The organism is Marinomonas spartinae (assembly GCF_016461715.1).
GTDB lineage: Bacteria > Pseudomonadota > Gammaproteobacteria > Pseudomonadales > Marinomonadaceae > Marinomonas > Marinomonas spartinae_A.
Genome location: NZ_JAEMUI010000003.1, coordinates 230,685 through 288,355, shown reverse-complemented (window position 1 = coordinate 288,355; position 57,671 = coordinate 230,685). Strand labels below are relative to the sequence as shown.

The window sequence follows — 57,671 nt, the reverse complement described above, 5'->3', positions numbered from 1 at the left end:
GTTCACGAGCGACCCACGCAATGGGCATTCCAGTTCGCGTTGGCTGTAATCGAAAGACGGACTCACCAAACTTTTCGATAAGCTCACCAACCACAGGATCATTGCGGTGGTCACTGGTCTGCCAAGACTCAGGTACGAGTTTACTTGTTGCTTTTGTCATTTTTGCTCACTATCTTGATAAGCCTAAAACAAATCTTGCCCGATTAAATTTCGTCCGGCGTTCTTAGGTTGGTGATGGCAATACGGTCATCGCGTTTACGTTCACGCTCAGGCGTCATATTAGCCTTATAAACGCCCTGATCTCCAACCACCCAAGACAATGGACGGCGCTCTTTACCCACCGCTTCTTGCAGTAGATTGAGGGCTTGAATATAGGCTTCTGGACGTGGAGGACAACCAGGAATATAAACGTCGACGGGTAAAAATTTGTCCACGCCTTGAACAACAGAGTAAATATCGTACATGCCACCTGAGTTGGCGCAGGCCCCCATGGAGATGACCCATTTAGGCTCTAACATTTGATCGTATAGACGCTGAATAACAGGGGCCATTTTGGTAAAGCACGTACCCGCAACCACCATAAAGTCGGCTTGTCTTGGTGACGCTCGCAATACCTCAGAACCAAATCGTGCCACATCGTGAGCTGCGGTAAAGGAAGTGGTCATCTCAACATAACAACAGGATAGGCCGAAGTTATAAGGCCAAAGTGAGTGTTTACGTCCCCAGTTGACCATATCATGCATCGCATGCTCAAGTTTGCCTAAGTAAACACTACGGTGAACATGTTGCTCTAACGGATCCCCGACAATTTCTTTGCTTTCTAATGGATAGCGATCATCTTCGCCGTCCAGATCAATGCGTGTAAGCGTATAATCCATGTTTTGACCTCGTGATTATTTGTGTGAACCGTCAACGATTTTGATGATTTCAGATTGCTTAATAAGTTCTTTTGATCGGGTAGGAGCCCAGTCCAGCGCTTTTGTTCGAATCAGATAGATCAAACCAACGAGCAACACGATGACGAAGGTAGTGGCTTCGATGAACCCCGTCCAACCACTCTCACGTATAGAGACAGCCCAAGCGTATAAATACAAAGCTTCAACATCGAAAATGACAAAAAACATCGCCACCAAATAAAATTTGGCAGACAGTCTAAGACGAGCTGAACCAACCGATGCGATACCTGATTCGAAAGGGGTATTCTTAGCACGAGCTTGCGCCCTACCGCCTAAGAAAGTCCCTCCTACCAACATGGCAGCACCCAAGCCTATAGAGACCACTATAAACACAGCAAATGCCCAATGATGGGCGATTACATCAACAGGTGTAGACATAGAAAACAACACTTAATAAATTGTTAGACAAAAACATTGACCTGTTGGGATAAGCCAATGCCATACTTTTATTGGAGGTTCGATTCAGACAGAGGCACGGAATATTGCCTTGCCCAATTCATTATTTGCGGCGCAACAAAATGTTTGCAAAATTAGATGATAATCATTACCATTTGATAAAGATTGCAGTAATCCGATCCATGGGCTAACAACTTTTGTGCGTCACATTGCTGAAAATCAGATGTTGTAAAAAAACATCAACAGCAGACGGTATTATCCTACTCGCATTCTCTAGATCCCGTATAGCGCCATGACAGTCAGACAACAAAGCACCACAATCTTTCCTAGATAGAGGATATTCTGTCCTTTTTATTTATCAATATTAAACATAAAATTTGTAAAGATTTTGTAAATTAAATAGAAACCCACTATTTAAGTCGGAATTAAGTTTGCAAAAAAAAGATGTAGATGAATTTAAACATCCCATAAGCAAAGCCAAGATAGTACAGCGAAATACCTTATATTTCGCACATCAATAGTAATTCCAATGACATGAAAACGAACTGAGAATCAAAAAAAAGACCGCCTCTTAAGAAAAGCTATTACTTTTTTGAATACCGTTTAGTGCAACAACATTACATGATCGATATAACGTGTCATCATGTTAAAGTGCTGCCATGTCTGACGTATTATCCTAGCTAAATCGAGAACCTATTTCTTCAGCTGCTGCTCCTTTTTATCTAACCAGCCTTTAAAATAACGCCCTACTTCAAGAACAATGAGTCCAAAGATCACCCCAGAGACCCACTTAAAACCGAGCAAAAAACCAACAACGCTAAGCAAAGCATAACCATATAAATAGTTTCTTCTTGCTTCAGGGGTTTTCTGTCGGGTAAACCAGGTAATGACCAAGAGCAGTAAAGCGAATACAACATAGTATTGCTCTAAAATTGGATATAGCATTTCATCCCCTATCTAGTTAATAATGGTGATCTTATAATTAAGACAACTGAGCTAGCGTTTTGTTTTCGAAACTGATTCTACTATTTTTATTACTGACTAGCAGCACTCTATGGGCGGCTAACGACATTGCGTTACTTGATGACAACCATCAAGACTTAAATATTGCTAGGTCAGCCCAATACTTAATCGACGAAAGTGGCCGTTTATCCATCCAAGATATCGCATCAGAAAACTACTCTAAGCGCTTTTTACCGATTAACTCGGACTTTCTGCAGCTAGGCCTAGTCAAAGGAAACGTCTGGGTGCGCATTAATATTGCCATTCGTACAACCAAAAATGTGCCATCGCTTTTGGATATTAACGCCCCTCGCCTTGAATATTTGGATCTTTACTTACCGACTATGTTTGGTGATCAAGTGCAGGCTTTGCTTGGTGAAGCACGCCCCTATAGCAATCGACTCATTGAGCATCCCGATTACTTTTATCCCTTGCCGACGAATGCTCCCCCCGTTTTCACTGTCTACCTTAAACTGTCGTCCCATTTGCCAATCAATGTTCAATTGCATTTAAAAACTTTATCTAAAGCCACGGTCGACTCGCAGAAAGACTTTTCTTTTACTGGGATATTGTTAGGTTTTTTAGCCATTCTGTTTATTAGCAATGTCTTTTTCTATATCAAAAGCACTCATCCCATGTACATTGCGTACAGCGTATTACTGATCTGCATTGCACTGTTTCACCTCTCTCTTCACGGGCAGCTTTATCAGTTTTTCCCTAATAAAATTGGCATCCAAGAACGTATCTACAATTTCACCGCTCTTGCAGGCACAGCCGCTATTGTCTTGTTCTCCAAGCTTTACCTAGATACACGATCACATTTTCCCAAAGTAGATAAATGTTTAATTGCTCTGACCTGCATTAACCTTTTTTTTGCCACTATCTATAGCGCCTACCCAAATTCACTGAGCATTAGCTACTTATCACTGTTATCATTTACTTCCATCTCGGTTTTAACCGTACTAGCCATTTACGCCTTTGCCACAGACACCCCGTTTTCTGGCTATTATCTGATTGCTCGAATCACCCTATTGCTTGGCTATGCCGCTTGGTTTCTGTCCGCTTATGGCATTATATCCAGTGCTATCATTTACGAATGGGGTCTGACGGTCGCCATTGTGCTAGAAGCCATGATCTACTTTATAGGCATGATCGCGCAACTCAGCCCGTTACTTAAACGCCACGCCAGTGTTGTGAACCACTCACAAAATGACTTATATGAACTGATCGCTGATATATCCAGCCGCCTTCGCCGCCAAGTCAATATCATCGATAACGGATTGAAGCATGTTCAAAAAACCCCCAATCGAAACATCTCGAAAAACTTCATTTTCAACGGACAGACAGCAAGCAACAACTTAAAAAACTTACTCGTCCGATTAGATAACATCTACTATGCACGAGATAAAAACACCTTTTCCCAACAAGAGTCCTCTCCCCTCTTTTTATCTAAATTAATTGATAACGCTTACAACCACTTTCAACAACTAGATCAAGACAACGCGATTGTTGAAATTACCAGTGACAATACCAACCACTTAGAAATCCTACATAATGCCGAAGTCATAGAGCACTTGATTGAAACCATTTTACAAGAATGCAAGCACTTCACGGATCAAACACTGACAGTTGACATCAGTCGTCGTGATCTGAGCCATGAAGGAAACACCATTCTGGAAATAAACTGTTTCCCGTTACCGACTCATCTCACACTGAATAACAATCTGTTTGATATGGGTATGAACTACATTCACATTCTCGTCAATTCTTTAAATGGTTCTTGTGTGACTTCCGAGGAGAATGGCTTTCACCGCCTCACGATTGAGCTGCCTATTACATGGCAGATACGCCACACTAACCTCAATACGCTGGATAATGACACCTACTCCATCATTGTTTTTGGTGAACACAGTAATGACCTGAATCAAGCACTGGGAATTCTTCATTCTAATCTTAACGCCATCGAGCACTTTAGTGACCTTGACGACTTACTGGATTACTTAGATAAGCCAGATCAGCGCAAAACCATCAGTATTATCTTAGCGTTTGATCATGAAGGACAAATCCCTCACATCATTCACAAAAAAATACGCCCCTTGATGAAGCTGGAAGATCAATGCTTACTGATTTCAGATAATGTTAAAATGTCGCGGGAATATGCTAAAACAATCGGTTTCGATGACCTGTTGCCTGTCAGCAACTTGGACAGTCACCTTGAAACGCAATTATCGCGCCTAATTCGTAAGGGCGAGCGCTTAAGAGACGCATCTTTGTCAAGAGTCAAACGTTCTTAAGAAGTGCCTTGCTAGACTGAACGCAATATCAATAATAGAGACAAGAGGACAATATGGACTGTTTATTCTGTAAGTTAGTTAATGGCGAGATCCCTGCTACCATTTTGTACCAGGATGATGATGTCATTGCCTTTGAAGACATCATGCCTCAAGCACCCAGTCATTTTTTAGTGATACCCAAAAGACACATTAGTACGCTAAATGACTTAACCGATGAGGATGCAAGCATTGTTGGTAAATTGCCCATTGTTGCAGCCAAAGTTGCCAAACAAATCGGCATTAGCGACGACGGTTATCGGGTCGTCATGAATTGCAATCAAATGGGAGGTCAAACGGTTTACCATATTCATATGCATGTGCTTGGTGGCCGCCAAATGACTTGGCCTCCAGGTTAAACGAGGAAATAAAATGTATTCTTTTTTGGATAGAGCAGTACTGCAATTTGATCGCGCATTACAAACGCTGGTTCCCCACGTTGCTAAAGAACATCGCCCATCACCAGCGAATCAATATTCCGAAGCGACGTTGAGTGAACAAGAACGTAAACACGCAGCCGGCTTAATGCGCATCAATCACACAGGTGAAGTCTGTGCACAAGCGTTGTACGCAGGTCAAGCGACCACCGCAAAGCTAGAGACGGTTCGAGAAGAGATGGAACACGCAGCGGAAGAGGAAATAGATCACCTTGTCTGGTGTGAAAAGCGCCTGTATGACTTAAACAGCCGCCCTAGCCTACTGAATCCATTTTTTTATGGTGCCTCTTTTGCTATTGGCGCAAGCGCTGGACTCATCAGCGATAAACTGAGCCTTGGTTTTGTTGCTGCAACAGAAGATCAAGTCTGTGTTCACCTTGATAAACATATGCTGGAACTGCCTCATCAGGATAAAAAAAGTCAAGCCGTACTGACACAGATGCATATTGATGAAGCCAAACACAAACAAATGGCGCTCCAGTCAGGCGGTTATGTGTTTCCCAAACCCATCATGGCGCTCATGACACAAGTGTCGAAAATTATGACCCTGTCAACCTATAGGATTTAATTATGAACCGCGATCTACACTCTATTCGGCGTGACTATCAATTTGAAGATCTATTAGAAGACAGCGTCGGCAAGGATCCGTTAACGTTTTTTGATGGCTGGTTAGAGCAAGCGATTGCCTCCAACCAAGAAGACCCAACCGCCATGACGATCAGTACAGTGGACGAGTCTGGCCAGCCCCACGCTCGTGTCGTGTTACTTAAACAGCGAGACGATGCAGGCTTTTGCTTTTTCACCAACTACGATAGTGACAAAGGCCAACAGCTAGCGAAAAATAACAAAGCCTGCCTGACTTTTTTTTGGCCAGCACTGTCTCGGCAAGTACGGGTCGAGGGCGAGATCAAAAAAATCAGCCGCGAAGACTCTGAACACTACTTCTCGAGTCGCCCTAGGGGCAGTCAGCTAGCCGCTTATATTTCAAAGCAAAGCACCACAATCAATAATAGGGAGACACTGAAAAACGCTTATAAAGAAGCAGAAGATAACTTTGCTAACCAAAAAGTCCCTTGCCCAGACAACTGGGGTGGGTATGTGTTAACCCCAAGCTACATTGAGTTCTGGCAAGGCCGCCCGAGCCGCTTGCATGACCGCCTGTGTTTTACCAAGCAGTCAGAAAGCTGGTTACGCGAACGTAAAGCCCCATAATCATCTGGGTGCTGAAGCTAGTAGATATTGTCAAACCAAAGGGTATCCTATGGGTTCAACAGAGTGCGAAAAGTTAAACTAATGCGCTCTTCTTGAACCCGTTTTCTTTTTGGTAAACAATGCTGCCACAGCACTTGTGTTGATGCTGACATCACTAGCCAGCTGCCGCCCTCCAATGCAATACTATGTTTAACACTATGATTCTTTTTTAAGCGAAAGAGAAAGTCTCGTGTTGCTCCTAAACTCAACATAGCAATAACAGGAGCGGGGCCCAATATTGTTTCATTATCGGCGTGCCACCCCATGTAGTCATCACCATTTTGATACCAATTGAGTAACACAGAGTTGAAAGACTGACCTGCTAAGTATTCCGCTTGCTTTCTGATTTCTGCTAAACAATTTGGCCAGCCTTTTCCATAATGATCTTTGCCCGTGTAGCGATAACATAATCCTCGGTCCGCAATAAAAGCCACTCGCCTTGGCACCAATACATCACGACCAAACATTAATAACGATTCCTGCTCCCAAACTAACGCGGATTTTAGTTGCTCAAAAAGCCGCGCTTGCGCCAACGGAGTCAGCTCACTGCTTGAGCAGGCCAAAGAGTAACGGTATGATGGCTCCACTTCATTCACCTTTGCATAATGGTCGACAATGCCCGAAAATTCTCTCTCTTTGAAAGCCCTCCGCAGCTCCTTGTTAGATACCTATCGCGGTCTTGGGGTACTGCTCATGATGATCTTTCACTTCAGCTGGGACCTGGGCAATTTCGGCTTTATTGAGTTTTCCCTCGCTAACCCTTTCTGGAATCACTTTCGCGACATTATCGTCACCATTTTTATTTCCGCCGTTGGTTGGTCTGCTTATCTTACGATGCAAAAGCATCATTCGATCATCCTATGGAAACGTGACCTTAAGCTTTTGCTCGCCATTATTATGATTTCTCTGGGTACTTACCTTGCCTTTCCCAATAACTGGATTTATTTTGGCATTTTGCACTTTATCTTCCTACTGACGTTTCTCGTCCGCCCCATGACCAAATGGCCAATTATATCGTGTATTATCGGCGTCATCATTGTACTGATTTACAACACAACTAACTGGCTGTCTTTCCCCAATGTGCTCCCTTATATCGTCCATACATTACACCTTCCTACCAGCACACTGGATATTGCTTTCCCATTCCCTTGGATTGGTGTTGCTTTGATCGGCATAACACTCGGATACTTTAAGATTCATCAATGCCCTATTCCTGAGCACCTCATTACCCGTATACTTGCCTGGATGGGACGCTACGCACTACCTATTTACTTACTGCATCAGTTAATTTTATTTGCCCTAGTCGCGAGCGCCAGGATGGTGCTTAGTCATTAATCCAGATCAATGTTTGGGCAAGAAAAAACCACCATATAACTTATAAAAAAACATAAAAAAAAGCACATCACATCTTGCCTATCATCGAGTTTCCACTACCCAAGGGCAACAGGGTAAGTAGCTACTTACAGAAAGGTTTCACTCCTATTTTAGCGTAATTTTCAAGCCTTGATTTTCAAAGCAATGCACACTATTGTTCTCGTCATCAGGATTGATAAACACTACATCTAGTATGTTAAATACCAATCACCCACTAGATACAGTTATCATCTCTTTTTTTACACATTGCACGAATGGGAAGTTAAGCCATGAGCACCCTCACAGTTACTAAGCGTAACGGTAAGACAGAAAACATCAATCTTGAGAAGATTCACAAAGTCATAACATGGGCGGCGGAAGATCTAGATAATGTTTCTGTGTCACAAGTTGAGCTAAAAGCACAAATACAATTTTTTAATGGCATTCGCACTACCGATATTCACGAGACCTTAATTAAGTCCGCAGCAGACTTAATCTCTGAGAACACCCCCGATTATCAATATTTAGCAGCTCGTCTGGCTATCTTCCATTTGCGCAAAAAGGCCTATGGTAACTTTGAGCCACCTCATCTTTATGATCATGTTAGAAACTTGGTTGAACAAAACCGCTATGATCAAAGCTTGCTGGAGAACTATACAAAAGCAGAATTTGATGAGCTAAACAATATTATTGATCACTCCCGCGACATGAATTTTTCCTATGCGGCTGTTAAGCAATTAGAAGGTAAATACTTAGTTCAAAACCGCGTCACAGGTGAGATCTATGAAAGCCCGCAGTTCATCTACATTTTGATCGCCGCCTGTTTGTTTGCGAATTATGATAAAGCCGCACGTTTGGATCTGATTCGTCGCTTCTACGATGCTGTGTCTAAATTTAAAATATCACTCCCTACCCCAATCATGTCGGGCATTCGTACACCAACACGCCAGTTCAGCAGTTGCGTATTGATCGAGTGCGGCGACTCACTGGATTCCATTAATGCGACATCCAGCGCAATCGTAAAATACGTCAGTCAACGGGCTGGTATCGGCATCAATGCGGGGGCCATTCGCGCTCTAGGTAGCCCTATTCGCGGGGGAGAAGCATTCCATACAGGCTGTATTCCATTCTACAAGCACTTCCAAACTGCGGTTAAAAGCTGTTCTCAAGGTGGTGTCCGTGGCGGTGCAGCAACGGTCTTTTATCCAATCTGGCATTTAGAAGTCGAAAGTCTATTGGTGCTTAAAAATAACCGTGGCGTAGAAGAAAATCGTGTTCGCCATCTAGACTATGGTGTTCAGTTTAACCGCTTGATGTACCAACGTTTAATCAAGGGGGGCAATATCACACTGTTCAGCCCATCAGACGTGCCTGGGTTGTACGACGCCTTCTTTGCAGATCAAGAAGAATTCGACCGTCTATACACTATGTATGAACAGGATCCTTCCATCCGCAAACAGACCATTAAAGCATCAGATTTATTTACCTTGTTCGCATCTGAGCGGGCGAGTACGGGTCGTATTTATCTACAAAACGTGGATCACTGTAACACCCATAGCCCATTTGACCCAGCCGTTGCCCCTGTTAAACAAAGTAACCTTTGTCTTGAGATTGCTCTGCCAACCAAACCACTAAACCGCGTTGACGATACTGAAGGGGAAATTGCCCTATGCACTTTGTCGGCTTTCAATTTAGGCGCACTTGAGAACCTAGACGAACTGGAAGAGCTGTCTGAATTGGTTGTTCGCGCACTGGATGCTTTGTTAGATTACCAAAACTATCCGATTCCTGCTGCACAACGGGCCACTGAAATGCGCCGGACACTTGGCATAGGTGTGATCAACTACGCCTACTACTTAGCGAAAAATGGCGTCAAATATTCAGACGGTAGCGCGAATGATTTGACTCATAAAACCTTTGAGGCGATACAATATTACTTGCTGAAAGCGTCTAACAAACTGTCTAAAGAGTTTGGCCCATGCTTAGCATTTGATGAAACCACTTATGCAAAAGGTATTTTGCCAATTGATACCTACAAAAAAGAAATCGACAACATCGTATCCAATGAGTTGATCTATGACTGGGAAACGCTGCGTAAAGACATCGTAGAACATGGCCTTCGCAACTCTACTCTGAGTGCGTTGATGCCGTCTGAAACCTCGTCTCAAATTAGTAACGCGACAAATGGCATTGAGCCTCCACGGGGCTTCGTCTCTGTCAAAGCCAGTAAAGATGGTATCCTAAAACAGGTTGTTCCTGAATTTGAACGCCTTAAAGAACAATACGAATTACTGTGGAGCATCCCATCGAACGATGGTTACCTACAACTTGTAGGTATTATGCAGAAGTTTATCGACCAATCCATCTCAGCGAATACGAACTACGATCCACAGAAGTTCGAATCGCAAAAAGTACCAATGAAAGTCATCTTAAAAGATCTACTAACGGCCTATAAACTGGGTGTGAAGACTCTTTACTACCATAACACACGGGATGGGGCAGACGACCAGCAAGATGATATGGATGATTGTGCCAGTGGTGCATGTAAAATCTAAGTCATAACATAAAATGCCCAACAAGACCTCATGGAGATGAGGTCTTGTTTCGTTCCATGATCTGCCAACTTGCTTTTCGCAAGGCCGTGTTAACAGTAGAATAGCGCCAGATATACAAACTTAAAACGATATTAAAAAAACAAGCGCCACAGACAGTTGCTGGCATCCGTTTTTTTAACGCTACCTAATCTAAGGAAACTGCCAAGTAATGAGTTACTCGACTTTCAACCGCAAACAGTTCGATAGCATGAAAGAACCGATGTTCTTTGGTGAAAACGTCAACGTTGCACGCTATGACCAACAAAAGCACCCTATTTTCGAGAAATTAATCGAAAAGCAATTGTCTTTCTTTTGGCGCCCTGAAGAAGTCGACCTATCCTCTGACCGCAAAGACTTTCAAAAACTGGAAGAACACGAACAACATATTTTTTTGAGCAACTTAAAATACCAAACACTGCTCGACAGTGTGCAGGGCCGTTCTCCCAATGTCGCCTTGTTACCCATCGTTTCTTTGCCAGAATTAGAAACTTGGATCGAAACTTGGTCCTTTAGCGAAACGATTCATAGCCGTTCTTATACACACATTATTCGCAACATTGTGAACGATCCAACGAAAATCTTTGATGACATCACCGTTAACAAAGAAATCACCAAGCGAGCAGACAGTGTATCTGTTTACTATGACCGCTTGATCGAAATGGTTAGCCTATACAATACACTAGGGCTAGGAACACACCACGTGCCTGAGCATGGCGATATTGAAATATCCATGCGCTCTCTCAAAAAGGCTCTCTACCTGACAGTGGCCTCTGTAAACGTACTTGAAGCGATTCGTTTCTACGTCAGCTTTGCCTGTAGCTTTGCCTTTGCTGAGCGCACCTTGATGGAAGGCAATGCTAAAATCATTAAACTGATCGCCCGAGATGAAGCACTGCATTTAACCGGTACCCAGCACATGCTTAACCTGATGGCATCCGGTAAAGACGATCCAGAAATGGCCATCATTGCACAAGAATGTAAGGAAGAGATGCGTAACATCTTCATCGAAGCCGCAGAACAAGAAAAAGATTGGGCATCCTACTTATTCAAAGATGGCTCCATGATCGGCCTCAATGCGCAAATTCTTGGCCAATATGTAGAATACATCACCAATGTTCGCATGCAGGCCGTTGGACTGGATACCGCCTTCGGAACCAAGCATAACCCAATCCCTTGGATTAACGCGTGGCTAGTCAGCGACAATGTGCAAGTTGCCCCTCAAGAGGCAGAAATCAGCTCTTATCTTGTTGGGCAAATCGACAACGATCTAAGCGAGTCTGATTTTGACGACTTTGACCTCTAATAAACCGGACAAAGTACGAGACAAGGTTCATCGCGTTCTACTGGGAAAAAAACAAATTCTGGTAACAGAAGATGAACCTTTACTTGTGCAATTAGAAAGAGAAGGCATCCACGTCGAATACCAGTGTCGAGAGGGTTACTGCTCTTCCTGCTCCATCAAACTACTATGGGGCCACGTTGAATACCCTTTTGAACCCCTCGCTTGGGTGCAAAGTGGTTATATGCTGGCTTGCTGCGCGATCGTCAAAAGCGATATTGAAATTGCGTTTTTCAGTGATTAGCTACCTAAGACACTAAGCGCCTCCTCATCATATAAGACACTCAGCTCTTTTTATTGCGCTCATTGCAACGTGCGGTAACCTGCATATAAACGGGTTGCCGTCGTTACCCAACACATCAGACCAAAGACATAGGCTAATATGGAAAAGTGCAAAGGATAAAGACAAACCAACACCAAAAACGCAATTGTCTCTGCCCCTTCTGTTAACCCACCTAAAAAATACAAAGACTTTTTTCCATAATCCAAGCGCACGATTCGACGCTTTTCGGCCATAATGGCAAACGCTAAAAAGCTACTGCCGGTTCCCATAAAAGAAAAAATCAAAAAGCTTGCCGCCAAAGCATTGGCGTTAGGGTTCATCAGAGCAAAACCAAACACCACTGCCGAATAAAAAATAAAATCTAGGGTAATATCTAAATACCCTCCAAAATCTGATGGGCCTGTTATCCTTGCTACCGCTCCATCTAACCCATCCATTGCTCGATTGATCAACACAAACACCAATGCCAGAGAAGTATTACCAAAATACAAAGCAGGCAATGTCAGCATGCCAATCACAAAGCCAATCACGGTAATCCAATTCGCTTTAACACCACATTTGTCGATCACCATGGCCATCAGTCGCAGTGGATGCTTTAAAACGTTGACAAAAAAGGGATCTAACATACTCAAGCGACCTTAATTCTATTGGGAGGTGAAAAGACTTGATACAATAGCCTGCATTAACTCGTGCCATATTAAAACACAAGGTGACTATGATACACGCAAAACAATACGGTGAATCCGGCCCAGCGCTCGTTGTTCTTCATGGACTGTTTGGCAACGCAGACAACTGGCATTCCCTCGCGAAAAACTGGTCCGAAACATTTCGTGTCTTTTGTATCGATCTGCCGAACCACGGCCAATCCAGCCCGATGAACCATGCTTCCTACCCCAATATGGCGAAAGCAATATTGCAATGGGCCCAGGAAACAAGCTTAGACAAGTTCTACTTACTTGGTCATTCCATGGGTGGGAAAGTTGCCATGCAAATGGCTGCCCTTGCACCAGACAATATCATCAAATTGGTAGTCGCAGACATTGCTCCTGTTGACTATCCCCCAAGCCACACACAAATCTTCAAAGGGCTAAAAGCCATTGATGAAACGGATCTTACATCCCGAAAACAAGCGGATAGCCTACTTAGTGAATACGAACCGTCCCTACCCGTGCGTCAATTCCTGCTTAAAAATCTAGAACGCACTGACAACGGATTCAAGCTCGCTATTTCGCTCGACAATATTGCGCAAAGCTATACCACTATTTTAAAAAAACCAGAAATAGGCAGCCCTATTCAAACTCCCACACTGTTTATAAAAGGAGAAAAATCAGACTATATTGTTGCGGATTACCAACAAGACATTATAGGTTTTTTCCCCAATGCAGAATTCAAAATGATTCCCGACACCGGACATTGGCTCCATGCAGAAAAACCCATTCCCTTTAGCAGCCTTGTCAAACGTTTTCTCAATAAATAATCCATCTATGGGTAGCAATAAAAATGCCCTGATAAAACAGGGCGTTTTTATAATAAATAGCCTTTATCAGCTACTTTTCTTAACCACCTCATCATCCCTTAGATACGTCCATTTTCCCCTTGGCTTATCCAGATACTGGAAGTATTCATTCGTGAAGGCACCTTGAATACAAACATGCCCACGCTTCTTCGCATTAACACTTTTCCCTTGAAGCACCTCATTAAACGCAGATGGGCCCGTGGTATCGTACACTCGCTTATTAACCAGCTCTGAATGATGGTTAATGTTATAGACTATTTTGCTTAAAATGGCGTGATAATCAGGGTTTTTCGGTACCGTTGCCAAAAAGTAATTAGTAAATTCGCTGTAGTCTTTTTTGAATTTGATATAGAGGGCGTCATCATCATACTTAAGCGTCTTTCCTAGGGGCCACACCAAAACTGCATCAATATCCATGTACACGCCACCATGCAGATAGAGGCATGTGACTCGCCACAAGTCCGCTTGAGCTGCACCATCATTTAACCTTAAGTAGGCTTTGTACACCTCTTGCGGCGCATGATCGCGCATAAACACTTCACGTTCTTGCGTGCTAACATAGCGATACTCATACTCAAGCGACATTAGACGATTAAACAAATAGTTCACATAAATGGGCAAAGCACAGCGATTAGAGTAGTTCGTCTGCCAAATGATCCTCGGGATAGACGTATCACAATGGCTCGCTATTTTTGCTGGAGAATTGGCGGGAATCGTGAAGCGACAATAGGGCAAAAGAAAGTGAAACAGATAGGATACAACCTTCACCAGATTACCCACTAAGCGAATACATCGATTAAAAATAACCTTAAAAAGACTGCTCATCTGCAATATTCCCTAGCGCCAACCAAACATGATATAGCGTCAGGGTAACAGCACTCAGTTACACATTTCTTACACTTATTATTTTCCCAGACAGTTTCGTATTATTTAGACTGCTGGAAGCGAAACTCATCCGCATAATATGTCCCCAATATACGGATATCCTCAGAAAAAAAGCGCAACTCCTCAAGCGCCCGCTGCATAGCAGGGTCTTGAAAATGCGCTTCGACATCAATGTAAAACTGGGTGGCTGTAAAGTGTCCATTCACCATATAGCTTTCCAGTTTCAACATATTGATACCATTGGTGGCGAACCCTCCCATGGCTTTATACAAGGCAGCAGGAAGGTTACGGACTCGAAACATAAAGGTCGTAATATAGATCTTTTCCGGCTCAAATACGGGCATTTTTTGCTGCTTTGAAAAAACTAAGAACCGCGTTGTGTTGCCTTCTCGGTCATTAAAATGCGTTTTTAGAATATTTAAACCATACAGCTCAGCCGCCAATTCAGAAGAAATAACAGCGAAGCCTGGTTCATCATGTTCGGCAATGAACTTTGCCGCGCCTGCGGTATCATACATCGCAACATTTTTGGCCCCCAGCGCCTTAATATTATCATCACATTGGGCCAATGCTTGAGGATGACTACCAATGCGAGTAATCTGCTCAATGGCAACACCGTGTCGTGCAATAAGGCAATGATTAACCGCCTCAAAATGTTCTTTGACGACATGCAACTGAGTTCGCTTGAGTTCACGATAAATTTCTTCAACGCGACCTGCGGTGGAATTTTCTAGGGGAATCATTGCGTAGTAAGCCTCTCCATGCTCAACCTTCTGCAACGCCTCACCAAAGGTAGCACAATGGATGGTTTTAAGATCTGGAAAGGTATGTTTACAGGCGAGATGAGAATAAGCCCCAGGTTCCCCTTGATAGGCAACAATTTGTGATGCTTCTAACTGAATTTGACCTGTCATAAAATCGTCTTTTTAAAAGTAATCGTATTATTAGAAAGCTTGATAGAATATCTATGGGGAAAAATGGACACCGCTCCCCCTATCAAGATGAATAAATAGCAAAGCATTGGATATGAGCATAACGATAGCAAAGAGTACCCTCTATGATTAAGCGTTTTTTTTTAATACTGGTGAAGAGCTACCAATATGCCATTAGTCCGTTATTGGGAAACAACTGCCGCTTCTACCCTAGCTGTTCTCATTATATGATTGAAGCCATTGAACGTTTTGGTGTCATCAAAGGCATTTATCTTGGCCTCAAACGTCTAGCAAAATGTCACCCTTGGCACGAAGGCGGCATAGACCCCGTCCCCCCCTGTCCTTGTCACACAAAGAAACACTCATCAGACAAGACCTCAAAGTCATAGCCCCTGTATTATCACGCTATAGGGCGAAGCTCGCTCCTGAAAACGCATTTTTTTACACTCTAGATGCCCAATAATGCGAGCATATTCCTCAATAAATCACTACACTAAGGATAGGCTCACAAGGCCGATTCACCTTTTAAAGGCGCGTTTAAAGACGTGCACTAATAATAAAAACAATGTTGCGCATGATCTGCCAACAAAGCGAAAAGAGGTAGTCTTTTATGCTAGCGAATAACATCACATCCACCCCATTTTATTTAGAACTTGGCCAACTCTCTCCAGACAGTGTGGAACATCTGGCCCCTACCTTTAATGATTTGCCAACCAATCCCTATGCGGACGGTCAATTTCGATTGCGCAGATATTCTTGCTTTACCCTGCATCAAGAGAAATTGTCTCGCTTACCCGCCAAAGAGTTTGTGCAAGATGACAGCATTAACCACTTCCAAGGAAATGTAGTCAGACGTTATCCAGAAATTGAAGAGCAGACCTTTCAAGACCCAGGCTTCGTTGAGCTCTTTAAGCATTTTCGCGAAATGGCCAATGTCAAAGACGGTACACTTATTGAGGTGCACCAGCTACGTATTTTTGCGGATCATCAACTAGCAGAAGTCGCGCCGGAGGGGGTTCATCAAGATGGTTTTGATCGTATTGGTATTTATGTCATGCAACGTCATAACATAAAAGGTGGCAAAATTAACGTTCATTTAGAAGAGAACAGCCCAGCCATCATCAGCCACGCGTTTGACCATGGAGAATTTGTCATTTTAAATGATCGGAAATTTTTCCATAGCGCTAACCCAATTCAGCCTATTGATGGGGAGCTCGGCTACATGGATATTTTTGTATTGACCGCAAATATTTACTAGGCCTCCAATACCGAACCTTAGATCAGGATAAAAAAGAGCGGATATAACAAGAGCATCATTATATTCACCATGATGCTCTTTTAGTTCAGACAGACATTTAACGTGCCACACAAATACGCAAAAGGTTACAAGGCAAGTTGCCAATAACCAACGGATATCCATTGATCAAACTTAAAGCCAACGTCTTTAAACTCGCCCGCTTTTTTAAAACCCAGCGATTCATGTAATCCCACGCTGGCGTCATTCGGTAACGCGATCAAGCCTATTAACTGTTTAATCCCTTTTTTTCTCAGCTCTTCGATCAAAGAAGAATAGAGAATTTTCCCTTGACCTTTTCCCTTTGCCTCTTGTGCTAAGTAAATGGTTGGCTCTGCCGTAAAACGATACGCACTACGTCCATGCCAATTCCCCGCATACGCATAACCTAACACGTCGCCATCCTCTTCAAGAACCAACCATGGCAAATGGGCTTGGGACACTTTATCGATACGTGCCGCCATCTCGTCAGAGGTAATAGGGTCTTCTTCAAAAGTAATAATGGTATTTTCAATATAGCTATTATAAATATCCGTGAGCGAGGGAACATCTTTGGTTGAAACAGATCGAATCAGCATAGCGCCTCCACTGGCTTTCTAAAGCCCAATTACATTCGCTTAATCAAACGCACAATAAAGAGCAAAATAATGGCCCCGCAGGTGGCCGTGATAATAGAACCCAAGATACCGTGGGCAAACAGCCCTAATGCCGCAAAGACGAAGTTACCAACAACGGACCCGACAATACCAACGATAATATTGCCAACAATGCCAAAGCCTCCGCCTTTGATAATTTTTCCAGCTAACCAACCAGCAATGCCACCAATTAACAACACAATAACAAGTGCCTGAATATCCATCGATTTCCCCCTCAACAACGAGTTACATTAAGTTTAGGCAATTTGTCGAGACATGATATAAAAATCCTCAACATAACCTAATTTTTGGTAGAAGGCTTTATCCCGCTCATTAAATATTGATTCGCGCGTTGATAAAACCAATCACTTTTCCTTCTTGCTAATCTCCCAAAAACAATGCTCTCCATTTTCCAACAAAAAGCCTTTCAAGGAGCGGCAAAAGGCCAACGAGGTCAACTTCTCAATCCATCATTCTGCGCTCATCCAAACATTGGTAGGACCCCATAGAAAATTCTCGGCAGATCCATGGTCGATGTTCATAGATGGTACACATGTGCGTATTACGATCGACAGCGGAACACCAACCATCCTCTAGTCTCAACATGGTCTCACCACCCCATTCATCCACAGAGATGTGTCTTTCTGGCACCCCCGTCTCCGAAATAATCATAACTTCTAAACGACAGCAACAGGCATGGCATGTAGAACAAGTCACATCGGACACCACAGAGTTCGATGAGGCAGATAATAGATCGGTCAGCGGAATGCTCATAAAAATAGATCAAGACTCTAAAAGGAAGAATGAAACAAAGCAAAAAAGCGCTTTACTGTTGCTATTCACTTATATTGACTAAAAAATGCAGTAATATCATCCAAAATCGGCGCCTTACTGTTTAGAAACCAAATAAAGGTTGAGACCATACCGACATGATCGACGCCTGCATAGGTTTTATGCTCTTCTACGCCCCCTTTTTCGTGAATCTTCGCCACCAGCTTATCCATGTTACTTTTTCCTACCACATCATCATCCGCTCCCCAAAGCAGCAACATTGGTGGTTCTTTACCATTGATAAAGGTCGGCACCTGCATCTTTGGGTAATTTTCGGGAGGACCAAAAATAGCGATATAGTCTTTCTCATAAGGCACAAAATCATAGGGGCCAGATAACCCGGCAAAGGCTTTGATAATGCTGCTATTCTCTCCTTCTGCCGATAAATAATGTGAATCTGCCGTAATTAAGGCACCAATATGAGCCCCAGCTGAATGACCCACAATAAACAATTCACCTGGGTTCCCGCCATACTGCGCGACATGACGATAGGTCCATGCCACCGCTTTGGCACCATCTTCAACAAAGGTCGGAAACGTCACTTGAGGATACTTACGGTAATCGGCAATAACCGTGATATAGTCTTTCTTGGCAAACGCTTCACCAACAAATGGATACATGCTTTTCGAACCCTCTTGCCAACTGCCACCATAAAAGAACACCACAACAGGAAGCGGCTCATGGGATGGGTTAGGCGGGATATAAAGGTCTAACGTTTGCCAAGACTGCGCGCCATAGGCAATATTCTTAATGGTTTTCGTGTCACTAAACTTATTCGGCAAATTAGCAAGCTCAAGACCCGCCTTAGTACAGGCCACCAACAACAAAGAACTTAATGTCACGAATACTTTCTTCATTACGATACAAACTCCTACGTCAGAACAATACACTTCCTAAAGCTACGCCACAAACGTGAAAATAGACCAATGTAAAAGACAAAAACGCGTAAATAAAAGCGTAAAGACAAAAACTAAAGCGTTATTTTATAGGAATAAAACAACGAATTTGCTAAAGTTACCCGCTAGTCAAAACATAGGTAGCACTTCGGTATTATGCCCAATAGACACTTACTCGATCCTATCCCTCATTTCGCAGTCCATCCAGAGCGTATTACGATTTTGCATTCTGCTCGAGAGTATCGAGAACTTTTGTTAAGCGCGATTAAACAGGCGACCAAACGCATCTATATTGTTGCCTTGTACCTTGAAGATGATGAAGCAGGCAGAGAAATACTCTCCACTATTTATCAAGCAAAACAAGACAACCCTGACTTGGATATTGCCATCTGTGTTGATTGGCATCGTGCCCAACGGGGTTTAATCGGGGCAGAAAAGAGCAAAGGGAATGCCAGCCTCTATCAAGAGTTTGCCAAGGAATATGATCTTCCGATTCCGGTTTATGGTGTCCCGGTGCGTAATCGTGAAGTCTTTGGTGTACTACACCTGAAAGGATTCATCATTGATAGCACAGTTGTCTACAGCGGTGCCAGCTTAAACAACATCTATCTGCACTACCATGAACGTTATCGCTTTGATCGTTACCACATTATCGAGCACAAACCGCTAGCCGATAGCATGGTGCATTTTATTCGCAACAACATGATTGCCGATCCTGCAGTTCATAATCTGAATGATACAAACCTGCCAAGTACCAAAGACATTAAACCATTAATTCGACAATTCCGTGCTACTTTATCGAAAGCACACTATCACATAGCAGATGAATCAGTCGGTGAAGATCAAGTTGCCGTCACCCCCTTGGTCGGAATTGGTAAACGTCGCAATCAACTCAACCGAAAAATCATTGCCCTTTTGAGCAATGCCAAACAAGAAATTTGCCTGTGCACACCTTACTTTAACTTGCCAAGAGCAGTCATTCGCGAAATTACTCGAGCAATAAAACGAGGGGTTCAGGTTCACATCATCGTCGGTGACAAGACCGCTAGTGACTTTTATATTGCGCCAGATCAGCCATTCAAGGCCATTGGTGGATTGCCTTATCTTTATGAGCTGAACTTACGCAAATTCACTCGCACCAACAAAACACATACAGCATCAGGTCGCCTTGCTGTTCATCTATGGAAACACGATGCTAATAGCTATCATTTAAAAGGACTTTGGGTAGATCGCAAGACCATGCTACTAACGGGGAATAATGTAAACCCAAGAGCGTGGGCACTGGATTTAGAAAATGGACTGCTCATCCAAGACCCAAAACAGTTACTTGAAGACAAGTTCACAGCTGAGTTTGACAATATATTCAAACATACAGAACAAATCCGTAGCTACAAACAACTAGAAACAGTAGGACAATACCCCGAAAAGGTACAAAAGCTCATACGACGTGTACTGCGTACACGAGCTGATCGTTTGTTAAAACGAATTTTATAAAAAATCAGACGAACAAACGGTACATAGGCACATTAGGACGGTGTTTGTTACCCAACCATTAGTCAATATAGCCTGATGAAGGACGCTTCTATCAGGCATTTGGGAGAGCAGAGCAAGCATGACTCACCGTTAAGGTGTATTCAAAAACACCTGCCCCCCTCCCCCTTCTACATCGCGCTATAATGGTTCAAGTATTTACAACAGTGGGCCATATATAAAACTTTTGGCCATAAAAGATTTCAAATTTACCCAAGGTTATGTAAAACACCAAGGAAAAGGGTGGCTTTATCCCCTCTTGACTTATTAACAGGGAGAGAAAACATGGAAATATCCATCAGCAATACTCAGTTTAATGCTTTGGAGATCAAACGCCGTAATCATATCAACATCCTAGGCGAAGGCGAGAAAGTCATCCTGTTAGCCCATGGTTTTGGTTGCAGTCAAAATATGTGGCGGTTTTTAACACCTTACCTAGAAAAACAATACAAAGTCATTTTGTTTGATTATGTTGGCAGTGGCAATTCAGACGTTCGAGCCTATCAAAAAAACCGCTATAGTCAGCTGGAAGGCTATGCGTTAGATGTGATCGAAATCTGTGATTCCCTGGATTTCTCCAATGTTCTCTTTGTCGGGCATTCAGTCGGTGCAACCATCGGCTTGATCACGGCCCATCTACGACCTGATCTAATCGACAAACTGGTGATGGTGTGCCCTTCCCCCTGCTTTTTAAATTTGAATGATGGGTATTCTGGTGGCTTTGAAAAAAGTGATTTAGAAGAGCTAGTCAATTTAATGGATAAAAATTACATCGGGTGGGGCAACTATCTCGCCCCTTTGGTTATGAACAGCACCCCTTCGGAAACGGATATTAAGCAAGAAACGGATGATGCACTGGTGCAAGAATTACTCACCAGTTTTTGTTCGACAGACCCGACCTATTCTAAGCCGTTTGCCATAGCAACCTTCTTTTCTGACTATCGTCACTTACTGCCGAAAATCCATCACCCCTGCTTAGTTATACAAAGCAAACAGGATGCTTTGGTGCCCATCGAAGTAGGCAAATATACGCAAAAACAGTTCCCCAATGCTAAGCTAGATATTATTAACGGTAAAGGACACTGTTTGCATATGACGTACCCATTACAAGTACTTAACAGCATTCAATGTTTTCTTGATCAAACCCAATAAGGAGATCAGTCAACAGATGGAGATGGACCCTCATATATTTCCATGTGGTCTTATGGTCAGTGATTTTCAGGAACAGAAAATCCTGCAATTCAATGCGTATATCGAGAACGAGTTTGGCTTTGCAAAAGACAGTTTAATAGATCAACCCATTACGGCTCTTTTTACCAAAGCCAGTGTTCTCTTTTTAGAGCATTATTTTTACCCAATGCTCTTACAAGATGGCAAAGTATCCGAGCTACAAGTCATGCTGCTCTCGGCGAAGAAAGAGCCAGTTCCTGTTACTATCAATGCGACCCTATCCCAGCAAGGTAAAATCTATTGGGCCTTATTCAGCGCCATTAATCGAGACCAACTCTATCAAGAACTCATCAATACGAGGGATAAACTCGAAGACAAAACCAAGGCTCTAACCATCACCTCTGCTACTGATGAGCTCACAGGACTACTCAATAGACGAGAAGCCACAAAACGAGCAAATGATATGATCCAGCAGACCAAACGCACCAATGTCATGTTGTCTTTTATTCTGTTAGACATCGATTATTTCAAGAGGGTCAATGATACCTTTGGTCATCAAGAAGGGGATAAAATACTCATCAAAATGTCAAAAGTACTGGCAAGCACTGTGCGCTCCTGTGACATTGTGGCACGTTGGGGCGGAGAGGAATTTTTAGTTGTGCTTTATAACACGTCCATAGACAAGGCCCATATATTTTGCCAACGCCTTCACGATAAGATTAATCAAATTGCAATAGGCCGCGACACTTTACATGTCAGCATTGGCATGACAAGTTACCCAATCAATAACCAAACCTTGAATCTTGATGAAATCATTTGGCAAGCAGACGAAGCCTTGTATGATGCCAAAGAAAGAGGACGTAACCAGACACGCCGATTCAAAGAGGACCTGTTACTGGACAAGAGATAACCATCAGCCAAGGAAATAATGAAATGCCCATCCAATCTGAAGTCGAGTTAAGAGAGATATTTGGTCATGCTAATGGGCGTGCTGCTCAAAAACAACTTTCTCAGCTAGAAACGCACAGCATACGGTTCATTGAACTGTCTCCTTTCATGACCATCTCAACATTTAATCAGTCAGGCAAGCTAGATTGTTCTCCTCGCGGAGGCGTCGCGGGCTTTGTGAAAATTCTCGATGCCAATCGCCTCCTTATCCCAGAAGCAAAAGGTAATAACCGATTGGATTCGTTAGTCAACATAATCGAAACGGGCACGATTGGCTGTCTGTTTTTGATCCCAGGTGTCGATGAGACACTGCGAATTAATGGCAAGGCAAGCATTAGTACTTGCCCAGACCATCTCGCTTGCTTTGCAGAAGAGAAAAATCCTCCTAAAGCTTGTATCGACATCATCATTGAAGAAGTGTTTTTACACTGTGCTAAATCACTGATGCGAGCCAAGCTTTGGTCAGAATCCACTAAAATAGAACGCTCCAAGCTGCCAACCATGGGACAAATGATCAAAGATCAATTGCAACTTAGCGAAGAACCAGAGAGCCAAGAAGCGATGCTCAAGCGCTATCAGCCACTGCTATAACGCCCAAAACATCCTTAAACAAAAACAGCCAACGATTAACACTCTGGCAAGCGCACAGAAATATTCACTGCAAGACCACCTTGGGAGGTTTCTTTGTAACGGCTATTCATGTCTTGTGCTGTTTGCCACATGGTACGCACCACATCGTCTAGCGAGACTTTGGCATTGGCAGCTTCCGTGTTCAATGCAATATGTGCGGCTGTAATTGCCTTGATCGCGCCCATGCTATTACGCTCAATACAAGGGATTTGCACCAAGCCACCAACCGGATCGCATGTCATCCCCAAATGATGTTCCATAGCGATTTCGGCCGCCATTAAGGCTTGCGCAGGGGAGCCACCTAAGCCTTCTGTTAAAGCGGCTGCCGCCATCGCAGACGACACGCCAATTTCAGCCTGACATCCTCCCATCGCAGCAGAAATGGTCGCACCGCTTTTGAAAATACTACCAATGGCCCCAGCGACCAATAAAAAGTGAATGAGATCGTCCTGAGTCACTTTTTGATCGGTAAAATACAGATAATACATCATGACAGCGGGAATCACCCCAGCCGAACCATTGGTTGGTGAGGTTACAATACGCCCTAAAGCCGCATTCTCTTCATTCACCGCCAACGCAAAACATCCCACCCACTTTAACGTATGTGAGAAATCTTTATGACAAGACCCTATGGCCTCAAACCAAGCCGTTTCATCTAATTCATAGGAGTTGGGCATCAGCTTAGTTGCCAATTGAGCCGCTCGGCGCCCTACCTCTAGCCCACCAGGTAACACCCCTATCGTGTGACAACCTCGAAAAACAGCACTTTCCATCACCCGCCAAATGGCCAGCAATCCTTCTTTTGTTTCAGCTTTCGGACGTAATTGCTCTTCTAGCTTTAACATAGCTTGCGAGATGCTCACAGACGCCCCACCATGATCGCACAAAGCCAACAAATCCTTACCCGTTTCAGGAAAACCTAAACTTGGCTCGTTGATAACGTCTTCACCTTCCTCCCACAGAATGGCTCCCCCGCCAATGGAGTAAGCCGTTTTCCGTAAAACTTCTTGCTCCTGTTCATCGTAGGCAATCAACGTCATACCGTTAGCATGCATCGGCAATCGTTCGCTCATATGATAAACAATGGCTGACGCCGGAGGAAAATGAACGTCTCGCTTGGCGGACAATAACAGTCGCCCCGTCGAAGTTATTAATCTAGGAATATTGTCCACATCCTCTAGGGGCACCGTTACAGGATCCGCTCCCGACAGCCCCATCATAATGGCAATATCAGTACAGTGACCTTGTCCTGTCAATGCTAAAGAACCATATAAAAAGACTCGAACACTATGAACGTTATCCAACAGCCCCTTATCTTCCAGCCCTTGAGCAAATGCTCGGCATATTTGCCAAGGCCCTAGAGTATGCGAACTGGATGGCCCAACGCCAATTTTTAAAATATCAAATACACCCACTGGCTTCATAATGATCTCTTCAATAAAAGACTCTACAGCTGGCTAGTGTGACCATAATAACGTACATACAATTGAGCAAGACAGACATATTATTCTCTAATTGCGACGCTTTAATGCAAATTCACCACATTCTTTCAGCCATCCCATTTTTCTTGCTGTAATCGATTGAATAGTTAAAAAATGTCGTTAGAATCCTGCCTACTTTGCAGATCAGGTAAGAAAAATGACAGATATCACCATTCTTGATGGCGGCATGGGCCGTGAACTTGAGCGCCGTGGCGCCCCTTTCAAACAACCTGAATGGTCTGCTTTGGCCATGATGGAAACGCCTGACATCGTTAAAGACGTCCACAAGGCCTATATAGCCAGCGGTGCTCGTGTCATCACCAGTAACAGCTATGCGTTAGTGCCTTTTCACATCGGCGAAGAGATATTCAAAACACGGGCCTATGAATTAGCCAAATTAGCCGGAAAAATGGCGCGCGAAGCGACGGATGAAAGTCGCACTCACACCAAAGTAGCCGCTTCGATCCCCCCAATATTTGGCTCTTACCGTGCGGATTTATACCAAGCTGAACGGGTCGAAGAACTCGCCACACCATTAATCAAAGCACAAAACGATTATGTGGATATTTGGCTATGCGAAACACAAAGTGTGATAGATGAACCCACCAAAATCAAAGCCATCGTCGATAAAATCGACACGGAACATAAACCATTTTGGGTAGCGTTCACGTTAGAAGATGCCGAACCAACGGAAGAGCCACTTCTGCGCTCGGGAGAACGCGTTGTAGAAGCTGTAAAGGCCATGGAAGTCATCGGCGTTAACGCCATATTATTCAATTGCAGCCAGCCTGAAATCATTGGTGAAGCCATTAAATTAACCAAAGCCATACTGCAAAATAAAGCCATTCAGATCGGCGCTTATGCCAACGCTTTTCCTCCTCAACCCAAAAATGCCACGGCAAATGAAAGCTTAAATGCCTTACGTCAAGACCTAACACCACCCGCTTACCTACAATGGGCGCAACAATGGATACAAGACGGAGCGACTATTATTGGTGGTTGCTGTGGGATCGGACCAGAACACATCAGAGTCTTAGCCAACGAACTGACTAGCTAAACGATGTCCGATGCAGACACAGCCTCATCTTATACATAGGGTTGTGTCTGGCAAACTTTTTTATCTTGATAAAGGCCTATCTGGATAAAAACGGTAACGGTTTTTATTGACGAGCTGCTTTATCAGCGCCTCCCTCTCTTGATGTTTTCTCTGCTCATCCCATGTAAGTTGCTTGGCTGCCACTTGGCTAATAGCCTCTATATCTTTTAGGGTGACCTCACCGGTCACCGCAAGCGTGGTACGACGCATAACAATATCGTCCAAATGATTAACCTGCTCGTTTTTCACGATCCAATCAATTTCCGCCAAACTCACATCATTCGAATCGGGTAAACGCTGGTCATCTTGCCACTCTCCTTGATGCAGGGCCACGTTTTGGGCATGACTGCCGTATCGCTCTAATAACTGATCTACCCGCTCAATCTGCAATCCTGAGCGCTCACTTACCTGTGTTACCCACTGTTTTCTTTTCGCGACAGATAAGGGGAAATCTCGCCCTCCGCCTATAGGTAAATCTTGTGTGGAAACACGACGGGATTTGTGAAGTCGCTTCAACACATCATCCGCCACCTCTTCTGCAAAGCCTCGAAAAGTTGTCCACTTCCCACCAATGAGAGAAATAATCGCAAAAGGCCGCTCGTGAGTTGCCTCAAACACAGGCGCTGAATGATCTCGACTGATTAAGCCTGGAATAGCCGCATCAGTAAGAGGTAATGGGCGAATGCCACTGTAAGCATAAACAATTTGGTCCCGCGTAAAAGACAAGCTGGGCATAAGCGAGCTTAAGCTCTGAAGAAAATAATCAATCTCTTCTTCTTCACATTTTACTGTATCAGGATCATCAGCTTTACTGTCTGTCGACCCCACTAACGCTCGACCTAAATACTCAAACACCAAACAAATACGCCCATCATCCGCTTCAAAATAAATCATGGCGCCATCCAGCGCCCTAATCAAAGGAGCATGATCCAATAAAATGTGCGAGCCTTTGGTTCCCCCAATCATTCTAGAGTCAACGCCTAAAGATTGATTCACTTTGTCTATCCAAGGCCCTGCAGCATTGATCACAATATTGGTGCTAACACGAGTGACATGTCCATTATCCTGCTGGAACGACAACACACCCTGCTCGACTTGTCGTAACGCTGTCCCATTGAGTGCCAGAGATTGCTCATTCGCCGCTAAACCATCTTTAACTAATTCCCATACCAAACGTTCTGGTTGAGCTATTTTGGCATCGTAATAGTTCCCCAATGCCACAATGTTTCGATTAAGAATTGGCAACAGTGCCAAAGCTCGACGGCGGAATAAAAATCGATGCTTCGGCATGACACGTTTACGAGCACCATAAAAATCGTAAATCGCCAAGCCCACTTTAATCAAAAGAGCACCTCGGCTGCGAGGTGCTGTCGTTGATCCACATAGGGTTCGTAGGGCCGCAAAAACCCCTTTTGTCCAAGAAAAGGTCGGAATAAAGGTCGAGAGCGGTGTCACATAATGGGGCGCATTTCGCAGCAATAAATTACGCTCTAACGTGGATTGCGCCACCAACCCAAGTTCCGCCGTTTCTATGTACTTAAGACCACCATGAATGAGACGAGAGGGGGCGGCACTCGTTCCTGCTCCGTAATCCTTTTTTTCTACCAGTAAACAGGATACACCTTGCTCACAAAGATCCCGAAACAAGCCCGCCCCATTAATACCCGCACCGATGATCACTACATCGTAATGAGTGACCTCAGCCGTAGGATCTATACCGCCCACCACTTCATCGTTAACAGTGTGTTCATTGTCCATACATTGTGTTTCCATCTAGGCTCTATCCTGCTGTTTAGCAAAGCGTTCAATATCTAGCCAAGCATTGTTTAAACTGATCGTTAGTTGGTGAAACAATTGAAATTTTTCTTCGTAAATCGGCTTTTTTTGAACATCTGGGTAATAACTGGTGGTTAAGGCAGACAAATCTCGAGGATCATCGTGGGGGTGTTTGTAAACTCCCGCCCCCACACCAGCACACAGTACTGCGCCAAATGCTGCTGATTCATCTGTATTAAGGACATGGACAGGCAAACCTAAAATATCAGCGAACAATTGAGCAAAGACAGGATGACGAGACACTCCACCGGTCAATCTTGCTTCATGAAATGAAAAGGCGGTTTTTAACGCTTCCACATGAACTCGGTGATTAAAAGCAATGCCTTCGAGAACGGCGGCAAGCATGTGACCTCGATCATGCCAGGCACGCAAGCCTAAAAAACTGCCACTCGCTTCATCACCATAGGGCGAACCAAATAGATAAGGATGAAACAAAAGCGACGATGGATTGGTCAAAGCAGGCTGCATTTCTGCCGCTATGCTATTGTGAATATCCGTGCCTTCGGTTGCTGCAAGCGATTTATCCGCCCCACATAGCGTGTCCAAAAACCAATCATAATTTGCAGATGAAGCTGGCGAAATGGCCATATTGTTCCACTGACCATCACTAAGTCCATTACGACAAAACCACTGTCCATCAACAATGGGGGCCTCGGAAACAATTTCATTGATAGAATAGGTCCCTGCGACAATATCCACCATATTACTCTTTTGGCCACCTATTCCTAATGCCGAGGCCGTCACATCATGCAGTCCAGCAACCACGGGGGTGCCTAGACACAGCCCCGTTAACTGGGCAGATGTTTGCGTCACCTCTCCCACGATTTCTGACGAATCATGAATATCTGGTAACGCCGATTCAATGTGTTCTAGACCATACAAAGACATGGCCGCCGAAGAATACTGCTGAGTATGAACATCTGTAAATGACGTACTGGCTTCCGTTCTATCGGTTCCAATCTGAGCACACAAACAATACCTTAGCCAGTCCTTACAACTAAGAACATGTGCTATACGCCGATAATTATCTGGCTCATAGGCTTTGATCCACGCCAATAAGGCAGAAGGGGCTGACACATGGGGCACTTGTCCAGTCAGTACTAAGGCAGACTGCGACTTCCCATCGGATTGCCATGCTCGAACTTGTTCTCCTGCACGGCTGTCTAAGGACAAAATACCTGCTCGAACAGGCTTGCCATCGCGATCTAAAAGATAGATACCATCACCATGAGCCGTTACTGATACACCTAAAATATCCCGAGCAGAGCGATGACTTTTCTGTATCGCTTCACGGATCGCTTCCGCTGTCGCGAACCATAAGCCCAACATATCTCTCTCAACCCACTTTGCTTTAGGAATATGTTGCGGCACACGCCGTCTCGCTACGGCTATTTGTGTGCCATCAACATCAAACAACACGGCTTTTGTCACCGTTAATCCACTATCAATACCAAGAAAACTAGGCATTAAGCCTCTCCTTTTATTGTTTTTGTTGTAAGAAGAACTCGAAGGCAATCAGTGAGTAGCCTTAAGTTTAAAGTCGAATGGCTATAACCGAGAAAGCACTAAAACGAAATAGACTTATGAGGTGGATTACCTCACGCGATACGTTTCATCAACACTGTTAATCGCCCGAACATTTCCAGCAGAGCGGCCGTTTTCATCAAAGACTTCCTTCAAAAAGGCATCTGCAATGGATTTTGCCAATTCTTGACCAATAACGCGTGCCCCCATGGTGATAATATGAGCATTATTTGATAACGCAGCCCGCTGCGCCGAATAGGTATCGTGAGTTAAAGCGGCACGGATACCGGGAACCTTATTGGCTGAAATACTCACACCAATTCCCGTTCCACAGATCAAAATAGCGCGATCATATTTGCCATCTAAAACCGCCTTAGCCACCCTTTCAGACATATTGGCGTAAAATGGATCCGCCCCTTTTTCCGTTCTAGAAACCTCCTCGACTTCATAGCGGTCACTAAGGTAGTCTGCCAATGCTTTTGCTAACTCTTCGCCTGCGCTATCACCTGCAATTGCAATTCTCATGATGATCTCCTGTTATTATTGTTGAGCACTTGAACACAATTTTAGAATGTTGAGGTAGCCTTCAACACGCCACGCCGAGCGACCAATGAACAAGCCATCAACGTGTTCACAGCCGATCAATTCTTGACAATTTTCTGGGTTTACCGAGCCGCCATAAAGACAAGGCACTCTTCGCCCTAACACAGCTTCAGCCGTTTTGATAATCTCCGATTGACGCAAGTCCGCATAATCAGCAGAGGCTGGGACCCCCTTTTCACCAATCGCCCAAACTGGCTCATAGGCAAACAAAAGGGGCGCGTTTTTTTGCTCTTCACTTAAGTACTGCAATGCCCCTTTAACTTGTTCCGCCAAAACACTCGCAGCATGACCACTCTCTTTATCTGCTAGGGTTTCACCAATACAAATCAGTGGAATCAAATGATGACGAATAGCAGCCTCAACTTTTCGCCCTACGGTTTCATTGGTTTCAGCAAAATGCTCACGCCTTTCAGAGTGCCCTAATTCCACCAGGTCTAAACAGCAATCTGTCAACATCAACGGCGAAACTTCCCCTGTCCATGCACCACTGTCACACCAATGCATATTCTGGGCGCCCACTTTGACCGACGTGCCCTCAAGCAGCGCTTTCACTTGCCTGACCGCTGTAAAAGGCGGGATAACAAAACGCTGTATCCGCTCATCCACATTGACTTCGTCCTGCTTCAGAGCAGTCGCAAACTCAAGCGCTTCTGACAAGGTTTTGTTCATCTTCCAGCTTGTGCCAACCCAGAACGTTTTATTTTTATTCATACCCTATCCTGCGCGTTAGTAGACCTAATGTGCTTAAAAGCAAGCGTCCTAGACTATTGCCCTTTCGTTAACCTGTGTCGCTAAGATGGCTTTTGCTGACTTTTCATCAGTGATCAACCCGGTTAATAGCTGCCCCTCTAATACCGCTTTAATGGCTTCTATTTTTTCCTCCCCACCTGCAACGGCAACCACATCGCCATTGGGATTACCATCAATGGATACCGATAGCATGCGCTCACTCAACGCGGTTTTAATGATGTTGCCTTTATCATCAAAGAAGTGCCCCATGGCTTCTCCAACTGCGCCAGCTCGGGCGATTTCGACAATTTCTTCTGGCTTAATTGGACCCGATACGACCAGTTGTGCCGTCTGTGCAACCGTGCCAATACCGATCAATTTGATCTCCGCATGATTGGCCATAGCAAATACGTCTTGAACCCCTTTTTGTGCCATCAAAACCACTTTGTCTTCTTCCGAATTTGCTAATAAAGGCACTGGCATGGTGTAAGACGGAGCACCCGTTTTGGCGGCAATCCAATGCAATACATCATCACGGTTAACCGAGTAATCCCGTGTTAGCCCACCAAGCAAAGACACAAAGCGCACATCTGGTGTATCCATAGTCGGTAATTGATCGACCACCGCCGATAGCGCACGCCCTAACGCCAAACCAATGGTGATATTTTTCCGGTTCGATAAAATAGAACGCAGAAAGGAGCCACCCGCTTGACCAAGCGCTTTCAGCGGAATACCTTCTTCCCCTAGGTCTGGAGCAACGATACAATGTTTCAGTCCATATTTTTCAATCAGCTCATTTTCCAGTTCTGCACATTCGGTGATGCGGCCATCAATGGTCACTTTGACTGCCCCATCGGCGACGGCTTTGGCAATTAAACGATGGGTTTTGACCGACGTAAGCCCCAAACGCTTTGCCACCGCGGCTTGAGTTAAACCACCCACGTAATGCAGCCACGCGGCCTTAATTGCCAAGGAGCTCTCATTGTCATGCTGCATGGTTGTTCACTCCTCTTCCCCATCTCACCTTTTCTAGTACTGCCATGGTAGTTCCTTTAACTGTTTCATTTAGAGCATCCGAGCAGACTTATTCAAACCACTCAGCAAACCCAAAATATTAAATATGTAGATCATCAACCCCGGTATTAATAAAGGGCGCCCAAAAGGCCACGCTTTCCGCTATTTGTGGCACCACTTCACGATCCGTCGGCTCACGCTCTTTAAAGCTGAGCTCCAGACAAATCTGATTATCTCGTGCGCCACCCAACTGCAAAGCGGCTAATAAAGGTTCAGGTTGAATACGACCCTTTTCGTTGTAGGGCGAAGCAAAAGGCCGATGCCCGCCTTTGTCCATCAAACTTTGCTTAATATGAATAATGGGGGACACTCTCGGAACCGCTTTGGCCCATGCGTACGGGTCGTAATCATCAGGGTTCTTAGACATCACATCCCCATGATCGATATCCGCCATCATCCACATTGGAATGGCCATATTGGCATCCATTAGTCGTTGCTGAAGATCGAGTGCGGATTGAATCGTATCGCCAAACTCACGGCCGATGCTCATTGGCTCCCAGTAGACATATTCCAACCCAGCGGCCTTAGCGTGTTCAGCAACTTCCGCCCAACAATCAATCGCAATCGAGATTAACTCTTCACGACGAGTTGCATCATCAAAATCTTGATAGGTCATAATAGCGAACTGAGTTCCTACCGAATTCCCTCCTAAATCGGCGGTAATCTCGGCAAAGGTTTTGAACCATTCCACATAATAACGCCGTACATCTGCATCAGGATGACCGAAGTGATTAAGGCGACCATAAGGTCCCGTCATACCAGACGTCACTCTTACTCCTGTTCGCTCTAATGCTTGTTTCATCTCTCGGGTTAGGCGACGGATGACAGACGCAGGCCAACTGGGGTTAATAAACTCGTGAGTCAGTTGTAAATCGCGTATTTTAATTTGATGTGCGACGGTATCAATCAAGTCATTTGGCTCGGCAAAACGATTTACCAAAGGATTAGTATTAAGCGCTAAGGTTAACGGCATTGTTCACCTCTTCTGACGTTGTAGTGGAATGATCCGCCGTAATGTAAGCTGGGTTATGGGACGAGATATGTTCTTTAAACCATTGATAAAAAGCTTCTTTTTGTGATGCATTAAAGCGCAGACCTTCTTTCGTCCGGCGCGTTAAAATGTCATCCGACGTCATCGCCCACTCATGGTTCACTAAATAACGCACTTCCGCTTCGTACAAATTCGCCCCAAAATAGCGCCCCAGTCCCTCAAGCGATGTCGCAGAACCAACAATCTGGCTCATTCTGGTACCGTAATGGCGTCCCAAATGCATAACGAGCTCTCTGGGTAGCCAAGCGTATTGATCTTTCATGGACTGAATAAAGGTTGAAAAGTCTGCATTAGCAATATCGCCCCCAGGTAACGAGGCGTGACTCGTCCAATCTGGTCCAATTTGTGGAAAAAACTTATCAATTTTTTGAATAGCATGTTCTGATAGCTTACGAAATGTCGTCAGCTTGCCACCAAAAACATTGAGTAATGGCACTTTGTTGGTTTCATCCAAATCAAATGTATAATCACGGGTGACAGCAGATGGGTTGCCTTGCCCATCGTCAAATAAAGGTCTTACCCCAGAAAAGGTTTCAATCACATCATCGCGCTTTAGCTGCTCTTTAAAGTAGCGATTAACGGCAGCCAACAAGTATTCAATTTCACTTTCGTCGGCAGTCACATCTTCTACACGCCCCTCATAAGGGATATCAGTGGTTCCAATCAGCGCTTTATTTCCCTCATAGGGGTTAATAAAAATCACCCGTTTATCATGATTTTGCACCAGATAAGCCTGCTGACCTTCCCAGAATTTGGGAACAATAATATGTGAGCCCTTAACCAACTTCACATTACGAGCACTTTTTGAAGAGGCCACACCATCAATAATATTACGGACCCAAGGGCCTGCTGCGTTAACCAGTACCTTGGCTTTAAAAACCGTCTCTTTGTGTGTTAACTCATTACACACCGTAATCAGCCAATGGTCTTTCTCTCGTTTTGCTGAGACACAGCGCGTTCGGGTTAATACCTGCGCCCCTTTTTCCGCCGCATCCATGGCATTTAGCACCACTAACCGAGAGTCATCCACCCAGCAGTCTGAATACTCAAAGCCTTTTTTGTATTTGTCTTTAATGGCTGCGCCTTCTGGATCTCTTTGTAAATCCAACGTACGTGTGCCTGGCAAACGCTTACGTCCACCAAGATGATCATACAAAAACAAGCCTAAACGCACTAACCAAGCAGGACGGTCTTCTTTACTGTGGGGTAACACAAAACGCATCGGCCAAATAATATGACTGGCAGAATTCAACAAGACTTCTCGCTCAATGAGTGCTTCCCGCACTAAGCGAAATTCATAATATTCCAAATAGCGCAAACCACCGTGTACCAATTTACCTGAACGGGATGAAGTGCCTTGACCCAAATCGTCTTTTTCGCACAAAGCAACTGACAGGCCACGCCCTGCTGCATCGCGCGCGATACCTGCGCCATTAATACCGCCACCAATGACAAAAAGATCTAATGTCTGCTCATTATTCATATTAAAACTCCGACTTGTTTAAAGCAGATTTTGCTTCCACTTGGTCCGCTTTTATCGCTTCAAAACTCGCATTTGATGACTTACGTAAAGCATCTATTTTTTGCCAAGTGCCCGATAGTCGATAGCGCTCTTCGCAAAAAGCATCAAACACATCATTGTAATGATTGGCTAACGATAAACTTGGTGCTTCTTGCTCTGCGAGAAGTGGTGAAACCCATGTATTGATACAACTCTCCATATTGGCATAAGCGCCAATCGCAACAGCCGACATCATGGCTGCTCCTGCGGCTCCTGCCTCATCGCGCAAAGACATTCTGACGTTGGCACTCACCGAGGCGCCAAGAATCTGACGTAAGATTGGTGACCTGACAGCCCCACCGCTCAAACGCACTTCCTTAGGTAAGGCCCCCATTTCGTTATAACAGTCACGCATGGCCATTCCCAACCCCTCTACAACGGCTCTCACCAAATCAGGAAAGCGATGTCTTGAGGTTAATCCAGTAAAACTGGCGCGAGCTGAAGCATTGATAAAAGGGCCACGCTCACCCGCATCAGAAATATAGGGATGGTATAAAAGTTGCCCTGGCATGGTTGCTTTAAGCCAACCGTCAACCTTAGATACCAGTTCATGGCTCGATAGAGAGCCCCCAAATTCACCGAGTAAATCCGCCGCAACGTTCAGAAGCCAATCTAAATTCAATGCCGATGCCATATTAGTTTGCACCTGCGTCACACGGTTTTGAATGGGCAATACAATCACATACCCCGTCCCCGCATCGTTTAGATAAACCTCCTTGGCATCAACGGACTTCATATGTACTCCCGTGGAACCAACCACGGAGCAGGCCACCCCTTCGTCTCCGGTATGAACTCCCGCCCCTAATGCCGTCATTACCATATCAACATAAGCAAGTGATACAGGAATGCCTGCACGTAACCCTGTCTGCTTTGCCGCCTCATTAGTTAAAGGGAAGGTCTGTTGTGAACCATCGATGATAGGCGGTAATAAATGGGCATAATTAGACAACCCCAAACTATCAATCACCCGTTCGTCGTATTCTCTCGTTCGAAAATCGCCAAATGTAAAACTGGCCTCTGAAGGATCAGTCGCCCTCACCCCAGTCAATTTAAAATACAGCCAATCCTTACAATGAAACGCCGTTGTCGCGGCGGCCAAAAAAGACGGATGCTTATCCTTCATATAGGCTAACTGAGCGCCCTGCTGACAGGTATTCAACCCCGTCCCCGTTAGTTCAAAACGTAACCGATCTGTATGGGAATAGCGCAGTATATCGACGGTGGGAGCGGAGCGGCCATCTAACCATAGCCATGCATCACCAACGGGCTCCCCCTGCTGATTCATCAACCAAGTACCATCCCCTTGGCCTGTCACCGATAACGCACAGACACGTCGAAAAAAATCAGGGATTTGCTCTCCCAGATCACGTACCGCTTGAGCACAGTCTGACCAAGTTTGCCTCATCGGCTGTGTTGCCGATCCATCTAAACCTGTTTGATAACGGTTTCTAACGCTGGAAACCGCCACTTGCTCACCTTTTAGGCTAAAGGCAACCGCTTTAATCACCGACGTTCCTGCATCGATGCCAACAATAAGATCAGTCTTCACAGGCCACCTCTTACTGAATCAAACGAAGAGCACAGTCTTATGAACGCTTTAGCATGATGCAGACAAACACTTAGCATACTGATTCCCCATGAAGGTAAGTCTATTTTAAGGGCATCAACACCACTTAAATACGACCATCCTTTTTTGTAATTTTTTTCTTTGTTTGTTAATTATTTCCATCAAACTCCATTCTGTCAACATAGATTTTTCTCAAAAAAGACAGTAAATGAAGCATATTCAAAAGAAGAAGCATTAACAGTTTTCAGGAAATTCATTGAAAATCAATAAGAAAATAGACGTTTTATAGAGGCAAAATGCATTAATAAGACGACTCTTAAATGCAAAATAAAGTATTGAGATGAAAAAAGATGATTTTTTAAATCTTTTATGAAATAAATTTCATTGACAGGCGACCGTTTTTAAACCATTGTTTGACTATTCAAGGTCTCTACCTAATAACAAAAACAACATAATCGACTATGGCTAGATCGCTACACGACTCTTCGACGCGATCACTAATAAAAAGAAAAGCCGGAGAAAAACAATGATAAAAACATTGCACAATCAAGCCGATCAACAGCAAATGCTGTACCAGTCACTTGTCTATCTGATTAATCAAGCTAAACGACATAGCGCCTTTTCTCATTCAGACATAAACATCTCCTTCATCAAACATATGCAACTATCTTCTACTTATTCAGCCATGAAGGGGCGTTTCTATGCACACTAACCTGTCCAATCAAAGGGTATCCAGAAAGCGTAAATGGGTACTTGGAACAGCGGTCTTTACCGCCATTTTAGTTATCGCCATGGGGCTTAATACAAAAGTAATCGTAAACGGTTCTAGCGAAGACTTGCGTCAGCAAAGCTTTTCTCCTGATAGATACGCCCAAAAAGAATACCCATCGATCCGTGACTTTGTCCTCAATAAAGCGGTGGATGCCGAAACACTCCTGACAGCACTTCAAACCAACAAAAAAAGTGCCATTGAAAAATACGGGGTGAAAAGCGGCATAGGGGCCATCATACCAGTCAAACTTGATGCCGTTGTAGAAAGCGGCCGCTCTGGTATTTATACCCTTAAGGTCACCAATATGCCGGAGAAACAAACAATCCGAGTACAAGTTGGTCCCGCGATTAATGGCACGGCGTTACGTGATGCGACAGGTAAAATCTCATTCGAACAGTTTACCAATCAAATTCAATATCAAAATGTGGGCGCAGCAATTAACCGAGTCATGAAAACTGATGCACTCCAGCACGTAGATCAGACAACACTGGTAGGTAAGCAAGTCTTTGTTGTCGGTGTTTTTAGGCTAATCAACCCAAAGAACTGGCTTATAACGCCAGTAAGGTTTGATGTAAAATGACGGTATCCATGATGCAAGCTTCAACCAACGGCAATAATCAGGCTACAGCAAAGACTGCGACAAACGACGTCGTCTTAGCGGCCCGCCATATCACCAAGACCTTTGGCAACACGCAAGCATTAAAAGCGGTTAACTTCGACATTTATAAAGGTCAGGTCACCACGTTATTCGGAGAAAATGGCGCGGGAAAATCCACCTTAATGAAGATTCTTTCTGGTGTCATCTCCCCGACTTCTGGCGATATTTTACTGGATGGCAAAGCCATTCATTTTAATAGCGCGGCAGAAGCTCGTGCACAAGGTATCTCCATCATTCATCAAGAATTGAGTCTCGCCCCCAACTTAAATGTTCGTGACAATATTTTTATGGGACGGGAAATCACGAATTCTAAAGGGGTTGATTACGCGGAAGAAGAACGCCAAGCCAAAGCGTTAATGGAAGAATTGCAGGAGAGTATTGACCCACTGACTCCCCTTGAAGAGTTACGGTTGGGACAACAACAAATTATTGAAATTGCCAGAGCCATTTCTCAAAAATCTCGCATCTTGATCATGGACGAACCCACCTCCGCACTCAGTGCCACAGAAGTGGAAGTCCTTTTTAAAGTCATCAATGATTTGAAAAAGCGTGGGGTCTCGATTGTCTATATTTCCCACCATCTCGAAGAAGCATTGCAAATAACCGATCATGCTGTGGTTTTAAGAGACGGTACCATGACAGCTTATGCTCCCAGAAAAGACATCGACCTAGAGTGGATTGTCCGCCATATGGTGGGTGAGAACTTTGATCTTGGTTCACCACCGACAGGTTATGAAATGGGTAATACCGCTTTGGAAGTCGATAGTTTAGTCATTCATGATCCCAAAGGGGGTGCGTTCAATGTAGTCGATCACCTTTCTCTCAAAGTCCGCGAAGGAGAAATCGTTTGCATCTATGGTCTTATGGGAGCCGGACGCTCGGAGTTTATGGAATGTGCTGCAGGACGCCTAAAGGCCGATTCAGGACGAATTCTACTCAAAGATGAAGAAATTTCCTCACTCTCTATTGCGGATCGTATCGCAGCAGGCTTGGCCTTGGTGCCGGAAGACCGACAAAAAGATGGACTGGTACAAACCATGAGCGTCGGTCAAAACTTGTCTCTTGCTAGCATTGGCGAGTTTACCCGTCGATTTTTCACCTCCAATAAAGCTGAAACCCATCTAATCAATCAGTCCATAAAAGATGTGACAGTTAAAACTGACAGTGGTGATGCCCCCATTGGCTCACTGTCTGGTGGCAACCAACAAAAAGTCGTCATTGGCAAGATGTTGGCCACTCATCCAAACGTTCTATTATTAGACGAACCCAGCAGGGGCATTGATATTGGCGCGAAAGCGGAAGTTTTTAGATTACTTGCGGAACGCGCAAAACAAGGACTCGCCGTTGTTTACTCTACCTCAGAAGTCGCAGAGTGCTTAAGTATCGCCCATCGTATTATCGTCATGAACAAGGGCAAAATTGCGGCCGAGTTTAACGCCAACGTCAGTAAAGAAAAAATCATGGCCGCTTCAGGCGAAGCCATAAAAGATTAAAAAAATAACAATATTCTGGAGTGTGATCATGTCAGCACAACAAGAACAAACCCTAAATAAGGCAACCTCCCCTGCCAAGAAAGTTGATATTGGTCGGTTATTATTAGAAGGCCGAGCCTTTTTTGCCTTGATCGCCATCATCGTCTTTTTTTCGTTTATGTCACCAAACTATTTTACGGTGAATAACTTTTTAATCATGTCTTCACATGTAGCGATTTATGGCTTACTGGCGATGGGCATGCTATTGGTCATACTTAACGGTGGAATTGATTTGTCGGTTGGCTCTACATTGGGGCTAAGCGGTGTGTTTGCTGGCTTTTTGATGCAAGGAGTAAATATCCAAGCACTGGGCATCACATTATATCCCTCCTTATGGGTCGTCGTTGTTTTAACCTGTGCCTTAGGCGCGTTCGTCGGGCTGGTGAACGGCGTACTGATTGCCCGATTCAATGTACCCGCCTTTGTTGCCACATTAGGTACTCTCTATGTTGCTCGTGGTGCGGCACTGTTAATGACGAATGGGTTGACCTTTAACAAATTAGAAGGCGATCCGTCGTTGGGTAATACTGGTTTCGACTGGCTAGGATTTAATCGAATTGCCAATATTCCAATTAGTGTCATCATTTTCATCGTCGTCACCCTGCTCTGCGGGATCATGCTTAGTCGAACCGCCTTTGGCCGTTGGCTGTATGCATCCGGTGGTAACGAACAAGCAGCAGACTTATCTGGTGTGCCGATTAAACGCGTCAAAATAACCGTTTATGTACTGTCTGGTATATGCGCAGCGATTGCAGGGCTCGTTCTATCATCACAGTTGACCTCAGCAGGACCAACAGCAGGTACTACCTACGAGTTAACAGCCATTGCCGCTGTTGTCATTGGCGGTGCTGCCCTAACAGGAGGACGAGGTAATGTACAAGGCACCTTGCTTGGTGCGCTTGTCATCGGCTATTTATCAGATGGCTTAGTCATCATCGGTGTATCTTCCTATTGGCAAACGGTATTTACGGGGTCCGTGATCGTTTTGGCCGTACTCCTAAACAGTTTGCAATACGGTAAAAAGGGAAAATAGTTCGATGATACTTAAATTTTTATAGCAAATTTGTCTCAAACGAAACACAACTTGCTGTAAAGCACCTGCCGTTACTCGGCAAAGACAATAACAATAAATTGGAGCACTATCATGTTAAAGACGACGAAAAGTTTACTGTTAGCTTCTGTAGCAGGCTTAGGTTTAATGGCAAGCCATGTATGGGCAGGTGGGTTGATGTCTATCATCGTCAATGACCCATCTAACCCATACTGGTACACAGAAGGGCAAACCGCCAAAGCGGAAGCAGAAAAGCTCGGTTACACGGCAACAGTTTCCGCCCATAAAGGCGATACCAATACAGAAAGCAATCTAATCGATACCGCCATCACCAACAAAGCGGTGGCTATTATTCTTGATCCGGCTAATGCGGATGGGTCTATCGGCTCTGTTCGTAAGGCGGTAAAAGCGGGTATCCCCGTGTTTTTAATCAATGCCGAGATCAACCAAAAAGGGTTGGCCAAAGCGCAGCTAGTATCAAACAACGCACAAGGGGCTGCCCTTGGTGCGGCGCAATTTGTTGATAGCATCGGCGACACAGGTAACTATGTTGAGTTGTTTGGCGCGCCATCCGATAACAATGCGGCCACTCGCTCTAATGGTTATAAAACCGTATTGTCACAATACCCTGATCTGAAGAAAGTGGCTGAAGAAGTGGCTAACTGGAACCGCACACAAGGCTACAACAAAATGCAGTCCATCTTGCAAGCGCATCCAAATATCAACGGTGTCATTAGTGGTAACGATGAAATGGCGTTAGGTGCTATTGCTGCACTAAAAGAAGCGGGCAAACTAAAACAAGTCACCGTTGGCGGTTTCGATGGTTCACCTGATGCGGTAAACGCGATTCTCGATGGTGAAATGGCATACACGGTTCTTCAACCTGTGGCGATCTTCTCAGCGAAAGCCGTTGACGAAGCGGATAACTATATCCGTACAGGAAAAACAGGCGCAGCGACTGAAAAACAACTGTTTGATTGCTACTTGATTACCAAAGATAACGTGAAATATTACACCTCACCTTTTGTATTATCTAAATACTAAGTTCGGTACTTTTTTCACCTTTCAAAAGGATCATTAGCATTGGCTAATGATCCTTTTTATTATGGACATATCAAAGTGAAGAATACACCCGCAAATATTCCGACACAGCAACACCATCGGCTGCAACATCGATCGGTGCATTCTGCATATCATGCCAAAACACCGCCGCCGCTTCTAATGACTTGATCTCACCTGTCCAACTGGGTATCACATAATAGTGAATCAATTGTAACTCGTCCGTAGGATGATACAGACTGCACAAATAGCGATGGGAATCAGGTACCACATCCAATTCTTCTTTCAACTCTCGAATCAGTGCCTCAAGCTGGCTTTCCCCTGACTCTATATGACCACCAGGAACAGCGATTAAACCAGGATCAGAAGCTTTATCATCCGCTCTTTTTTCTAATAGTATCTGCTCATCTCGAATCAAGAGAAACGAAACACATTCGCTAACCATGATACCTCACAACGATCTTCATAGACAAAAACTAACAATAAACACTTGCTTATTTCTCTGCATTATTTTTCTCAACAACGCCCCTTTAATCAGCAACCTCAAGGGTCTTCACCATGGGGTCGATTACTTTTTGAAACCACACTTTACCAAGGGTTTGCACAAGGGCTGGATAGCCGCTTTTTGGCAAACGCCCTTGGGCAACAAACTCTTTTGAAATCAGTATCTGCCCCGAAGACGAAATTAGTCTCCAGCGCCCCGCAACATGAACCTCCCCATTAAGGTCGCCATAGAATGAATCAACATCTATGCTTAAACGCTCTGATGAAGAGACCAAATCCTGTGGTCCAAACCACTCAATATTTGGCATACGCTTAATCAAGGCTTGCAAGGTGAGTCGACTCAATTGAGGCCCTAATGGCTCTGCCCACAAGTTTTGTTGAGACCGAAACACTTCGCCTTGTTTAGACACTAGCACCATTTCATTGCCCGCAAGGTAGTCAGCCACCCGAATAGGTAACAACTGAATTTGTACAACCTGTTGTTTTTTATCAGGCTGCTTTTTACTGAACGAGTCCGACGACATTGATGTCGTAGCTTCGCCATCATGATCCATCAAGAGATATTCATTACTTGGCACAACGGCTGTCGCACAGCCCGTTAACAAACAAGATAGTGCCACCGCTACACAGAGATAATATCGACTGAGCATATGTTGATTTTCCTATTATTGGGTTCCGGCTCTGGGTTGAATGTCTGGCTGTGTTTTCTTATCAAAAATCAGGACATTAGGATCTTTTCTTAACTCTCTTAATAAAGGCTGCAACTCATTAAGAGATCGTTGTAATGACTCAATACTCTCCCGAGCAGGCCCGCCTATTTGACCATCACTTTGATAGGTAACAAGCGTTTGCTTGAGCTCTTGGACCGCTTCTAACAATTGCTTCGGCAGTGCTTGGGTATCTTTTCTCTGTAGCAATGCATTGAGGTCATTTGTTAGATTCTTGATACTTTGCAATGTGTTATTCGCTTCGACCATCGCACGATTTAGATGCGAAAAACTTTCATCAATAGGTGCTTTTGATAATTTATCTAGGACAATCGAGACTTTTGTTTCAATATTCGCCAAACTATTTGGCGTTGTTGGAAACACATCAATCCCGTTCAATATTTTATTCTTGATCGGTTGAGCATTTGCCACAATGTTCAAATCAATGATCTTCGCCCCTGTTAGTAAGTTGCTGGTTTTTAATGAAGCCCTAAGGCCTTCATGAATGCTCTTCTCAAGCATACTTTTAAACTCTTGCCGACTCATACCATTGAGTTGATGATCCAGCCGTTGTGGTTCTATTCGAGCAAGTACAGGAACTACAGGGTCGGTCATCGAGGTAAGAGCACGTATATCTAATCCATCATAAGGCACTTGCATCACGGTACCGATGCGTAATCCGCGATACTCAACGGGGGCCCCAACTTCTAAACCACTGATATTTTCTTTGAACAAAAATAAATAATTAATAAACTCGTTATACACATGGTTTTGCGCAGCTTGTTTGGAGGAATAAAGCTCAAACTGCGATAAATTTTTTACCGGATGCCCTATTTGTTGATCTTTCAGCATACCAAAGCTGATCCCACCAGAAAGCAAGGTTTCAAGAGAGTCCAATCTTACTTCAAAGCCTCGTGCAGAGCTTTGTAACGAAAACCCTGGCGTAATCCAGAAATGGACAGCACTATTGACTAAAGAATCATAAGGCGCACGAATAAATATCTGATAAGTGATGGCATTTTTCTTAATGTCGAACCCCACTTTTTCAATGAAGCCTACATCATAGCCACGAAAATGTACTGCCGTACCAACATCCATTTTTGAACTGTCGGTACTGAATAATTTTAGATGAATACCTTGGCTTTTATCCGTCGAAACAGGGGGGTTAGAGAGAATAGAAAAACGCGTCTTCAGCTCTCCTTTTAGACTGGGCTCCATTTCAATATAAGCACCTGAAAGCAGTGTCCCTAAGCCACTGACTCCAGCCTTACCAATACGAGGCTTAACGACCCAAAATTGTGCATTCGCATGCAACATTTTACTGGCGTTTTTATTCATTCGGACGGTAATGATGGCTTGATTAAAGTCATCACTCAAACGAACAGCCGTCACCATGCCCACGTCTACATTACGTGCTTTGACCTTGGTTTTTCCAGCCTCAATGCCATCCGCATTTTGCGCAATCAAGGTCACTTCTGGCCCTTGATTAGACCAGTTTTGGTACACCATCCATCCAGCAATCAGCAAAGCGATTAGAGGAACAAACCAAATAGTATTAAAGCGGATCTTACGTACCTCTTGGAGGTTATCATTCTCAGTACTCAAGCCAAAATTCCTCAGTTAATCTCGTATGATGCTTTTTGTCATCACTCATCATGAGCAGGCTCTTCCTTATCCCAAAGCAATCTAGGGTCAAATGATTTCGCCGCTAACATGGTCAATATCACCACACTGGCAAAACACAAAGCCGCTTTTCCAGGGTAGATTGTTAGCAGCCCTCCCAACTGAACCAGTCCGGTTAAAATAGCCACAACAAAAATATCGATCATGGACCAGCGACCAACAAACTCAGTCAATCGATACAAGGTGAGTTTTTTCATAATGCCATAGGGACTTGGGCGGTAAGATTGCCAACACAACCAACTCAGCGCTAACATTTTCGCAATTGGAATAAACACACTTGCAATCAAAATAATGGCCGCAACAGGGTAAGACCCCTCCGACCACAACAGCAGTACGCCGCCAACAATCGTCGAGGGCGTAGTAGAACCAAAATACGTAGTCTCCATCATAGGAAAGACATTAGCAGGTACATACATGATCAAAGAAGCTATCAACAAAGCAATCGTGACTTTAATACTTTGCGGTTTCCGACTATCCGCTTCATGACCGCAACGTCCGCAGTGTGTATCATCAATAAGGAGAATGGCGCCGCAGGTTTGACAACCTTTTACGCCTTGAGAGCGCGCCGTTTGCGAGTGTAAAATAATACTTAGAGACGGGGCCGTTACTTGGTGCCAAAACCACCGAACATCCACCATCGACACTGTCTTCAATAAACAAATAACAAACCCACAAAACGCCCAAAATGACAAGCCGAGATCAATCGAGACGCTCCCTTGCATCTTAATCAAAGCAACAATGACTCCCACCAAAAACACATCAACCATTAACCAGGGCTGAACGCCAACCAGGATACGGATCAAATACGTTTGTAATCTTTGATAGCGACTTCTTTTTAAAAACCAAGCTAATAATATGACGCAAAATAGATACAGCGCCGGTAATATTAATAAGGCAATTAGGATTAATACCCCTAAAAATGTGAAAGAATTCAGCAATAAGGTTGATACCTCTTGCCAAAGACTGACTGTTCTACCAACTCCAGCCACTGAAAAGCTCAAAAAAGGGAAGCTTAAAGAAAGTGCCAACATCAATATTGCGGATCCCCCAAAAGCCAATAGGTTATTCAACCTTTGCCTAGGCTGATAAAACAAAGTACTTCGACATCGAGCGCAGCGTAATTGTTGCCCTTCTTGTAACTCAGGGATAGGCGTCACCCAATCGCACTCTTTACAAACCGTCGCATGATGACTTAAAAATGAGGGTTTCATATAAAAAAGGTACCAACTGTAAACATTGCTTTCATTCAACCAAAAGCTAAAAGATTATACGGTGGCTAAGATCCCAAATGTAACAAAAGAATACATTCTCGAGCCATGAGTCAATATTGCTTTATATAAACATATGCTTTATTGGACTATAGAAAAGAACATAGAATCGCAAGCAAATTCTTTTCAAAAAATATACATCAAAAACTAACTTTATGAGATGCAAATCATTATTATATATAGATAATTGCTTGCATCACTCAAAACACAATAAAATTAAAATAAAAAAAGATCCAAGCCTGTTTCCTCAGTCTTACCCTTTTCTCCTCATGAAGACACTTACATGAAGGTAAGTTATAAAGGATATCACTGAGGTAAAAAACGCTTTGCATCATGCTTTGTTTAAATATACGGCGTAACTATCATCCTCTAACGAAAGTTTTATATTACTATGAAAAATTTGACAACGTTTAGATACTTATATCTCTTATGCCTGTTGGCCCCTATGTTTTTTTGTTCTATTGCCCGTGCTGACAACACTGACCCAGCTCAAAAAGAAGCAGCGCCATCGCAACAAGCGGCGCCACAAACAAATAAAACAGAAAACCAGCCCAAAGCCTCTACAAAGAATAAAGAGCAGCAGGCTATCGACGAATCCGTCAAAAAAGCACTACAGGATCCCAAATCTGGTTATCAATTCACGGATCAAACGGTAATTGATATGGCCAAAAAATTGGCGAAATCCCCTATGGTGCCCCCTCTTAAAGCACCAAAAGCGCTCACGGATCTGGACTACTCGACGTACCGGAAAATAAACTTCCAACAAAACCAAGCAGTCTGGGGTAATACACCAACGCCTTTCTCCATCCAACTTTTTGCGCCGGGCTATCTTTATAAAGACCTCGTCGATATCGATGTCGTTGAAAACGGTAAAGCCTTCCCTTTAGAAGTCTCACCCTCTTCTTTTTCTACCCCCAATAAAAAGTTGGCTGAATTAATTGATAAAGTCGGAAAATTCGCAGGATTACGTTTACACTACCCCATCAATACAAAAGACCATAGCGATGAGTTTATTGTTTTTCAGGGAGCGACTTACTTCCGTGCTATTTCTAAAGGCCAAACCTATGGCCTATCGGCTCGTGGCCTTGCAATCGATGTAGCTCAACCAACGGGGGAAGAATTCCCCATGTTCAAACATTTCTGGATAGAACGTCCATCAGTCACACAAAAAGCCATCGTGGTACACGCATTACTGGACAGCAAAAGTGTAACCGGTGCCTATCGATTTGGCATTTACCCAGGGTCACCTACTCGTATTGTCGTAAAAGCAACGCTTTTCCCCCGACAAGACGTACCGCATGTTGGTCTTGCTCCACTGACATCTATGTTCATGTTTGGCACCATGGATCGTTCAGACGAACCAGATTTCAGACGCCGTGTTCACGATTCTGAAGGACTACAAATACAAACTGGCCATGGTGAAATATTATGGCGCCCTTTAAATAACCCAAAAACCTTACAAATCAGTTCTTTCTATGACAAGTCTCTTAAAGGCTTTGGTTTAATACAGCGCCACCGTAACTACAGTGACTATCAGGATTTAGAAGCCAACTATCAGACACGTCCATCCGCTTGGGTAAAACCGCTTAATGACTGGGGCCCAGGCCATGTTGAGCTTGTTGAGATTCCATCAAATTCAGAGGGCAACGACAATATTGTCGCCTATTGGCAACCAAAGGGTGGCCTTAAAAAAGACCAGCCTTATCGCTTTTCATACCAATTAACTTGGCCTAATGACACTCCTGTCTTAGCCAATAAACCACATATTGTAAGAAGTGCAAAGGGCACTAAACTGTTTGGCAAATATAAAGGAAACCCTGAAGTCGTTATCGACTACAGCGATGTAAATGTTGATGATATTAAGAAACTACACATTAATGCGTCTACCAGTGCAGGGAAGATTCTAGAAACGCATCTTGTAAAAAACCCTCATATTAATGGTATTCGTGTCTATGTGACGTTCGATACAGACAATGCAGACGTAGCGGAACTACGAGTTGCATTATCAGAAAATCACAAAGAAATCGCCTCTACATGGCTTTACCGATGGTTGAAACAACAATGATGATGAGTAATGTTCAAAAGGCAGACATCGGCACCTCTTTACCCGAAGAGTCGCCGCTAGAGATGCCAAGACACAAGGTTCAAGAAGAGCGACAACCTGCAAAAAAGCTGTCTAATCAGCCCCTTATAAGCATCTTTCTGGCACGTCTTTTTGTATTTTGTGTCACAGCCTATTTATCATGGTACGGCGCAACCGAAATGTTCGCCGTGCTAAACACTAACTCCATTGCTGGAATGCAGTGGGCTTTCCTTGTTTTGTTTTGTATTAACTTCACATGGATTTCCTTTGCATTTTCACAAGCAACATTGGGCTTTTTCAGTCAAATAAATCCCTTTCGACGCAAAATCAAAGAAGCCGAACCAGAAACGGTCACCGCGATATTGCTACCGGTTTATAATGAGGATCCTGTTCGTATACGCGCCAGCATTGAAGCAATGCATAGTGACCTCGTTGAAAAAGCCCCAGGAAAGTTCGCCTTTTTCATTCTCAGCGACAGTAACAAAGCCAATTCGGCCGTGAAGGAAAAACAAACCTTTTACCCGATTCTAAACAATGATACTGACAAGTGTCCGGTGTATTATCGCCGCCGCTACAATAATGCCGAAAGAAAAGCCGGCAATATTGCTGATTGGGTGACACGCTTTGGCGGTGCTTACGAGAGCATGATTGTACTTGATGCTGACAGTTTGATGAGCGCGGACTGTTTGATTACCTTATCCCGTCGGATGGCCGCTGAACCCGGGATGGGCTTAATCCAAACCCTCCCGACCATCATAGAGGCCAATACTTTGTATAGCCGATTGCAACAGTTTGCAAACCAGTGCTTCGGTCCAATATACGCCGCAGGCTTATCTGCATGGCATGGTAGCGCTTCCAACTTTTGGGGCCATAATGCCATTATACGCACTAAAGCATTTGCCTCAGCTTGTGGTTTACCTATTTTATCAGGTAAGCCCCCTTTTGGCGGCCACGTAATGAGCCATGACTTTATGGAAGCCGCAATGTTACGACGTGCTGGATGGGGTGTTCGCTTTGATAATGACCTACAAGCCAGCCATGAGGAAGCACCGCCATCACTGATTGATGTCATGGTACGTGACCGTCGTTGGTGTCAGGGCAACTTACAGCATAAAGCCTTTTTGCTCGCGAAAGGGTTTCACTTTGCCACACGCCTCCATATTATTTCAGGCATCTTTGCGTATTTAAGTGCTGTATTCTGGTTCTTGCTCATTGCCGTGGGTTTTGCCTTGGCTTTACAAGCTCACTTTGTGCGCCCCGAATACTTTGCCAACCCCTCACTGTTTCCAACCTGGCCGGTATTCGATTTTGAAAAAGCACGTTTGCTATTTGAAATCTCGATGGCATTAATACTCGCCCCCAAAATATTTGGTTGGTTAAGTGCTATGGTGAATCTACGCCGTTGTCGAGAATTTGGCGGTCCTATTTTTCTGACCATCAATAGCCTCTTAGAAATCGTTTTATCGGCAATGTATGCACCGATTTTGATGTTTTCACAATTTCTCGTCGTATTTGATGTCTTAAAGGGTCGAGACAGTGGCTGGTCTGCTCAGTCACGAGACGATGGTGCGACACCGTTAAAAACGGTATGTCGTGCTCATTTGTCACACACTCTATTAGGAGCAGGGCTAGCTTCTTCTACATTATACCTTAGCCCTCAGCTATTTTATTGGTCGTTGCCAATCAGCTTTGGTCTTACCTTCTCTATCCCTTTGTCATGGCTAAGCGGTGGAGCAAAACGCGGAAACCTACTGTCAACCATAGGTTTTCTAAAATCCTCCCAGGAAAAAAGGCCGACGCCTATCGTAAAGCGACTCCATGATGCGCAACAGCAACTTAACCGTATCGATACACAAGATGATCTATCCGCTTTACATAGAATGACCCAAGATGAGCATTTCTATCGTTGGCACTTGGCACAAATGCCCGAAGAAGATTTGGCGTCCTTAAGCCGTCCTCGAATTTGTGCAGAGTGGCAGATTAAAATGAATGACAATCTGGACGATTTGGTTAAAAACATCAAAGAAGAAGAATGTTTAGCCATTCTGAAAAGCCGCTCCTTAATGGAAGCGATGGGTAAATTTCTTCCCAACAAAGCGGCTTAGTCAGAAATAATACTAAAACGAACAGGTCGAGCCCTCGCTCGACCTGCTACGTTAAAGCATTTTGCGCATAAATACTCGGGAATAGCCTTCCTCTTGGCGACGCTCGTACTCGCGATATCCTTTGCGAGAATAAAGAGCCTGATTGTCCATCATCTTCTCATGGGTATAAAGATAAATAGAGTCATAACCCAGCTGGCGCGCTTGTTCCTCTGCATGACGCAGCAATGTCCCACCACCCCCTAGACCTTGGTAATCCGGATGAATAGCCAGATTGTCTAATAGAAACCCCTCTTCCGTTTGCTTCAGGACAGCAAAACCAACCACCTTATGGTGATATTCAGCCACCCAGACCTGATGCTGCTGAATAATTTGAATATAGTCCTCCAGCATAGGAGCTGGCTGTTGGCCAATTTGCTCAACATACTTCTTATAAGAAAGATGCGCACAATCCGCTAGACGAATCGCCTCGTTTAAACGAGCCAGACGAATCAAGAATATCGTTTCATCATGCTCAACCATCTACCTGTTCCCCTTGTTAGCCTTCGTCGGTCTTGGAGAACGTTTGGTTGGTCGAGACTTTCCAGCGCCATTGGGTTTCCCTCCCTTTTCGGATTTGTTCGGTTTATCGATAGGCGTTCGTCCCGCACCTTTAGAAGAATTGTTCCCAACGGGCTTATGACGACTCACGGGGGTAACTTTACTCGACGCAGTATGCGGCTTTTTCTTTACAGATGTACGCCCTCCTGACGACGGTTTAGCTTTGTGGGGTTTCCTCTTAGACGTCGTATTAGCTTCTGATGAAGATCCCTCAATGGCCTTAAATAAACGATCTATTTCTTTTGCGGTAAAATCTCGCCATTCGCCAACAGGTAAACCTTTTAAATCAATATGCATGATACGAATACGCTCAAGTTTGACCACCTCGTAACCGAAGTACTCGGCCATACGACGAATTTGTCGATTCAGCCCTTGCACTAACGTAATACGAAAAACGTTATTGGCTTCCTTAGATACCTGACACTTTTTCGTCATCGTCCCCAGTATCGGAACCCCATTCGCCATGCCACTGATAAAAGACTCAGTAATCGGTTTATTAACCGTCACCAAATACTCTTTCTCGTGATTATTCCCAGCGCGAAGTACTTTGTTAACTAAGTCTCCATTATTGGTCAAAAAAATCAGCCCTTGCGATTCTTTATCCAAGCGACCAATAGGAAAAATTCTCACGCCATGACCAACAAAATCGACAATATTATCGCGCTCTGTGCTTTCCGTGGTGCTAACAATACCTACTGGCTTATTTAACGCAATCAGCACAAAATCCTCAGCTTCCTTTGGCTCAATCAACTGTCCATTTACTCTAACAGTATCGCCAGTAGCGACTTGATCTCCCACTTTCGCCCGCTTGCCATTAATAAACACATTCCCTTGCTCAATGAAGCGATCTGCATCACGCCTAGAGCAGATACCACTTTCGCTAATGTACTTATTCAAACGAGTTGTTGACGTGTTCAGCATAAAAATATCTTAGTGTCTTGTGATTAAAAATACTAAAAAACGAACGGAGACTTCAATCAATAGCCAATAGATAAAAACCGATCTATATTCTTAGTAAACATACACTAACAGTATATAGGAAATGCAATAAACACGCGCTACTTAGCAGAAGATCTAATGGCGTTAGGGCGAACAACGTCCTCAATCTTTTTTTCACACTTTGATTGCTACTATTCGGGCATTATCAGATTAAGAGGGAAACCATATGTCGTCTAAGACACCATTGCCAAATACCCCCACCTACAACATGGCACAAATTTTTCTGCATTGGGCCATAGCAGTTTTGATCATCGCAAATTATTTTATCAGCGATGGTATGGGTCATATGCTGCGTCAGCATATTGAAGATTCAGCGAGTACCCCAAACTGGGTGGGAGATTTTCATATTTACGTAGGCTTAGCCATACTCGGATTAATGGTTGTACGCGTTTTCGTGAGGTTGTTCAGCAAAACACCAGAACAAAAAACAACTGGAAATGGAACCTTAGACAAGATATCCCATTGGGTGCACATCGCCCTATACTGGTTGATGTTCCTAGTGCCCGCTTTTGGTGCTGCCTCTTGGTACCTAAAAATTCATGTTTTGGGGGATATCCATCAAATCACCATGAACATCATGATGAGCTTAATTCTCCTCCATGCATTGGCCGCTCTATTCCATCAATATGTATTAAAAGATGGCCTCCTTCTTCGCATGTTAGGACGCTCCTAAATCTAGGCAAAAGCAAAACACTTAATATCGATTCAGGCCATCGTCAACATTGCCTGAATCTTTGCTTTTTTAATGGGGAAAAATAGACGTCCCCTGGACTTCTAGAACACTTTTTACCTCTGTACGCTCAATAATTTTTACTAACGCCGACTGAATGAACTCGTCCTCACGTACATCCCCTTTGCTAGAAAAGCGTTGTTCTTGAGGAGGCTCACCATCCTCTAACACCAACGTAGCGACAACATCACCCGCAAGATCTGCGGATTCCCCAAAGTACGCCAAGGTGAGCTGTGGGTAACCTTTAAAGCCCATCTTTACTCGTTTGGCAATGCGTTTTTTTGCTTTCTCTACATTCATTTGTGATTTCCTGTTTATCAACACAGATATTAACAACGCGGATAGAAATACTGTTAGCAAACCAAGAGTAACACTAATGCCCACACCAGAAAGAAATAATGCGCCAAAGGGAATGAAAAGAACCTTAATAGAATACCCCTCGCTCAACGACTCTCATCATAAACCTGACAGGGAACCATCATTAAAGGTAGACCTTACCGCCAAATTACTAGAAAATGACGACTATATTCGATGGCATTGCAAATTGAATCCCGTACCACTGATCTAAAAGTGAGCTAAAATGAACCCTTTGTTAGAACACGCCTTGACTGTGTTTATGGCTTTTTTTGCCATTATGAACCCCATTGCTAATACAGTTGTTTTTGCTGGTTTAACAGGTCATAAAAGCAAGTCAGAACAACTCAAAGTCGCCAAAAAAGCATTACTGTTGACGTTCTTAATCATTTTAGTCTTTTCTGTTTTAGGAAAAGCCCTTTTTCATTTGTTTGGCATTACCTTACCCGCCTTGAGAATAACAGGTGGGTGTTTGATCTTTTTGGTGGGCTATCAAATGCTTCATGGGGAAAGTTCAAAACTCCACAGTCCGGAAGATAATGACGACTCGAACGAATCAGATGAGGCAGTTTCCCCCCTAGCGGTACCACTACTTGCAGGCCCAGGCACCATCGCAACCGCAATGAATTATTCTGCCACTGGTGGCTGGCAAGAAATCGTTATTACCGTGTCAGTCTTTCTTGCTCTGTGTTTTATTACTTTTTTCTGCTTTATTTTCAGCTCAAAAATACTCTCTTTAGTCAGTCAAAGCGGACTGACTATGATCACTCGCTTAATGGGGCTGATTCTTGCCGTTATCGGGGTACAGATGCTCATCACAGGAATAAACGTAGCAATCCACATTAGCTAAAAATACCAGCAGTACCAAGCGTTAGGTAACAAAGGGGACTGATTTGTATCTTTATGATCACTCCCCAATATCCCTAGAGTTACATGGCGCTGACTGGTAAACTGCCTGTTCCAATTTTCTGTGGACAGAACTTCATGCAAACTTCAACTCTACATCGTTCAAAGTGCCCCTCTATTATTGGGTTAACCGCCATTATTTTCGCCGCCAGTTTGCTAACTGGCTGCAGCAAACCACCGCAAGAACAACATATTGAGGGCTATGCCCAAGGTACCACTTACCATATCACCTTTTGGTCGAAGAAGAAGGTACCAACTGATGAGGTGGAATCTTCTTTCAATACTACCTTGGCACAAATCGATAAAGAATTATCGACTTATCGACCAGACTCCTACATTTCCGAATTCAATAGCAGCCCATCAACAAAATGGCAGCCAGCTTCCCAAGATTTTATTGACTTGATCAACATCGCCAAAGACATCAATAAAAAATCAGAAGGTTGTTACGACCCAACAATCGGTCCCCTATTTGATTTATGGGGCTTTAAAAAAGACACTCTCCATGTACCAACGGACGCAGAAATAGCGGCAACAAAAGCGGATATGGGACTGGATAAAATCCAAGTTGACGAAAAAGATAAACTTATTCGCAAGACAAACCCGTTAGTCCAATTGGATTTCTCTTCCATGGGTGAAGGCTACACCATAGGTAAACTGAGTAAGATACTTGAATCGAAAGGAATCAATAACTATCTCGTTGAATTTGGTGGCGACATGAAAATCAAAGGCCACAAACCAGATGGTAAAAAATGGCGTATCGCCATTCAACGCCCTATCAAAGAAAAAGATGGTTCACAAAAAGTGTATAAGATCATTACCATCGAAGATGAAAAAGGCGTCACACTAGATACATCCGGAACGTATAACCATTACTTTGACGATAAAGGGGTAGAATACTCACATATTCTGAATCCAAGCACTGGCCGCCCTGTTACTCACGATTTGGTTTCTGCCTCTGTTTTCGGTACAGATCCAAGAATCAGCGATGCTTGGGCAACCACAATGCTATGTCTTGGACCTATCGAAGGGGCTAAAATAGCCAAGAAACAACATCTCGAAGTGTTCTTTATCGAACATAAAAATGGCAAATTTGTAAACTCAGAGAGTGAAGCCTTATCTTCTAGTAAGCGTGTCAAATTCGACAAATAACCTGAGTCACAATAAGAAGTTGAGTAAATGAATTTACTCAACTTCTCTTCATAACCGAACAATTCTTACAAAAGATACTTCCATCTAGCATTTAACCTAATCAGAAAAAAAGCGGCCACAAGTGTCAGTGGTATTGTCGGCAACATCAGTTTTATACCGCTAAGATTGGTCTCACTGCGTAGGATATTTAAGAAGAACAAATGAACAAAGAAAACAGCTGAAGAGTATAAAGCGATTTTTTTACTATCAAATGGCATTGTCATTTTCATACAAAGTAGAAAAATTGCCGGACAGACAATAATCAAAGAGAGAAAATTATCAAACCCCTTTTGACCATGAGTTAATAAAAAATCAACATAGGACTCAGCCAATAAAGCGAGTACACCACATACACTTAAAACAATAATGAAACGTAAGGAAATTGCGCGATGCAATGCGTGCTTGTGAATCAAAAAACCAATGCTTAAAAACGGAAAAGAAAGCAGTAGTGGCCCTCGGTGAAGCGGTGTAAACATCAAAATTTTATTAATATAAGCACTATGAAACCACTGATAATTGGCAGCATATTGGATAAACACGCCGAGCAAAAATGTCACAATAACACAGGCCAACAAACAAGCACTAGAGGCATACCTTAAACAGTATAACAACCCAGCCCCCAGCAACATACCGGACAAATACCAGAGATGATAATATCCAAATATCAAGGTCTCAGATAACCGTAGAAGACTTCCCCAAGAACCGTCAGGCCGTTGCCACCAAAACACAGAATATAAGGTCATCCAGAGGATGTAGAGAATGGCGATTCTTTTAAACCAAGATGGATGCTTATCAGTAGAAACAACCGAAAAGAAGAAAAAACCATTAATCACCAAAAAAACGGGCACAACCATTCTAAACAGTCCTTGAACCGTTAAATAGCTCATTAATGCATTCACCTGAGATAAAAAACCAGCGTGTAATGCAACCACCATAAAAGCCATCACTAATTTTAGAATATCCAGAGAAGCATTTCGTTCCAAAACCATAACCTATGTATTTTTATCAATCTATATACTCTATTTTCCGATGGTCATGGACGCAATCAAGGACACGTAAAAATGAAAAAGGAAGATGTAAAGTAAAGGGAATAAAATTTACTGCCCTGAAACAGCAGTGCTTACTTCTGAATTTAGGCATAAACGGCTGCTCTAAAAAAACCGACACATTGAAAATTGAACAAGTGTTCATATTTTCTTATATTTTACTCAAATCATACGAAATAATGACAATTTACCATCATTTATAGCACCAAAAAAGAGCAACACCTCTCCATAAAACGCTCCATGTTAGGGCAAAAACAAATAATGAAGCGCTATTTTGACACGTTTTATCCTTTTGATCCCTAGAAAACATCATGGGTTGCTTTAATTTTTATGTAAACAGCACATATGGCACGGTGTCTGCTATAGGAATAATTAGTCACATAAAAACACATTTCTTTGTCGCGTTAGAAAATAAGAAATCTCAGGAGGCATATATGAAACTGCTTATTGCTATCATCAAGCCATTTAAACTTGATGAAGTTCGTGAGGGACTCTCCGAAATAGGTGTTCGTGGTATTACCGTAACAGAAGTCAAAGGCTTTGGACGACAAAAAGGGCATACAGAATTGTATCGTGGCGCCGAATATGTCGTTGATTTTTTGCCAAAAGTAAAAATTGAAGTCGCCTTAGATGACGCATTAGTTGATAAGGCTATGGATGTTATCTGCCAATCAGCTAATACAGGCAAAATTGGCGACGGCAAAATCTTTGTATTGACACTTGAGAAGGCTATTCGGATCCGCACCGGAGAAACCGACTCTGATGCTCTCTAATAATCAATAACACATCCCCCTACCATAAATATAGCTAAAACAGAGGCAATATTGATGAACATTAAAAGACTAATACCGACCATAGGTGGAGCTCTATCTCTACTTAGTCTATGGATGATTCCCTCCCAAGCAATGGCTGATACACCTAGCCTTGATAGTGGGAATACCTCGTGGATGATGGCATCAACAGCGTTGGTGCTATTGATGACTATTCCGGGTGTTGCCCTCTTCTACGGCGGTATGGTGCGCCGTAAAAACCTACTGTCTGTTGCCGCCGCGACTTTCGCTATAACCTGCTTGATTACCATTATTTGGTCAATCGCTGGTTACTCGCTTGCTTTTAAAGGCGATGGTGCGTTTATTGGTAACCTAAGTGCACTGTTTCTAAACGGTATTGGTTATAAAACGTTAAGTGGCTCTATTCCTGAATCGGTATTCATGACCTTTCAGATGACCTTCGCAATCATCACACCAGCCTTGATTATTGGTGCCGTTGTAGAACGAATGAAGTTTTCTGCCATGCTATGGTTTATGGGTTTGTGGTCCTTGTTAGTTTACTCCCCTATTGCTCACATGGTTTGGGGTGGCGGTTGGCTCGGTGGCGACGGCGTGCAAGATTTTGCAGGCGGTACCGTTGTGCACATTAATGCGGGTGTCGCGGGTTTAGTGGCAGCACTAGTACTTGGCAAGCGTAAAGGCTATGGAAAAACAGCAATGCCTCCCGTTAACCTTGTCTATACCATGGTTGGTGCGTCTCTTCTGTGGGTCGGCTGGTTTGGCTTCAACGCGGGTTCTGAGTTAGCAGCAGACGGTACAGCGGGCATGGCGATGGCCGTGACGCAAATTGCAACAGGGGTTGCGGCAATGGCTTGGATGTTTGTTGAATGGGCAGCTCGCGGCAAACCAACTCTTCTCGGTATGAGTTCAGGTGCGGTTGCCGGTCTTGTAGCGATTACCCCAGCATCAGGCTTTGTAGGACCAATCGGTGCGTTCGCAATTGGTATCGCAGCAGGTCTTGGTACTTTCTGGTCTTCTGTCTACCTGAAAAAAATGCTTGGCTACGATGACTCATTGGACGCTTTTGGTGTTCATGCGGTAGGAGGCATTATTGGCGCACTACTAACTGGCGTATTCTCAGCGGCCATATTCGGCGGTGCTGGCCTGAATGATAATGCACACGGCAGTATTCTTAGCCAAGTGATTATTCAGGCAAAAGGCGTAGGCTTTACCATTATTTACGATGCGATTATGACCTTTATCATCATTAAAGCAATTGATATGGTTATGGGCATCCGAGTAACTGAAGAAGAAGAAACCGAAGGCCTTGATACATCTCTACATGGCGAGCAGCTATACGAATAATCACTGCCAACACAAATATCTAAAGGGCGCTTACAAGAGCGCCCTTTTTCTTTTTGTTCAGTAATTTATAAAGTGCGAATTTAACCTAAAGGGCCGCCTAAAATAGTATCCTTAAGACCAGCTATAATGTTTTCACCTGTCTCTTGTCTTAATTCATCATACCAAGCTTGCGTTACCAACAAGTCTTTTCCATGGGTCACATCACAACGCTTACGGGCCTTTAACACTAGATCTTTGGCTCTCTCATGACGTAAGCTTTGATACTGTAATAACGCTTCTTTTATCTCCTTTGTTTTAGCAAAACATTGCCCCAGCACGACGGCATCTTCCATAGCAGAACAGCCACCTTGCCCAATGTCTGGCGTAGTGGAATGCGCAGAATCTCCCAACAACGCAACACGACCTTTAACAAAACTACTAAAAGGTTCAATATCGTGGATTTCAATACGATTTGTCGTTTCAGGATCAATTCTCTCGATCAAAATCTGTACCGGATCGGCCCACCCTTCGAAGTAGTTTTTTAGATTCTCTTTTACTGTCGCACGGTCTTCTGGTAAGCCAAGA

At 43.8% G+C, this 57,671-nt stretch carries 58 protein-coding genes (2 of these 58 cut by a window edge); 28 read left to right on the top strand and 30 right to left on the bottom strand.

Annotated elements, in window-relative coordinates; genetic code table 11:
• From nuoC to JHD45_RS04965, 4 genes are all read right to left on the bottom strand, one after another.
• Positions 1–160 carry the 5' portion of an NADH-quinone oxidoreductase subunit C/D gene (gene nuoC, locus JHD45_RS04980; protein WP_199475396.1) on the bottom strand. 1,640 nt of this gene lie to the left of the window's left edge, so only the first 160 of its 1,800 coding nucleotides appear in the window; it begins with the start codon at positions 158–160; the stop codon falls past the left edge of the window.
• A gap of 43 nt (positions 161–203) precedes the next feature.
• Entirely contained in the window at positions 204–878 is a 675-nt protein-coding gene (locus JHD45_RS04975; RefSeq protein ID WP_199475395.1) for a NuoB/complex I 20 kDa subunit family protein, read from the bottom strand.
• A gap of 15 nt (positions 879–893) precedes the next feature.
• Positions 894–1,334, bottom strand: coding sequence for an NADH-quinone oxidoreductase subunit A (locus JHD45_RS04970; protein WP_199475394.1), 441 nt, complete (start codon positions 1,332–1,334; stop codon positions 894–896).
• Positions 1,335–2,045: 711 nt separating this feature from the next.
• Positions 2,046–2,297: a hypothetical protein gene (locus tag JHD45_RS04965; protein WP_199475393.1), complete on the bottom strand. Its 252-nt coding sequence runs from the start codon at positions 2,295–2,297 to the stop codon at positions 2,046–2,048.
• 59 nt (positions 2,298–2,356) lie between these two features.
• Between JHD45_RS04965 and JHD45_RS04960 the strand changes: the two genes are divergently transcribed.
• From JHD45_RS04960 to pdxH, 4 genes are read left to right on the top strand one after another with little or no spacing between them, the layout of a single operon-like run.
• Complete coding sequence (locus JHD45_RS04960) at positions 2,357–4,648, top strand: 7TM diverse intracellular signaling domain-containing protein (protein ID WP_199475392.1); 2,292 nt, start codon at positions 2,357–2,359, stop codon at positions 4,646–4,648.
• A gap of 53 nt (positions 4,649–4,701) precedes the next feature.
• Positions 4,702–5,043 (top strand): histidine triad nucleotide-binding protein, encoded by a 342-nt coding sequence (locus tag JHD45_RS04955; RefSeq protein WP_199475391.1) that lies wholly within the window; start codon positions 4,702–4,704, stop codon positions 5,041–5,043.
• A 13-nt stretch (positions 5,044–5,056) separates the two neighbouring features.
• Positions 5,057–5,689, top strand: coding sequence for a 2-polyprenyl-3-methyl-6-methoxy-1,4-benzoquinone monooxygenase (coq7, locus tag JHD45_RS04950; RefSeq protein ID WP_199475390.1), 633 nt, complete (start codon positions 5,057–5,059; stop codon positions 5,687–5,689).
• 2 nt (positions 5,690–5,691) lie between these two features.
• The gene (gene pdxH, locus JHD45_RS04945) at positions 5,692–6,333 is read left to right on the top strand and encodes a pyridoxamine 5'-phosphate oxidase (protein ID WP_199475389.1); all 642 of its coding nucleotides are present in this window, start codon (positions 5,692–5,694) and stop codon (positions 6,331–6,333) included.
• A 47-nt stretch (positions 6,334–6,380) separates the two neighbouring features.
• On the opposite strand, the gene JHD45_RS04940 is transcribed toward pdxH, so the two are convergent.
• Positions 6,381–6,959, bottom strand: a complete 579-nt coding sequence (locus JHD45_RS04940) for an alpha-ketoglutarate-dependent dioxygenase AlkB family protein (protein WP_199475388.1) — start codon at positions 6,957–6,959, stop codon at positions 6,381–6,383.
• A 28-nt stretch (positions 6,960–6,987) separates the two neighbouring features.
• Between JHD45_RS04940 and JHD45_RS04935 the strand changes: the two genes are divergently transcribed.
• The 4 genes from JHD45_RS04935 to yfaE all read left to right on the top strand — a co-directional run bounded on the left by JHD45_RS04935 (position 6,988) and on the right by yfaE (position 11,902).
• Positions 6,988–7,707, top strand: a complete 720-nt coding sequence (locus tag JHD45_RS04935; RefSeq protein WP_199475387.1) for a heparan-alpha-glucosaminide N-acetyltransferase — start codon at positions 6,988–6,990, stop codon at positions 7,705–7,707.
• 308 nt (positions 7,708–8,015) lie between these two features.
• Positions 8,016–10,280: a class 1a ribonucleoside-diphosphate reductase subunit alpha gene (gene nrdA, locus JHD45_RS04930; protein WP_199475386.1), complete on the top strand. Its 2,265-nt coding sequence runs from the start codon at positions 8,016–8,018 to the stop codon at positions 10,278–10,280.
• A gap of 208 nt (positions 10,281–10,488) precedes the next feature.
• The gene (gene nrdB / locus JHD45_RS04925) at positions 10,489–11,622 is read left to right on the top strand and encodes a class Ia ribonucleoside-diphosphate reductase subunit beta (protein WP_199475385.1); all 1,134 of its coding nucleotides are present in this window, start codon (positions 10,489–10,491) and stop codon (positions 11,620–11,622) included.
• Positions 11,603–11,902, top strand: a complete 300-nt coding sequence (gene yfaE, locus JHD45_RS04920) for a class I ribonucleotide reductase maintenance protein YfaE (RefSeq protein WP_418903770.1) — start codon at positions 11,603–11,605, stop codon at positions 11,900–11,902. The genes nrdB and yfaE overlap by 20 nt, the downstream gene beginning before the upstream one ends.
• Before the next feature lie 59 nt (positions 11,903–11,961).
• On the opposite strand, the gene JHD45_RS04915 is transcribed toward yfaE, so the two are convergent.
• Positions 11,962–12,567: a CDP-alcohol phosphatidyltransferase family protein gene (locus JHD45_RS04915; protein ID WP_199475384.1), complete on the bottom strand. Its 606-nt coding sequence runs from the start codon at positions 12,565–12,567 to the stop codon at positions 11,962–11,964.
• A gap of 89 nt (positions 12,568–12,656) precedes the next feature.
• Between JHD45_RS04915 and JHD45_RS04910 the strand changes: the two genes are divergently transcribed.
• Positions 12,657–13,418, top strand: coding sequence for an alpha/beta fold hydrolase (locus tag JHD45_RS04910; RefSeq protein WP_199475383.1), 762 nt, complete (start codon positions 12,657–12,659; stop codon positions 13,416–13,418).
• A gap of 66 nt (positions 13,419–13,484) precedes the next feature.
• Here the strand turns inward: JHD45_RS04910 and JHD45_RS04905 are convergent, their stop codons facing one another.
• Together JHD45_RS04905 and JHD45_RS04900 are read right to left on the bottom strand one after the other, a co-directional pair.
• Positions 13,485–14,282, bottom strand: a complete 798-nt coding sequence (locus tag JHD45_RS04905; protein WP_199475382.1) for a glycosyltransferase family 32 protein — start codon at positions 14,280–14,282, stop codon at positions 13,485–13,487.
• A 101-nt stretch (positions 14,283–14,383) separates the two neighbouring features.
• On the bottom strand, positions 14,384–15,256 hold the full coding sequence (locus tag JHD45_RS04900) for a prephenate dehydratase (protein WP_199475381.1): 873 nt from the start codon (positions 15,254–15,256) through the stop codon (positions 14,384–14,386).
• A gap of 143 nt (positions 15,257–15,399) precedes the next feature.
• Between JHD45_RS04900 and yidD the strand changes: the two genes are divergently transcribed.
• Together yidD and JHD45_RS04890 are read left to right on the top strand one after the other, a co-directional pair.
• Complete coding sequence (yidD, locus tag JHD45_RS04895) at positions 15,400–15,663, top strand: membrane protein insertion efficiency factor YidD (protein WP_199475380.1); 264 nt, start codon at positions 15,400–15,402, stop codon at positions 15,661–15,663.
• Between the two features lie 221 nt (positions 15,664–15,884).
• Positions 15,885–16,532 carry a 2OG-Fe dioxygenase family protein gene (locus tag JHD45_RS04890; RefSeq protein ID WP_199475379.1) on the top strand — a complete coding sequence of 216 codons (648 nt, stop codon included), beginning with the start codon at positions 15,885–15,887 and terminating at the stop codon, positions 16,530–16,532.
• Between the two features lie 125 nt (positions 16,533–16,657).
• Here JHD45_RS04890 and JHD45_RS04885 read toward each other — a convergent pair whose 3' ends face one another.
• The 4 genes from JHD45_RS04885 to JHD45_RS04870 all read right to left on the bottom strand — a co-directional run bounded on the left by JHD45_RS04885 (position 16,658) and on the right by JHD45_RS04870 (position 18,891).
• Complete coding sequence (locus JHD45_RS04885; RefSeq protein WP_199475378.1) at positions 16,658–17,146, bottom strand: GNAT family N-acetyltransferase; 489 nt, start codon at positions 17,144–17,146, stop codon at positions 16,658–16,660.
• A gap of 29 nt (positions 17,147–17,175) precedes the next feature.
• Positions 17,176–17,427 carry a GlsB/YeaQ/YmgE family stress response membrane protein gene (locus JHD45_RS04880; protein ID WP_199475377.1) on the bottom strand — a complete coding sequence of 84 codons (252 nt, stop codon included), beginning with the start codon at positions 17,425–17,427 and terminating at the stop codon, positions 17,176–17,178.
• A 238-nt stretch (positions 17,428–17,665) separates the two neighbouring features.
• The gene (locus JHD45_RS04875; protein ID WP_199475376.1) at positions 17,666–17,977 is read right to left on the bottom strand and encodes a YkgJ family cysteine cluster protein; all 312 of its coding nucleotides are present in this window, start codon (positions 17,975–17,977) and stop codon (positions 17,666–17,668) included.
• Between the two features lie 65 nt (positions 17,978–18,042).
• Complete coding sequence (locus JHD45_RS04870; protein ID WP_199475375.1) at positions 18,043–18,891, bottom strand: alpha/beta hydrolase; 849 nt, start codon at positions 18,889–18,891, stop codon at positions 18,043–18,045.
• Positions 18,892–19,086: 195 nt separating this feature from the next.
• Here JHD45_RS04870 and pssA point away from each other — a divergent pair, with 195 nt between their 5' ends.
• From pssA to JHD45_RS04850, 4 genes are all read left to right on the top strand, one after another.
• Positions 19,087–20,424, top strand: a complete 1,338-nt coding sequence (gene pssA / locus JHD45_RS04865) for a CDP-diacylglycerol--serine O-phosphatidyltransferase (protein ID WP_199475374.1) — start codon at positions 19,087–19,089, stop codon at positions 20,422–20,424.
• Positions 20,425–20,745: 321 nt separating this feature from the next.
• A complete protein-coding gene (locus JHD45_RS04860; RefSeq protein WP_199475373.1) occupies positions 20,746–21,612 on the top strand; it encodes an alpha/beta fold hydrolase in 867 nt (288 codons plus the stop codon).
• A gap of 52 nt (positions 21,613–21,664) precedes the next feature.
• Entirely contained in the window at positions 21,665–22,540 is an 876-nt protein-coding gene (locus tag JHD45_RS04855; RefSeq protein WP_199475372.1) for a GGDEF domain-containing protein, read from the top strand.
• Between the two features lie 23 nt (positions 22,541–22,563).
• Entirely contained in the window at positions 22,564–23,169 is a 606-nt protein-coding gene (locus tag JHD45_RS04850; protein WP_199475371.1) for an MSMEG_1061 family FMN-dependent PPOX-type flavoprotein, read from the top strand.
• A 35-nt stretch (positions 23,170–23,204) separates the two neighbouring features.
• Here JHD45_RS04850 and JHD45_RS04845 read toward each other — a convergent pair whose 3' ends face one another.
• On the bottom strand, positions 23,205–24,632 hold the full coding sequence (locus tag JHD45_RS04845) for an L-serine ammonia-lyase (RefSeq protein WP_199475370.1): 1,428 nt from the start codon (positions 24,630–24,632) through the stop codon (positions 23,205–23,207).
• 214 nt (positions 24,633–24,846) lie between these two features.
• Between JHD45_RS04845 and JHD45_RS04840 the strand changes: the two genes are divergently transcribed.
• Positions 24,847–25,746, top strand: a complete 900-nt coding sequence (locus JHD45_RS04840) for a homocysteine S-methyltransferase family protein (RefSeq protein WP_199475369.1) — start codon at positions 24,847–24,849, stop codon at positions 25,744–25,746.
• A gap of 60 nt (positions 25,747–25,806) precedes the next feature.
• Here JHD45_RS04840 and JHD45_RS04835 read toward each other — a convergent pair whose 3' ends face one another.
• The 8 genes from JHD45_RS04835 to JHD45_RS22490 all read right to left on the bottom strand — a co-directional run bounded on the left by JHD45_RS04835 (position 25,807) and on the right by JHD45_RS22490 (position 35,712).
• A complete protein-coding gene (locus JHD45_RS04835) occupies positions 25,807–27,558 on the bottom strand; it encodes a glycerol-3-phosphate dehydrogenase/oxidase (RefSeq protein WP_199475368.1) in 1,752 nt (583 codons plus the stop codon).
• Positions 27,559–29,088, bottom strand: coding sequence for an FGGY-family carbohydrate kinase (locus JHD45_RS04830; protein WP_199475367.1), 1,530 nt, complete (start codon positions 29,086–29,088; stop codon positions 27,559–27,561). It abuts the gene before it with no gap.
• Positions 29,089–29,214: 126 nt separating this feature from the next.
• On the bottom strand, positions 29,215–29,670 hold the full coding sequence (locus tag JHD45_RS04825) for an RpiB/LacA/LacB family sugar-phosphate isomerase (protein WP_199475366.1): 456 nt from the start codon (positions 29,668–29,670) through the stop codon (positions 29,215–29,217).
• Between the two features lie 15 nt (positions 29,671–29,685).
• A complete protein-coding gene (locus JHD45_RS04820) occupies positions 29,686–30,459 on the bottom strand; it encodes a triose-phosphate isomerase (protein WP_199475365.1) in 774 nt (257 codons plus the stop codon).
• 48 nt (positions 30,460–30,507) lie between these two features.
• The gene (locus tag JHD45_RS04815) at positions 30,508–31,473 is read right to left on the bottom strand and encodes a sugar-binding transcriptional regulator (protein ID WP_199475364.1); all 966 of its coding nucleotides are present in this window, start codon (positions 31,471–31,473) and stop codon (positions 30,508–30,510) included.
• A gap of 118 nt (positions 31,474–31,591) precedes the next feature.
• Entirely contained in the window at positions 31,592–32,524 is a 933-nt protein-coding gene (locus tag JHD45_RS04810) for a sugar phosphate isomerase/epimerase family protein (RefSeq protein WP_199475363.1), read from the bottom strand.
• Positions 32,502–34,085 carry a glycerol-3-phosphate dehydrogenase gene (locus tag JHD45_RS04805; protein WP_199475362.1) on the bottom strand — a complete coding sequence of 528 codons (1,584 nt, stop codon included), beginning with the start codon at positions 34,083–34,085 and terminating at the stop codon, positions 32,502–32,504. The genes JHD45_RS04810 and JHD45_RS04805 overlap by 23 nt, the downstream gene beginning before the upstream one ends.
• A gap of 1 nt (position 34,086) precedes the next feature.
• The gene (locus JHD45_RS22490; protein WP_199475361.1) at positions 34,087–35,712 is read right to left on the bottom strand and encodes an FGGY-family carbohydrate kinase; all 1,626 of its coding nucleotides are present in this window, start codon (positions 35,710–35,712) and stop codon (positions 34,087–34,089) included.
• A 544-nt stretch (positions 35,713–36,256) separates the two neighbouring features.
• Between JHD45_RS22490 and JHD45_RS04795 the strand changes: the two genes are divergently transcribed.
• From JHD45_RS04795 to JHD45_RS04775, 5 genes are all read left to right on the top strand, one after another.
• The gene (locus JHD45_RS04795; protein WP_199475360.1) at positions 36,257–36,442 is read left to right on the top strand and encodes a hypothetical protein; all 186 of its coding nucleotides are present in this window, start codon (positions 36,257–36,259) and stop codon (positions 36,440–36,442) included.
• The gene (locus JHD45_RS04790; protein WP_199475359.1) at positions 36,432–37,082 is read left to right on the top strand and encodes a DUF2291 family protein; all 651 of its coding nucleotides are present in this window, start codon (positions 36,432–36,434) and stop codon (positions 37,080–37,082) included. Before JHD45_RS04795 ends, JHD45_RS04790 begins: the two co-directional genes overlap by 11 nt.
• The gene (locus JHD45_RS04785; RefSeq protein WP_233407578.1) at positions 37,079–38,653 is read left to right on the top strand and encodes a sugar ABC transporter ATP-binding protein; all 1,575 of its coding nucleotides are present in this window, start codon (positions 37,079–37,081) and stop codon (positions 38,651–38,653) included. The genes JHD45_RS04790 and JHD45_RS04785 overlap by 4 nt, the downstream gene beginning before the upstream one ends.
• Positions 38,654–38,681: 28 nt before the next feature.
• Complete coding sequence (locus tag JHD45_RS04780; RefSeq protein ID WP_199475358.1) at positions 38,682–39,725, top strand: ABC transporter permease; 1,044 nt, start codon at positions 38,682–38,684, stop codon at positions 39,723–39,725.
• Positions 39,726–39,836: 111 nt separating this feature from the next.
• Positions 39,837–40,787: a D-ribose ABC transporter substrate-binding protein gene (locus tag JHD45_RS04775; protein WP_199475357.1), complete on the top strand. Its 951-nt coding sequence runs from the start codon at positions 39,837–39,839 to the stop codon at positions 40,785–40,787.
• Positions 40,788–40,857: 70 nt separating this feature from the next.
• Here the strand turns inward: JHD45_RS04775 and JHD45_RS04770 are convergent, their stop codons facing one another.
• The 4 genes from JHD45_RS04770 to JHD45_RS04755 form a co-directional block, all read right to left on the bottom strand.
• Positions 40,858–41,247, bottom strand: a complete 390-nt coding sequence (locus tag JHD45_RS04770; protein ID WP_199475356.1) for an NUDIX hydrolase — start codon at positions 41,245–41,247, stop codon at positions 40,858–40,860.
• Between the two features lie 85 nt (positions 41,248–41,332).
• A complete protein-coding gene (locus tag JHD45_RS04765) occupies positions 41,333–41,956 on the bottom strand; it encodes a PqiC family protein (protein ID WP_199475355.1) in 624 nt (207 codons plus the stop codon).
• Between the two features lie 15 nt (positions 41,957–41,971).
• Positions 41,972–43,618, bottom strand: a complete 1,647-nt coding sequence (gene pqiB / locus JHD45_RS04760) for an intermembrane transport protein PqiB (RefSeq protein ID WP_199475354.1) — start codon at positions 43,616–43,618, stop codon at positions 41,972–41,974.
• Positions 43,619–43,659: 41 nt separating this feature from the next.
• Positions 43,660–44,907, bottom strand: a complete 1,248-nt coding sequence (locus tag JHD45_RS04755) for a PqiA/YebS family transporter subunit (RefSeq protein ID WP_199475353.1) — start codon at positions 44,905–44,907, stop codon at positions 43,660–43,662.
• A 502-nt stretch (positions 44,908–45,409) separates the two neighbouring features.
• Between JHD45_RS04755 and JHD45_RS04750 the strand changes: the two genes are divergently transcribed.
• Positions 45,410–47,029, top strand: a complete 1,620-nt coding sequence (locus tag JHD45_RS04750) for a glucan biosynthesis protein G (RefSeq protein WP_199475352.1) — start codon at positions 45,410–45,412, stop codon at positions 47,027–47,029.
• Complete coding sequence (gene mdoH, locus JHD45_RS04745) at positions 47,011–49,152, top strand: glucans biosynthesis glucosyltransferase MdoH (RefSeq protein ID WP_233407577.1); 2,142 nt, start codon at positions 47,011–47,013, stop codon at positions 49,150–49,152. Before JHD45_RS04750 ends, mdoH begins: the two co-directional genes overlap by 19 nt.
• Positions 49,153–49,203: 51 nt before the next feature.
• On the opposite strand, the gene JHD45_RS04740 is transcribed toward mdoH, so the two are convergent.
• Positions 49,204–49,671 (bottom strand): GNAT family N-acetyltransferase, encoded by a 468-nt coding sequence (locus tag JHD45_RS04740; RefSeq protein ID WP_199475351.1) that lies wholly within the window; start codon positions 49,669–49,671, stop codon positions 49,204–49,206.
• Positions 49,672–50,670 (bottom strand): 23S rRNA pseudouridine(2604) synthase RluF, encoded by a 999-nt coding sequence (gene rluF, locus JHD45_RS04735; protein ID WP_199475350.1) that lies wholly within the window; start codon positions 50,668–50,670, stop codon positions 49,672–49,674.
• 244 nt (positions 50,671–50,914) lie between these two features.
• Here rluF and JHD45_RS04730 point away from each other — a divergent pair, with 244 nt between their 5' ends.
• Positions 50,915–51,421, top strand: a complete 507-nt coding sequence (locus JHD45_RS04730; RefSeq protein ID WP_199475349.1) for a cytochrome b — start codon at positions 50,915–50,917, stop codon at positions 51,419–51,421.
• Between the two features lie 69 nt (positions 51,422–51,490).
• Here JHD45_RS04730 and JHD45_RS04725 read toward each other — a convergent pair whose 3' ends face one another.
• Entirely contained in the window at positions 51,491–51,778 is a 288-nt protein-coding gene (locus tag JHD45_RS04725) for a hypothetical protein (protein ID WP_199475348.1), read from the bottom strand.
• Positions 51,779–52,058: 280 nt separating this feature from the next.
• Here JHD45_RS04725 and JHD45_RS04720 point away from each other — a divergent pair, with 280 nt between their 5' ends.
• The gene (locus JHD45_RS04720) at positions 52,059–52,682 is read left to right on the top strand and encodes a MarC family protein (RefSeq protein WP_199475347.1); all 624 of its coding nucleotides are present in this window, start codon (positions 52,059–52,061) and stop codon (positions 52,680–52,682) included.
• 134 nt (positions 52,683–52,816) lie between these two features.
• A complete protein-coding gene (locus JHD45_RS04715; protein ID WP_199475346.1) occupies positions 52,817–53,887 on the top strand; it encodes an FAD:protein FMN transferase in 1,071 nt (356 codons plus the stop codon).
• Positions 53,888–53,952: 65 nt separating this feature from the next.
• Here the strand turns inward: JHD45_RS04715 and JHD45_RS04710 are convergent, their stop codons facing one another.
• Positions 53,953–54,909 (bottom strand): acyltransferase family protein, encoded by a 957-nt coding sequence (locus JHD45_RS04710; protein WP_199475345.1) that lies wholly within the window; start codon positions 54,907–54,909, stop codon positions 53,953–53,955.
• A 497-nt stretch (positions 54,910–55,406) separates the two neighbouring features.
• Here JHD45_RS04710 and JHD45_RS04705 point away from each other — a divergent pair, with 497 nt between their 5' ends.
• Positions 55,407–55,745, top strand: a complete 339-nt coding sequence (locus JHD45_RS04705) for a P-II family nitrogen regulator (protein WP_199475344.1) — start codon at positions 55,407–55,409, stop codon at positions 55,743–55,745.
• 54 nt (positions 55,746–55,799) lie between these two features.
• Positions 55,800–57,107 (top strand): ammonium transporter, encoded by a 1,308-nt coding sequence (locus JHD45_RS04700; RefSeq protein ID WP_233407576.1) that lies wholly within the window; start codon positions 55,800–55,802, stop codon positions 57,105–57,107.
• An 80-nt stretch (positions 57,108–57,187) separates the two neighbouring features.
• On the opposite strand, the gene hpxO is transcribed toward JHD45_RS04700, so the two are convergent.
• Positions 57,188–57,671 carry the final stretch of an FAD-dependent urate hydroxylase HpxO gene (gene hpxO, locus JHD45_RS04695; protein WP_199475343.1) on the bottom strand. It continues 671 nt past the right edge of the window, so only the last 484 of its 1,155 coding nucleotides appear in the window; its start codon lies beyond the right edge, outside the window — the gene reads right to left on this strand; its stop codon occupies positions 57,188–57,190.

Coding starts and splice junctions, on each gene's coding strand:
- JHD45_RS04975 (WP_199475395.1), bottom strand. CDS start 878: ATGGATTATACGCTTACACGCATTGATCTGGACGGCGAAGATGATCGC.
- JHD45_RS04970 (WP_199475394.1), bottom strand. CDS start 1,334: ATGTCTACACCTGTTGATGTAATCGCCCATCATTGGGCATTTGCTGTG.
- JHD45_RS04965 (WP_199475393.1), bottom strand. CDS start 2,297: ATGCTATATCCAATTTTAGAGCAATACTATGTTGTATTCGCTTTACTG.
- JHD45_RS04955 (WP_199475391.1), top strand. CDS start 4,702: ATGGACTGTTTATTCTGTAAGTTAGTTAATGGCGAGATCCCTGCTACC.
- coq7 (WP_199475390.1), top strand. CDS start 5,057: ATGTATTCTTTTTTGGATAGAGCAGTACTGCAATTTGATCGCGCATTA.
- pdxH (WP_199475389.1), top strand. CDS start 5,692: ATGAACCGCGATCTACACTCTATTCGGCGTGACTATCAATTTGAAGAT.
- JHD45_RS04935 (WP_199475387.1), top strand. CDS start 6,988: ATGCCCGAAAATTCTCTCTCTTTGAAAGCCCTCCGCAGCTCCTTGTTA.
- nrdA (WP_199475386.1), top strand. CDS start 8,016: ATGAGCACCCTCACAGTTACTAAGCGTAACGGTAAGACAGAAAACATC.
- nrdB (WP_199475385.1), top strand. CDS start 10,489: ATGAGTTACTCGACTTTCAACCGCAAACAGTTCGATAGCATGAAAGAA.
- JHD45_RS04915 (WP_199475384.1), bottom strand. CDS start 12,567: ATGTTAGATCCCTTTTTTGTCAACGTTTTAAAGCATCCACTGCGACTG.
- JHD45_RS04910 (WP_199475383.1), top strand. CDS start 12,657: ATGATACACGCAAAACAATACGGTGAATCCGGCCCAGCGCTCGTTGTT.
- JHD45_RS04905 (WP_199475382.1), bottom strand. CDS start 14,282: ATGAGCAGTCTTTTTAAGGTTATTTTTAATCGATGTATTCGCTTAGTG.
- JHD45_RS04900 (WP_199475381.1), bottom strand. CDS start 15,256: ATGACAGGTCAAATTCAGTTAGAAGCATCACAAATTGTTGCCTATCAA.
- yidD (WP_199475380.1), top strand. CDS start 15,400: ATGATTAAGCGTTTTTTTTTAATACTGGTGAAGAGCTACCAATATGCC.
- JHD45_RS04890 (WP_199475379.1), top strand. CDS start 15,885: ATGCTAGCGAATAACATCACATCCACCCCATTTTATTTAGAACTTGGC.
- JHD45_RS04885 (WP_199475378.1), bottom strand. CDS start 17,146: ATGCTGATTCGATCTGTTTCAACCAAAGATGTTCCCTCGCTCACGGAT.
- JHD45_RS04880 (WP_199475377.1), bottom strand. CDS start 17,427: ATGGATATTCAGGCACTTGTTATTGTGTTGTTAATTGGTGGCATTGCT.
- JHD45_RS04875 (WP_199475376.1), bottom strand. CDS start 17,977: ATGAGCATTCCGCTGACCGATCTATTATCTGCCTCATCGAACTCTGTG.
- JHD45_RS04870 (WP_199475375.1), bottom strand. CDS start 18,891: ATGAAGAAAGTATTCGTGACATTAAGTTCTTTGTTGTTGGTGGCCTGT.
- pssA (WP_199475374.1), top strand. CDS start 19,087: ATGCCCAATAGACACTTACTCGATCCTATCCCTCATTTCGCAGTCCAT.
- JHD45_RS04860 (WP_199475373.1), top strand. CDS start 20,746: ATGGAAATATCCATCAGCAATACTCAGTTTAATGCTTTGGAGATCAAA.
- JHD45_RS04855 (WP_199475372.1), top strand. CDS start 21,665: ATGGTCAGTGATTTTCAGGAACAGAAAATCCTGCAATTCAATGCGTAT.
- JHD45_RS04850 (WP_199475371.1), top strand. CDS start 22,564: ATGCCCATCCAATCTGAAGTCGAGTTAAGAGAGATATTTGGTCATGCT.
- JHD45_RS04845 (WP_199475370.1), bottom strand. CDS start 24,632: ATGAAGCCAGTGGGTGTATTTGATATTTTAAAAATTGGCGTTGGGCCA.
- JHD45_RS04840 (WP_199475369.1), top strand. CDS start 24,847: ATGACAGATATCACCATTCTTGATGGCGGCATGGGCCGTGAACTTGAG.
- JHD45_RS04835 (WP_199475368.1), bottom strand. CDS start 27,558: ATGGAAACACAATGTATGGACAATGAACACACTGTTAACGATGAAGTG.
- JHD45_RS04830 (WP_199475367.1), bottom strand. CDS start 29,088: ATGCCTAGTTTTCTTGGTATTGATAGTGGATTAACGGTGACAAAAGCC.
- JHD45_RS04825 (WP_199475366.1), bottom strand. CDS start 29,670: ATGAGAATTGCAATTGCAGGTGATAGCGCAGGCGAAGAGTTAGCAAAA.
- JHD45_RS04820 (WP_199475365.1), bottom strand. CDS start 30,459: ATGAATAAAAATAAAACGTTCTGGGTTGGCACAAGCTGGAAGATGAAC.
- JHD45_RS04815 (WP_199475364.1), bottom strand. CDS start 31,473: ATGCAGCATGACAATGAGAGCTCCTTGGCAATTAAGGCCGCGTGGCTG.
- JHD45_RS04810 (WP_199475363.1), bottom strand. CDS start 32,524: ATGCCGTTAACCTTAGCGCTTAATACTAATCCTTTGGTAAATCGTTTT.
- JHD45_RS04805 (WP_199475362.1), bottom strand. CDS start 34,085: ATGAATAATGAGCAGACATTAGATCTTTTTGTCATTGGTGGCGGTATT.
- JHD45_RS04795 (WP_199475360.1), top strand. CDS start 36,257: ATGATAAAAACATTGCACAATCAAGCCGATCAACAGCAAATGCTGTAC.
- JHD45_RS04790 (WP_199475359.1), top strand. CDS start 36,432: ATGCACACTAACCTGTCCAATCAAAGGGTATCCAGAAAGCGTAAATGG.
- JHD45_RS04785 (WP_233407578.1), top strand. CDS start 37,079: ATGACGGTATCCATGATGCAAGCTTCAACCAACGGCAATAATCAGGCT.
- JHD45_RS04780 (WP_199475358.1), top strand. CDS start 38,682: ATGTCAGCACAACAAGAACAAACCCTAAATAAGGCAACCTCCCCTGCC.
- JHD45_RS04775 (WP_199475357.1), top strand. CDS start 39,837: ATGTTAAAGACGACGAAAAGTTTACTGTTAGCTTCTGTAGCAGGCTTA.
- JHD45_RS04770 (WP_199475356.1), bottom strand. CDS start 41,247: ATGGTTAGCGAATGTGTTTCGTTTCTCTTGATTCGAGATGAGCAGATA.
- JHD45_RS04765 (WP_199475355.1), bottom strand. CDS start 41,956: ATGCTCAGTCGATATTATCTCTGTGTAGCGGTGGCACTATCTTGTTTG.
- JHD45_RS04755 (WP_199475353.1), bottom strand. CDS start 44,907: ATGAAACCCTCATTTTTAAGTCATCATGCGACGGTTTGTAAAGAGTGC.
- JHD45_RS04750 (WP_199475352.1), top strand. CDS start 45,410: ATGTTTTTTTGTTCTATTGCCCGTGCTGACAACACTGACCCAGCTCAA.
- mdoH (WP_233407577.1), top strand. CDS start 47,011: ATGGTTGAAACAACAATGATGATGAGTAATGTTCAAAAGGCAGACATC.
- JHD45_RS04740 (WP_199475351.1), bottom strand. CDS start 49,671: ATGGTTGAGCATGATGAAACGATATTCTTGATTCGTCTGGCTCGTTTA.
- rluF (WP_199475350.1), bottom strand. CDS start 50,670: ATGCTGAACACGTCAACAACTCGTTTGAATAAGTACATTAGCGAAAGT.
- JHD45_RS04730 (WP_199475349.1), top strand. CDS start 50,915: ATGTCGTCTAAGACACCATTGCCAAATACCCCCACCTACAACATGGCA.
- JHD45_RS04725 (WP_199475348.1), bottom strand. CDS start 51,778: ATGAATGTAGAGAAAGCAAAAAAACGCATTGCCAAACGAGTAAAGATG.
- JHD45_RS04720 (WP_199475347.1), top strand. CDS start 52,059: ATGAACCCTTTGTTAGAACACGCCTTGACTGTGTTTATGGCTTTTTTT.
- JHD45_RS04715 (WP_199475346.1), top strand. CDS start 52,817: ATGCAAACTTCAACTCTACATCGTTCAAAGTGCCCCTCTATTATTGGG.
- JHD45_RS04705 (WP_199475344.1), top strand. CDS start 55,407: ATGAAACTGCTTATTGCTATCATCAAGCCATTTAAACTTGATGAAGTT.
- JHD45_RS04700 (WP_233407576.1), top strand. CDS start 55,800: ATGAACATTAAAAGACTAATACCGACCATAGGTGGAGCTCTATCTCTA.